We start from the raw sequence: 57671 nt of genomic DNA, 5'->3' as shown, positions 1-57671 counted from the left end.
GGTTGCGGTCACTGTGGTGAGGCCGACGACACCAACCGTGTAGATGATGCTGTTCAGATAATACTGGAGGAACTGCGGATCACTTAGAATCGCTTCGTAGGCTTCGAGAGTAAACGACAACGGGAAGAGATTTTGATGGTCGTTGAATAGTAAGTCGGATGGCTTGATCGAGGTAACGACCATCCAGTACAGCGGGAAAAGGATAACGAGCAAAGCGACTGCCAGAAACCCGTACAGTGACAGCCGTCGCAACTGGTTTCGTCGGTCGTATGAGAGACGGTTCCAGAGTGGTACTGACCCGCTGTACTGCTGTGATGTGGTTGTAGTGGTCTTCTGACTCATTCGACACGCACCTCTTCAGACGGATTCAGGAAGTGGAAGTACAATATCGCGACTACGAGTAGGACGGCGAACATGATTGTCGAAACTGTCGTCGCTTGAGACAGCTCTGAGGACTGGAACGCCAAATTGTAGCCGTAAATCGGCAGCGTCTTGCTGGCTTCCGCGGGCCCACCACGTGTGAGGATCCAGATGATATCGAATTTATTGAACATCCAGATACCTCTGAGCAGAAGCACGATGAAAATGACTCCCTTAAGATTGGGGAGTGTCACGTCTCGAAACCGCTGATAGCGGTTCGCGCCCGCCATTGTCGCGGCCTCGTAGTATTCGTCCGGAATACCCTGTAGTCTCGCGAGGGTCATTAGGGTGACAAATATCGAAAATTTCCAGCTGTTGGCGACAATCAATGCTGGCATCACGAGTTCAGCGTTCCCAAACCAAGCAATGGGACTGTTAATCAGGCCAACGTCAACTAGGATTTGGTTCAGAATCCCATACTGTGAATTACCGAGCCACATCGCGATGTACGCGACGACTGCTGTCGGGATTAGATATGGTAACATGACAATCGCTCTTATTGCGCCTGCAAATCGGAACGATCGGTTGACCAGTAGTGCGAGACCGACACCGAACACCAGCTGTACCACAACCGATCCCAGTGCGAAGTAAACGGCTCGGATGAACGACTGTTGGAAGATTTCGCGCGAGAGAACCAGCGAATAGTTGCTGAGTCCAACCCAAGTCCAGTCCCACGTCGTATACAGGGGTACCTCGAAGAACGTCGTCACAATTCCCCAAGCCATGGGGATTAGTGAGATGAAGGTGAAGAGGGCTAGTACTGGAACCGTGGTCAACAGGATCATCACACGACGACGTGAAAGGAATTCGTAGACCTCGTCTCGCCGTCGATACGTGCCGCCCAGCTCTTGCGTGGGTTCTGTATTGCTCATTTATTAAACATTAGTTATGATTTTGGAGACTCGAGTATTACGACTTCGCCTGTTCGAGCGCGTTTACTGCGGTCTGATGAACGTTTTCTACAGCCGTTGCCGGGTCGACATCATTAAGCAGGACTTCCTGGACTGGGCGCGTGATAATATCGCTTCCAAACATCAGGGTACCAGCATATGGATTACCACCTTCGACTGCGATTGCTGGATTCATCCCTCGTTCAACAGTAAGGTCGAAGAACTGTTGTATCACATCCATACTGTGCCCAGAGCTCTCTTCAACGAACTGCTGCAACGCCTGCTGGTATGCATCGCCGTTGCGAACTTTCGGGAACGCAGGGATGTTGTGGATTGGTACCGACATCATGAAATCCGTCCAGTATTCCGGTTGGTAAGCGAAACGCATCCACTCTCTTGCTGCGTCGGTCGCATCAGCACCTTTCCCCTGCACCCACCCGACCGACTGGCCGTGTGTTAGAGCCTCGTCGCTCTGCTTCGGGAAGTACGGACGAACGTTCTTTGCAAACGATTTGTTTTGTCGACCAGCGATAAGTTTCGGCCTGAAGCCAACATACCACCCGGCTGCGCTCTGGCCAGAGGGGATAGCGTTCGAGAGTGACCCACAGGAAGCGTCCGCAGCTTTTGGCGAGTATTTGTGAAGTCGCTTGAGGTGGTTCAATGTCTCAATCCAGAGTTGCTTGTTCTCTCCACCATCGTCAATAGCAATCTGAATCTCGTCGTCTTTCCGGTGGTACATCCGAGCCCCGTTCTCTCTGAGCCGAGAATGTATCTGAATCTGATTACAGACGTCGTTGCCTGCGCCGACGTAGTACCCATTGAGACCGTTCGTTCCATCTACCCGCTTTGCTTCTGCTACCTCCTCTTCCCACGTTGATGGGTTGGCCTCATAAACGTCGTCCCGACGCCAATCGATTCCACGCTCGAGGTACATCGGGACCATGTAGTCTTGATCGTTCGCCGTAAGTCGAATGGGCTCTCCCACCTCCCCCCATGACTCAGATACCGCATCGAGTGTATCACCGATAGGCTGCAAGACGTCCTGATTCAGAAACTTCACTGCTTCCAGTTGCGTTGAATGGATGACTTCCGGAGGGTTACCGGCACTAATGAGCTGGGCGACACGTTCGCCCGTTCCTGCTCCTGCCTCCGTGTAGTCCATGTTGACCTTGGCTCCGGTCGCTTTCTGGAACTCGTTGGCAATCTTGTCATACGCTTCAGTCATTCCCTGACCTGGAGATTCAGCCACCACGTGTACAGTTTTCCCACTGAAGTCCCCCCATTCACCTGTAGAAGTGGTCGCACCACCGCCCCCACCACCTGAATCCGTGTTGTTAGAACTGCCGCCATTGTTTCCACCACCGAGACAGCCACTCAACCCGATAATGCCGGCGGCCCCTGCACCTGCGAGAAACCGGCGCCGATTCATTCTCTTCGTGGCAAACGTTCTGTCCGCTCCATTGCCATGCTTTGGCATGGCCCAATGGGGACTTTGCCCAGTATTAAAGCCTTCCATCATGTAAATCTCTGAAGCAGTATTTGATTCCAAATACGGAATTTTATGTGATTAAAACAAAAATATGAGCCAGAATTTTGAGCATTAGGGTTATGTAATGGCCTATTCAAGCCGGTTTTCTTTGGGGTGATGGGAGCTGCAGATTCGGCCCGCAGCTTGCTACTCAATTTTTCTACCATCAACCGAATGGTCAACCCAATCTCGCAGCATCAATGCGGTTTCATGCATTTAATTCACCAGTCACCTTGGTCAGTACTGATGACGCTGACAGTTCCAAGGGGAAGGATGCCAATTCTACCGATTAGGAACTAACGAGAGTTATAGCCATTGAGCTAGTCGCATTGGATGGGCGGTCAACGAGTGGCTACAATGACCGACCGATCTCTACTAATGAGGAGGCCTGCTTCCAATTGGTCGCTTGGTGGTCAGTTCGCTAGCCGATTCACTGTCACTGCCACAGATTGATCCGTACATAAATAGGCGTTAACCAAAAAGATGTTTAGTATAAAAAAGCCGGGCGAGTATTAGTTCTAGAGATGCTCTACTCAGACATGTCCACCCAGAAAGCCCGATGGGGACGAAACTTCTATAGGTGAGTGGGAAGTTAACGCGGAGTATGTCAGTCCAGGTCGAGACTTTACGAAAAGAGTTCGATGTGCCGGAAGGGGTCGAGGTTGCTGTCAATGACGTCTCCTTTGAAATCGGGGGCGATGAGTTCTTTACCCTTGTTGGGCCATCTGGGTGTGGAAAAACGACGACTCTCCGGTGTATTGGAGGGCTCGAAACTCCAACGTCTGGATCGGTGAAGTTCGACGGACAGAACGTAACCGATGTCCCACCAGAGAAGCGTGAAGTGGGGATGATGTTCCAGAACATCGCCCTGTACCCACATATGACCGTGGAGGAGAACATTGCATACCCCCTCAAAATTCGACACGTCGGAGACGACGAAAAACACCAACGTGCGAAAGAGGCTGCGGAGGTGATGGAGGTTGGAGAGCTGCTTCAAAAGTATCCTGGTGAGCTGAGCGGGGGACAGCGTCAACGGGTAGCACTAGCGCGAACAATCGTTATGGACCCGACCGTATTCTTGATGGACGAACCCCTCAGTGACCTCGACGCCAAACTGAAGGTCCGAATTCGGAAAGAGGTTCAGCGAATCCATAAACGCCTCCGTGTACCTTTCGTCTATGTCACACACGATCAGGAGGAGGCAATGAGCATGAGCGACAAGATTGCCGTGATGAACAATGGGGACATCGAGCAGGTGGGCACACCAAAGGATTTGTATAACTCTCCCACAAATGAATTTGTAGCCTCTTTTATAGGTAATCCAACTATAAATTTGGTTGATGGAGAGACCAACTATGACGACAATAATGCCAATGTGACTGCAGCCGGGATGGAATTTTCGTTCGACGAGTCTACCTTTCACCACACCTCCAGTGGATCTGCTATCCGACTCGGTTTCCGCCCTGAACACGTTTCGCTTGAGCGTGAGCAGCAGACGAACGCAATTGAAGGGACGATCTCGATTCTCGAACCATTAGGTAATACAGACCTCGCTACGGTGGACAGTGATGTGGGAGAACTCCGAGCTGTTATTCCGGCGGAAGGTGAAGGGGGCTTCGTGTTTGACGAGGGAGACACAGTGTGGGTCACCCCGAATCCTGATCGGTTGTATCTATTTGACGCTGATACTGGAGAGCTATTGACTCGCGGCGCTATCTCCTGAGGGTCAAGTATTTTGAGACCCCGACAATAGTATGGCTGGCTGTAACGAACAAGCCTGGGAATACGAATATACGTACTATTACGCTGACTCTCGGTTGAATTGGCATTCTCCGTTCAGCTGGTCATTGAGATATGAGAGCGATCGCAACGGGGGAAGACACCACGGTTGATTGCGATTAATGGATCATCTTTCGACTCTGCAGTCTCTAATAGCGCCAGTCCACATGGCCCACAGTAGTAGTGAACAGCTCCCACGTGGCTTCCATAGTTCAGGCAACAGGGTATATCGGGTGGTGTGAACTGCGGCTACACAGCGTTTGCTATGACTTCCCTCACTCAATAGAAGATCTTCGTCCTCTGCTGACGGCAACTCAAATGTGGACATGGACGATCTACCAGGCACTGAAGCGTTGAATATGGGGGCATCGGCATAGGTGAATGACGAAGTATCACCACACCGTCCAAGACTCTGTGAATCAATAAATCACTGATCTACATCTTGCTCTGCGAGCTCGCGGATTCTCTCTTTTGTTTCTTCTTGATAGTCGCCGAACGCCACCTCAAACACACCTCGATAGAAGTGCTTGTTCTTCTCTAGCGTGACACCCTCGCGTTTCAGTTGCTTTTTCAGCCGGGTAAACGTAATCTCGATCTCCTCACTCTGCTCCGGTTCGACGTATATGGTGGCTGAATCCCAGTCTTGCCGGATGTTCAGCGGTTCGTCACCCGTCGCATCAGCCTCGCTGGCCGACGAATTGGCATCGGCTGTGGAATTGGCTTCGTGTTGATTCGAATGTCGGTCAGAGGCAGCTTCAGACTCCACTGGCATCTCCGGGTCTTCTTCGGTGGCAGCGTCCTCGTTGCTCGCTCCATCTGAGGGGTCCTCGAATCGCTCGTCCATTCCCCGAGGCATGCTCAGGCCTCCACCTGCGTTTTATCGAACGCTCGCTCCATCGTGTCCGCAATCTCCAAGAACAGGTCACGCTCTACGTGTTGGTCATTCGCGTCCTCCCATTCGAAGATGTCTCGTCCGTTATCCCACGCACGCTGAATCGCCACCCGCATTGGGAGTTTGAAGATGGGTGCCATCGCCGCGAACGACTCGTCGAACGCTTCGAGGAACTTCCGAGACTGGCCGTCCTCGCGATACATGTTTGCCAGCAGTCCGACGATCGCGATCTCGATTTGCTGGTTGTCTTCGATAGATTCCAGCTGGTCCCAGAGATCATCGAGCGCGTCTCGTGACGTCGCCTGTGTTTGGGCGGCAAGAAACACGTTCTGGGCGGCGATGAACGCCGCGTCCGTTAGTACAGAGAGGTCCGGCGGGCAGTCGATGACAATGTAGTCATAGTCATACCCGTCTTCGACCAGCCCATCAAGAGCAGTTTGGAGGGCGAGTCGAGCACTCGCATCGTCCATCCAATCACGCGCGAGACCCATATCCTTGTGACTCGGAACAAGATCATAGTTCAGGTGCTCGTACTCACTGGCCTCGATGACGATTTCGGAAAGGTTGGTGTCATGTGTGCGCGGGTTATCGACGAGGACGTCGAGTAAGTTCGCGTCGTCAGTGACGAGCCTGTTTGGCAGGTCATTTTTCGGGTTCGAGGGGTCAGTATCATCGCCCGGTCCCAAACCAAGGCCTTTGGTCAGGTCGGCCTGGGGGTCCATGTCGATCGCCAAAACATCGTGGCCCCGGACGGCGAGCGCCGCGGCGCTGTTGATCGTCGCTGTCGTCTTGCCGGTTCCACCCTTCTGATTTCCGAACGCAATCGTCGGGATGCCCGTCGACGGAACGACACCCCACCCATGGGGAGCTTCACTCATACCAGAGTCATTGAATCAATGAATCTTAAATCCGCGTCAGACAACTCGTCCTGAAAGCACTGCTTGTTGCTCTCCCGAGCACTGGTTTCATGCAGGATATCTGGACATAATGGACTTCATTCACTGAATCCATGAGTCAATGATTCGGTGATTCTATGATTCAATGTGCCCCCATGCTACGCTAGGGGCCACAGATGGTACCGGAGTCTGCTTGCAGCCGAGTATCATTGAGTTAGTGATTCACTGAATCAATGATTATCTACAGCATCATGGAGTTTCGGAATCCATGATTCAATAAATCATAAACTCATAGACTCAATGAATCCAGGAGTTGACTGACGATCAGGGAATCTATACATCCATGACTCAATGATTCAGTGACTCGATAGTTCAGTGACTCCGTTGAGTCAGCGAATCAATGATTCTAAGAGATAGTGAATCAGTGAGCAAGTGCTCTCAGAGCAATGACCAGCTAGTCAGCACATTAGTCCGTGTCAAATGCAGCAGCCAGCTGGTCGCGCATGAACTCGCGACGAAGGTGACGGGAGCGTGAATCGGAGAGATAGTTCTGCATGACGACCTCCGGGTCGCTGCTCCCCTGTTCGGCCGCGATCTCCTCTACCCCGTCGAGCACTCCTTCGAGAACGGCGGTGTACGTCTCATACCAGAAGCGACGACACAGTTGCGGACTTGGGCGCTCACCCTCAATCCGGTCGGGTAGCCCCGCCCGCACAGCAAGTCGCTGGAAACGATTTCGGACCGTATCCCGCGTGATGTGTGGTGAGTGCCCCTGCGGCGACGGGAAGAGGTACCCCGTCCAAGTCTCGTCGGCAGTGAGTTCATCAAGCCGAACGTCAAACACGTCGAGTCCGTACAGGACAGAGACCTCTCCAGGGCCGTTTTTCCGCGACTCGAAGGTAATATAGGGGACCTCGCTATCGTTCTCTGGTTGCTGGAACTGCGAACCGTGCAGCGCGGCGACCTCGTTTGCTCGGAGTCCCCAGCCAGCGAGTGCAACCACCAGGAGTCGTTCTGCTGTAGTCGTCGTCGCCTGCATCAGCTGGCGAACCTGATCGGCCGAGAGCGCGGGCGTTGACGACCCTTGGGACTCCCACTTGAACTCGTCATAGAGCCCGCTCGCGGGGTTGAGCGCGGCGAGACGGCGGCCGACCAGGTGTTGATACCATGCGTCAACGACTCGCCGAACCCGTTGGAGGGTCCGTGCGCTATACGTTCGGGGAGCTTCCTCATTTAGCCAGTCGAACGCCGCATAGCAGGCATCGACAGCCTCGTACGCCGGTGCGGACCCGTCGCGCTGGACGGGCGTTAGCAGGTCGCCCGTCTCGTTCGCTTCGTGGTATGCCCGCACGTAGAGGTTCAGACGTGTCCTGACCGTGTCGACGGACGATGTCGCAAGCCCATACCGTGCCCGGCGACGGTCCAAGAAGCGTTCCAGTGCGTCGATAGTAGGCTCGTCCGTCGTCGCCCACTCATAGCCCGTCTCAGCCTGATCGACGAGGTGTTCGGTCCAGAACGTTCCGAACGATAGGTCGTGATGTCGCCGCAGGGCAGCGAGAAATGACCGTGCATCGTGGTCTCGGAACCACTGGTAGGGAGGCCGCTCAGATTCGGGGTCAGTTCCCTCCGCTGCAAGCTGTGGAGCAACCCGTTTCCAGTACAGGTTGACGAAGTCTTCGAGGTCGCACGTTGTCCAGCGGACGTCGTCAAACGAGAGCGTAGTTGTCGAGTCGGTCCCGCTCTCGCCATCAGAACGGCTCATGCGGTATCAGACCGCCGCTGCACAGGCAGAGAGCAATCCATGGCTGAAGCTACAGAAAGCCCAACATCGCCATCAGGGGGTCGTTCTGAATCGTCCATATTCGTGATGTTCGGCAGTTTAGTTGATTGACTTATGAATTTGTGGGTTCAGCTGACCTCTTCAGTCTGCGTAACCCACGCCTGTCAGTAGAGAAAACACCCGAACATCCATGTATCGCATATCGCTATATGTTTGGATAAGCGAGGAAATCCCAGAGGCTCCCTCCTTACGCTACCCGGTCAGCTACGAGAGTTCGTTCTCTCTGATTTATCTCCGCGACCTCGCTTTCTGTCCATTCACCGCTCCGTCCAATTGAAAGCGAAGGGTCGAACAAGAGGTGTTGATATTAATTCCAACACTTTTTCCATCGAACTCCGCCTATGGCGAGCGTGACAGTCGAGCATTCCGAGGCTACGCTGGATATTGCGTCGACACGTTGGTACTGTACACAGTTCTTTGTTGACTACTACAAGGCTACCTCGGAATGGGACGCAGAGAAGCGTCGACACGAGCGAACAGGCACAGTCGTCGAGGAGCTGCTAAAAACGTTCGTCGAGACTGAGGTCTTTTCAGGGGCTGAGCTGACGGCGCTGAAATCAGTCTGTCAGACATCGTCAGTGATCGGCCAGGAGAAGACTATCGAGCGGGTGAGAGCAACTGGTGGCGCACCCGATCGTCTTGATGCGGTCGTTGAGCTCATTCAGAGCGAGGAGGAACTCGGAATCATCGGCGGGACAGCGCTGAAGGTTGCAGCCCCCACTGATGATGTCGAAGTGCAGCTCATCGATTCGTTTGCGACGCTCATCGACGAAACAGCCGAAAACCAAGCGTTGGATACAGCTGTGAAAACCATCCTCGATCTCCCTGTCCAAGACGTCGGATTGGCGACGCTCACGCCGGTTTTCTGCCTACTCTATCCGGAACGATACCCGATCGTAAATCACCAAACGAAAGTCAGTATCAAGGCATGTCTCGATCTCGACGTTCCGAAGGATCCGGACGAATACTTTGAAGCAATCGAGCTTTTTTCCGCTATTCGGGCCGACTTCGACTTCGAGGACAACTTTCGACACTTGGACTTCTACTGCTACTGGGCAAACGAACGGACCGACGTCAACGAGTGGTTTCGGTCAAACGATATCGCAGATCGAGCAGTATGGCAGTTGAACGCCGGCCTTGAGACAGATGGTGGACCCGACACCCTATGGCCGCTCTGGAGAGAACACGGCCTCTGCTCTATTGGGTGGGATATCGGAGATCTCTCCAAGCTGAGCCGTGATGAAATCGATGCCAGAGCCGCATCCGAGTCGAGTGCCGATGCCGGTGTCTGTCTCAAGCGGTTCCGGGATGCGCTCACACCGGGAACAATCGTGCTTGCAAAGGACGGTGAGCAGCTCCTGGGTATTGGAGTCATTCAATCGGAGGCGTACCGGTATCACCCAAACGCGTTCGACGAGCACGTCCCTGCAGAATCAGTTTCACATCCACATCTTCGACCTGTCGAGTGGGTTGCGATCACATCGGGCGATGAAGGCCCGGTGTCGAGTTGGGCCCCCGAACAAGGTCTCTCCGCTCAGAAGACACTGGCTCAGACGAACCACTTCGAGTCGATCCGATACGCGCTCGCGAACCGAACACCATCCCTTCGTGAGGACCTCTTCGATATCGAACGAGAGGTCGCAGCAGTGAGTGCGGCCCGCCACCCCTCGACCGACACAGAAGATCCTCCTTCGTCAGAACACGAAACGTCGCCTGACGACGAACTCGATCGAACTCCCGTTGAGGAGCCACCGATATCAGAAGCGGCTCCGTACTACTGGGTCAGTCAGGGCAACAAAGAGGAACTCGAGGAAGAATACCTCCAAGCTCCCGACGACAGTCAACCACACCACGACCTCCGAAAGCTTGCCCCCGGAGATATCGTGTTCAACTACCGAGAGGGGGCGGTAGTCGGTTACTCTGAGGTAACGTCAGAGCCATACTACTACCAAGTCGATACTGAAGAGCAGCTCCGTGTCGACATCGACCTGCAGCGGTTCAGTGAACCGCTCCAATTCGCCGATGTTTTCGCATACCTGATTCGTGACGACGTTAGACTCGATACGTACTATCCTGTCAACAAAGCTGGGATGAACCAGCAGTATCTGTTTAACCTGAGCGAGAAGGCCGGGGAGTATCTCCTCACGCAGGGTAATCGTCAGCGGGCCCCCGAGCGCCTCACCAAACGACTGTCGCTGCCACGGGTCGATCCTGAACTCCCCAACCAACTGTATTATCCACCTACACAGGCACGCCAGCTTCGCTCACAGCTCTCGGCGGCGATCAATTCCGGAAAACACGTTATTTTGACGGGGCCGCCAGGCACTGGCAAATCAAAGATTGCTGAGGCGATCTGTAGTCAAGCAACAACGCTCGATTCGGTCGATGACTGGGTGTTTACCACGGCGACTGCGGAATGGACGGCATACGACACGGTCGGGGGCTACATGCCACGACGCGACAGCGATGAGCTTGCGTTCTCGCCAGGGCAGTTCCTTCGATGTTTCCGAGATCGGGACGGGACGCTCGTGAACAAGTGGCTGGTGATCGACGAACTGAACCGATCTGACATCGATAAAGCGTTCGGACAGGTGTTCTCTGTTCTGGCCGGTGATTCCGTCGAGCTCCCGTACGAGGGGGACGGTCATCCATCGACCCCGGTTCGTATCGAAGCGGTAAACGAAAAGACGGACCCACAGCGCCGTGACCGAATCGCGACAGATCCCGATCGGTATCCGATCACTGGGGCCTGGCGGCTTATTGGAACGATGAACACGGCCGACAAAGCCTCGCTCTATGAGATGTCGTACGCGTTCATGCGACGCTTTGCGTTCGTCCACGTGGGGATTCCCGAAATCGCGACGGAGGACGGACTCGCTCGACAGTGGTTGTTAGATCCGACTTACGACTCCCCCGGGACGCAACCCGCGAATTACGCGTCAGCGTGGCTCGACGGTGAGACAGGGGATGAGCGAACAGCCCTCCACGAAACGTTGTCGGCAATTGGCCCCCGGTTGGCGGTTCTATGGTCGAACATTGAGGGTGGTCGTCCTATCGGTCCCGCCATCATCCACGACATTGTCTCCTACGTCCACGCCTCCGATGGGAGCGCAACTAACGGTGATAATCTGACGGATGCGTTGATCGCACTTGTCTTCCCTCAGTTTGAAGGAATGCGTCCCGAACAACAGCGAACTCTTATTCAGTCGCTCGACACCCCACGGCGGTGCGTTACTCAGCCTGGCCGTGGTGACTCGGAGTCGAGTACCACGCAGGATCCGGTCGCACCGGAGTTAGCGACCGATCGCCTGTATCGAACCGCCGAGGATATGTTCGGTATCACACTCACCGATGAGTCCGACGACTCGTAGCGCCCTCGTCGATACCGTTCGATCAGAACTGATCGCGTATCTCGGCAGCGGTCGGCCGCTCAACCAAGATGTGCTTGCCGGAGCGCTCGGCCCAAGTGACCTCCAGATCGCGGAGCTTGACCGACTACTAGGGATCCATTTCGTTCAGTCCGATCCTGTTCGGGCATACATGCGGGCGCTTCCGGAGCGGCTTCGGCGGATCCGAACCGCGAACAACGTCTCGCGTGAACGCACACGCGGGGAAGTTCGCGGCGCAGTAGACTGGGGGCAGACGTTCCGGGCCCGATACGAAACGACCCCGCGAGACCGGTCGATGTTCGTCACGCGAACGCCGCAGAAGGAGTACGACCTCCCCGAGAACATCTTGGTAAAGAAGCTCTTGTCGACGGTCGTCGACATCGCGACAAACGACCTCCGTGGAATCGATCAGCAGTGGCGCCGTGATCGGTGGCCCGATAGCAGGATCGATAGTTTCGAGCGGACGGTGCGACAGAACGTTCATCTCGGTCGGATCGGTGCGGACGCCACGACAACGACGACAGATCGGCAGCTTCGTGCTGCCCGTTCTGCTCGGCAGCCGCTCTACTATGAAGCGTATGAGCTCTACCGACTCTACGAAAGCCTGCTCGAACGTCAATTCGAACAGACTGCGGCACAGAGCGTTCTCAACGAGGTGGTTATTGCTCCAGAGACGTCTCGGCTGTTCGAGTTAGCATGTCTGTTTCGTCTGCTGTCCGTTCTCCAGAGAGGTATCGAGGCAACGCTCCACACGATTGAACGAGGCAGTGAAAGACTCGCAACGCTTCGGACCGATCAGTGGGAAATCGACGTCTACCACGACGACACGGGGCCGTTCCGGTTGTATGAACCAGTACCCCCTGCTCCGCAAGACGAATATCTCAATCGCTACCGGAGTGCACTCGATCGTCATCGTCGGTTCCTCAATCGAGCGTCCATGGCTTCGCTGTTCGAGGGGCGGCCGGACGTTCTCTTGGTGTTTAGGGACCGTTCAGGTAAGAGCTCTCGGCCAACGAAAGTGGCTATCGGTGAAATCAAACACACAGCTTCGACTGACACATTTTCGAACGGAGTGAAGGAGCTAGCGACATATCTAGAGTTTGCGCGCCTGCCATCGAAGGATGACTGGGGCGACTCTGAAGAATCATATCTCACCGATCGGACCGATATCGATCTACACGGATTCGTACTTACTGACGGAGTCCCCTTGCATGACTCAGCGGACGGGATCGATCACCTGAACTATGATTCGATTGCTGCTGATTCGATCGACTGGTTGCAGTAGAGCGGCATGCGCCGGATGGGATAATTCGGAGCTAAGGAGTGACGATCCGACAAGTCAGGCTGAAGTTCGACGCGACCAGCGGGTCGGGCTTCTCCGGCGGAACCGTTCGTTGACGCCTTCAGAGAAGAAATTCTGACGCTCGGACTCCTTAACGACGTCTTCACCGAACTGTAATTGGCCGACTCGAATTCCATCTGTAATCGTTTGAACTCCCTGTGGGGACTGTCTAATTGATGCATCGCACAAGCAGGTTCGGGAATGCCGATCCCTACCTGTATGACCAGAATCAACGTTGCCGAGTGACGACCACTCGCCATGGAATTCGGCCTTTGTCCGACGAGCCGGGCTATACAGGGTCGAAGAACCGCTGAACCAAGCACCGGCCACGGAGGAGCACCAAGAACAGGACAACTCGCACCGATACCTCAATCAGTAGTTGCCCAGTGCTACGGGACTTCGTCAACAGCATCACGAAGATCGTCTGGATTGGACCAGGCGAAACATCGGCGATGAAGTTCGAAGAGGCGGAATTCGTTGAGGTGAACCCAGCTATATGAGACGGGAGCTTGTTCGCTATCTTCTCGGCCTTTTAATCGGTCGATGACGTCTGTTGCTGTGAGACTGATGCCGTTCTTATTAGCTACTGTGAGGAGCGAGTCGATTTCCTCCTCGATGGTGGCGTCGTCGAGGTCGTCGTTGAAATAGATGGTCGCGGCAGCGGCGAGAACGTCTGCTTCGGTGTCGAGGTTCCGTTCGGTCATCCACGCATAGTCCCGCGGGAGCACGTACGATTTCTCGAAGTATGGGGTCGTGCTAATTTTCCCGAGTTCAGTGACTTCGCCACCGGCGTCCTGTTCGTACACGGCGACGATGGTATCGACGTGCGCAGCGAGGAGGGTGAAGCGGATGCGGAAGACCGGGAGACGGTCGATGGCCAACTCAGGAAGGTCAGCCATCAGGAACGGGTATGTGCCCAGTCGCTTGTCCAGTTCGTTCTGTACGATGCGGAGCCGTCGAAGGTATGGGTCGCGGTAGCTGCCAAGGATGAAATACGAGTCTTCGGGCGTGTGGAGGTGTGGTAGCTCTCGGTTGGCGAACCCCAGTATTTCCGACGTCTCGTCTGGTTCCAGTTCGAGGCCCTGAAGCGCATCGTTCACGCTCTCCATGATGCCTGCCGCATTCGGGGGTGGGCCGGGGTCAGCCATACTACGGACTCTTGAGCGAGTGAACAAGTAGGTTGCTAACTGATATGGAAAAGTCGCGAGAAACCACATCGGTTGTCCCAAAGTGTTATTCGGGTCGCCGGGGTACGGTTAACTGAGACTATGAGTGACGCGCCTGCCGCAAGTGACGGCCCGTTTGAAGAGCAGCGGCAGATCTACGACCTCCTGTCTCAGGAGACGCGGCACTTGATCTTGCAGTTCATCCTTGGCCACCCGGAGCATCTCCCATCCCTCGATGAGTTGGCGTACATGATGCCGAAAAACAAGGCCGCAATCGGGGACCAACTGGAGGTCCTCAGTGACAACGATATCATCGATTGCTATCGATACCCGCCAAACGAGGGCGCACGTGACTTGCCATCGCAGTTCTACGGCCTGACTGAACACGGCGTGGAGATCCTCTACGAATACAATTACCTCCGTGGGCTCCCTGTCGCACGCGCACTCTACGATAACACGCGTCTGTCGGAGAAAGCACAACGACACCGTGACGCGCCGCGTCCGGAACTCCCAGCCGCAGTCACTGACGCCCTCACAATCGACGACAATGGCGGGACTGACTTCAATCGCCTAGAGAGGTTCATCCGGGAGCGAAAAGGGAATACACACAGCGTCGACGATCAAATTATCGTCGCAAAAGCGTTCTACCACGCAGAGATCGGTCCCGATGAAGAGGGAATCAAGCGAACGGAGCTAATGGGTTCGCTTGATATCGATATCGACTACCGACCGCGGACTGTGTTGAATCATCTGGTCGACGCAGGAGTGCTTGCGCAGACAGCACCGCCGGGACCGGACGTCTTTGCGATTAGTGAACGGCTTGATGAAATCGTGAATGGGCACGTGACAGAGGAGGCGGAAGCAAATCTGGAAGCCCTGATCGCACATATCGACGACGAACTGGAGGTCACAGCACTCTCAGAGGATGCTGCAGAGCGAGACGGCCCGCAGACTCAGGTGTCAGCACCATCTATCGCCGTCGCTGATGGGGCCGGTCGAACCATCCGGAGTATTTTGGCGACAGAGTTCAGTCTCGAACCGGAGCAGGTAACGGACTTTCTGCGATCCGGGGACCCAGTGGACCGACTCAATACGGCTGTTGGAGCAATCAAATCCTCTGAAGAAGTCAGGGAGTCAGAAGACTACGGACGGATTGTGTTCGTCCGACCAGCGTACCGGTACCGGCTGACCGAACAAGCGATGGACCTCGTATAACCGAGTTCGTTGCTTTCTGTGAAAGAGAGCTACTGTATCCCGGTTGCTACTGGCAAGGGGCTTTCACTCCACTCAGATACGACTATAAGTGACAGGTATCAGCTGAAAGCTCTCTAGCCACCAATTAGACGACCAGTACAGAGCTTTGAGACATTTAGTCTCCAGAGGTTCCCTGACTATACGGAAGAAGTCACAGAGACTGTGATGTGACTCAAACACGGCACACAAGCGAACCACGACTCAATCAATAGCCCCTGTGTTCAAAATATAGAACTGTCGTGCTCTGCGAAGTGTTTTTATGAGAAGGGCGGTTTCACAAAGTAATGTCATCACGGTCCAATGAAGACCCCAAAGCAGATCCAAATCTAAACCTCCCCGATTCTGAGGAATTCTGGCGGTTGCTACTTGGTCGGAAGTACGACAACATGAGTAGTGGGGAGAAGACAGACACCAACCTGCTCAACGAGATATATCGGAGGGAAGGGGATATCATCGATTCAGTGTACGGATCGAAGCAGTCGCTGATCAATGAATTACAATTAAGCGACAAGGACCCAGAAACTGTGCTCCTGACCGTATGGGCAGAGAGCAAATGGCAGGAGAAGAGTCCTGGCGATCGGTTCGAGTTTGGTGATTCTTCGGATGTAGAAAGCGAATTTGAGAGGATATCTGAAAACAACTTCGTAGTCGATGAGGTCTACCACAACCTCGTGATCATCTGGACCCGAAAACAGGTTTCTCGGGCGCGTGAGGAAGATCAGACTGTCCGAAGCCATCTCGACAGCGATTGGTCTCCACTATTCGGCCGGCTGATAGAGCCCTCGCTGCTCGAAATACGAGGTCGAAAGCGGCGTCGCCATCAACTGAACACAGAGTTTGCTGAAGAAGGAGCCGCTCAGAAAGTTCTGAAGGAGCGTTCTGAGGAATCTGTACTGGATGACTTGTCCAAGGTGTTCGGAGAGAAACTGGAATCACTCGACTTGATTGAGGTTAGGTTCAGACAGAGTAAGCTCCCCAATGGCTCACAGCTCACTATTCGAAATACTTCGGGAGTACAAGAGGACCTGACTGACGACAGTATTAACCCCAGTGTTGTCTCTCCAAAGATTGCATCAAAGATAGCATACCTGAAATTTCGTGACAAACAGAGCGATAATATCGCGACGGTCAAAATTGAGCGACTCAACCGTGGGTTCTCGTTTGAGATACAAGCCAATTATATCGACGACGAAGAGACAGAGGCGATCAAGGACGTAATTGAGTCGAAATTCAACATATCGTTCAACAAAGTCTATCCATATCACCTCCAGTATCAGAATGACTTTATTCTACATCAAATCCTCTCAGGGAGCATAGAGGCGTATGATACATATTACGAGGAGCTCGCCGAGGAAGACAAGGAGCTGATTGACCCGTATTTTGCACACGAAGAGGGAGACCAGTTCGTCTGTTGGGGTTGTAGGACTGAATACGACCACAAGCCAAGCGGATGCGAAGAGTGTGGATCTGAATCTTTCGAGGAGAAGGACACCCTGAGCGTGAGCCACAGCGAGATTTTTGATAGGGTCTCAGAGATATTTGATGGGCTGGACGGGACAATCGTTAGTAAGGATTACAATGTCACATATCAGGGACTACAAACGGAAGAGAGAGAAGTTGGGTCAAGCGACTATGTTCACACGCTGTTCCGCCGGACACAGAATTCCGGCCAAGGAGGGCTAGAAGCAACCCAGGACTATCGCTACGAGTACTTTGTATACCCTCTTTCTAGTACTAAACCTCGGAGGATTGGCCAGTATCTATTGGATACTGTATTCATTACCTACGGAACGGCCTACGAGCAGGAACTTGAAGCGTTTGGCACGATTCATCTGATAGAACTGCTTCGCTCGGAGGACCCGAGCAGCCTGTTCATCAATGCGGTCGAGAATAGTCACAGGGGAGCGCAGGATCGATACCGAAAGCGAGCGAAACAAGCAGCTTCCAATCTGAGACAACTTCAATCGAAAGTTGACACCGGAGTGCTGGAAGAATTTGGCAGCGAAGACGGGCCTGAAGACGAGTTCCTTGAGAACTATTCTGCTAAGAAGTTCGAGAAAGACGTATTCCATCTCCTGAAGTCGGTTTTCAACTTCACCGAACGATGGGGTAGAGAAGGAAAGAAAGAGACAGATGGTTGTCTAATAATCCCTGATGGAGAGGATGACTACTGGGTCGGTGGCTACGATCCAAAACTCACCACCGACATACGAGGCTATGACATCCGTTCCATCGAGAAGGACAAGGTCGCATATTACATCCTCGAGGAGAGCGACCGTGACTACATTCGCGAAGTGCTCAAGCAAGACCAACTAATTGACGCACACATTTTTGTCTCAGACATATTCAGGGAGGGCCAGTTCGGGCCGACCGCAGAACGAGTTAAGGATTGGTTCTCATTGGTCAAAGGCGACGACTCCGATCTCAGCGTTCCAGTCATCTTCCTTCGCGTCGACCATCTACTGGACCTGTTTGATATATTCGAGTCCAATTACACGTTTCTTCGAGAGTATCCCGGCGTGATGGCGACATTCCGAGAAGGGGTAATATCCGAGCTATCGACGTCCAATGGATACATCGAATTCAATGAAGAGTCATGCAACCAAATCAGGAAGAAACTGGTTCAAGACCTTGATACACGGAACAAGGATAAGCAGGTTCAGGACCACAGCGAGTAGGTGTGTACGCTCGCTGACCTTCTTGAGCATCAAATGCGGTTGTGGGGTGATAGAGTTAGTAGAATGGCCGCATGAGCAGGCGTTTCTCTGTATCGAATACAGTGGCGCCATCGGTCAAGTCGATAAGGCGAAGGCATTTTGACGACGTACTCGAGGCCTCTCTGCCCGTCAATTGACTCGTATTGACCTTGTGCACCGAATTAATCAGGAAACATCACCACCACAATACGAGCGATGGTCACGTACCCACCCGGTGAACCACAGACGCACTGCGCAATCTGTGACGAGCAGTTCGAACAGTACGACCCGGAGTTTGCGTCTGGATACGCAAATCTCGTCTGCCGGCGGTGCGACCGACGAGCAGTGACGGAGAACGGGAACGAACCAACAGCTGGTCCCCACGACGGGCAAGGCGACAACCCAGTGTTCATCGACGGCATCAAATGCTGGCGACGAATTCGCTTTGGTGGGTTTGTCACCCGCCGCGATGAGTTCGATTGCGAGTCGGTCGGGGAGTTTCAGCGAAAACACCGCGATGACTTTTAAAACCGTCTCATAGCTATCCTCTATTAGTAGCAGAGTAATGCAATCCCAGTAGAGTGATACGTCGGGTGAATTATCGTTCTAAGAGAAATGGACCAACGAGAGATTGATCAGCGGGCTCGAGAGATCAACTCGGACAACTCAGTCAGACAGAAGGCGGTCAGAGCGCATGCTGCGCTCATTTCTTACTTTGATGGCGAAGATCCAACCGGTGTCATCAAAAGTCCCAATCGAGAGTTCTACGCCGCGTTCATCACTATACTCACTGGTGGTTCGACCTCCGAATTCGATCGTAGACGGCAGAAAGGCTCAGAGACCCTTCGAGAGGAGTTGGCAGAGGAGTTGATGGAAGCTGGCTTCGTCACGTCTGGAGGCGAACTCTCGGTCCCTGGTCGCAGTAACTACACAGAGCTCCCCTCGACGTCTGTTGGCCCACTCCTGCCTGCCGTCGTCGCGATACTCCAAGTAGAACATGGAATCGATTCAACCGACGCAGTGCGGCAGTATCGCCCTGGGTCGGTCGAGACGATTCTCCCTGAGGAAAAGACGGTCCCTGAGTCAACGGAAGACGAGACACTGGGAACAGACCAAGACTGGGAAGCGAACATTCGGAATGCTCCCGGGTTCGACCCGACGGCGGCGGCCTATGTCTACGTACTCGAACTGACCCGAATGAGCGATTCGTCTACGTGGTACTACGTCGGCAAGCGAGAGGGCGGTTTCTCAGACCTAGTAAGCTACATCCGAGGACATGCTCGGGATTTCACTCGGTCCCGCGTAGTCAAACAGAACGGACGGGACATCGTGGTGGGGAACTACAACGCGTCGATGAAGCTCCCAGGGGTGACCCATCGAGTAAGTGCGGTCGAGCGACTCGTCCCACTCTCAAGTTCAGATCTCGACTCCTTCGATGATTCCGGTGCGCGATCGTGCTTCATCGCCGAAATCGAACGGCGAACCGCGTACGAAGTCGCACTTGAGAAAGGGACGACAAACGTGCTGGGTGGGAAGTAAGTTCGCTCAGGCGCCGCGACGGTTGGCATCCCCAGAAGGACGGGGGAACGCGAATAGTTCCGCTCTTCAATCTGATGACACTGCATTCTCTGGCCCCCTCTCTGCTCATCGTGTGTCCCGGACTCCCGTCACTATTGGAGTACCAGTTCGCCGGCTCACACGACAGAACGCCACAGAACTGTCCACACAACTATACGTACAGGGAGAAACCGGTTCAGATATGCGCACCAAACCGGGTCGGGAGCCGAAGAGAACGTGCGTCGTAGGGGGAGTGGACACGCTGCTGGCTCGACGACAAATTGACGAACCGGCGGAGCGCTGACCGATGGCCAACGCGTGGCTCACGACGATGAGCACGAACCTCGAAGCCGTCATCAACCCGCTCATTGCTGGCTGTGACGAGGGATTCATCCCCGACGAACTGCACGTCACAAAGAATCCGGGCGTGAGCGAGCAGTTCGACGACATTACAGCGATGATGGAGCGGGTGGTGATCGAGTACGGTGGCGACGCACCCGAACTCTTCGTCACGCAGCTCGAGGAAGAGACGGATTTCCACGGAATCGTCGATCATTTCCGAGCGCCGATCGCTCGGGTTCAGGAGGAGGGAGGCACGACCGCTGTTGACGTCACCCCTGGTCGGAAGTTCATGTCGGCGATCGCCTTCCAAGCGGGGATTCAGTTCGAGGCGGATCACGTCTACTACCTCTACGTCTCGAACAACCAGTTCTACGGCCGGCTGTATCCGGACGTTCCTCGCCCCGTCGCCGAGTTCTTCGATTTCCAGGAGGTGTTCTGATGCGTCTCCCCCGACACCACATCACCCACCTGCTCAACGCCCTCTACACAGAGGGCGTGACGTCGGTCAGCGTCTCCCACCCGTGCGATGAGATCGGCGAACTGTTCACGATAGACCTGTCCGACCCGGTGGCCACGACGGTTCGATTCACGCAGGGCGCACTCACCTACCAGGACTCCCGGGAGGAACTCCACACCAAGTACGGCGAACAGGCCTACGATGACCTCCCGGACAGCGAGACGTACGTTCGTGCGCTCGTCGCCAGCGGGTTGGTCGATATCGGCAACGCCGAGGAGGTCGCGACGTTCTTCCGTCGGCAGGGGTACCCCGATCTCGACGCTGGTCACCAGCCAGTGGCACTGGGGATCGACACGAACCTGTTCGCGTGGCGGCTGCCCGACGTGCTCCGCCTCGACCCAGAGCGATTCACCAACGACAAGGGCCGAAGTGCAGTCAACGGCTTCGCTCTCGCGACGGGCATCTATGACGAGCTCAACTGGCACTACAATCACTACCAGACGCGCGAGTTGGAGGACGCCTTCGGCCCCGAGTTCGCCCGGTTGGACAACCAGCCAGCCGGCTCGAATCGAGAGGGCTTCCTCGGGCTGTATGAGTACCGCCGGCTGCGAGACCACCGCTACGCCGACCGAGTCGAGAGCGAAACCGGTGACGAATCGATCGTTGATGCGTACGCAGCCTATGACCAGGAGAGTCGGAAGCGGGTCATCCTGCTGAGCAACGACTACGGCTTCGTCGAGTTGGCTCGCGATGAAGGGCTTCTTGCACACCACGTGAACTTTCCGGTCGACATCCCGCGGAAGGTCACCGTCTCGTGGGACGAACTCCGCGATACGCTCTACACGCTCTCGGTGCTGTTCGGCGTCCTCTGGCTTCCGAAGGTGACGCTGTACGGAGTGTGGAACGGGAAGTCCGGAGAGGACTGGCAGCAGCGACGGCTGGATGTCGACTGCCGAAGTGAGCGAGTCGGTGAAAAGCTACGCCGTGACCGTGCGATTACGACGGAGTACGACTCGCGGCGCTAATCAGCCTGAGACGACGGGAGCTTATCGGTCTGCCCTGCGATCTCGGTTTCGATCTCCTCTTTGATCGAGTCGATTCTCTCTGACAACCACTCACAGTGCCATTCTTCATCCGGCGCTGTGAACACAGGTAAAACCCCGACAACTCGGTCGGTTCCCTGCTAATGAAGCGCCACAGCGTACTCACGTTCGACGATATCTCGAATTCCCGTGGCAGTGAACAGGTCGACTGGCTGGGAAGACACGAGTTTTCGCACTGAATGCGGGTCGTATGATTCGTTCTCGATAAGCCGTTTCCGGAGTTCATGGAACACTGGCTCCAGATCGAGCGTTGGATACTCGGCGTAGCTGCCAGAGAGCACGAACTCCCACTCGAATCCATCAGTGAGCACCATCAGCGCATTCAGATCCATGTCGCGGCTCATGTACTCGCGAGCGTCTTCACGAGCGTAGGTGATTTTATTCGGGGTTTTCACCTCGCCGAACAGCCGGATATCCTTGGCTTGAGCTTCGGGGATCGGGACCGTGGTGAGCGCGAAATCCGGAACACCGCTCCGTTTCGGCCATCGCGGCGCGTACTGAACCGGTCGTGGCCGAACGCTATGGCCGAGCGATTCGAGCACGGGGAACACGAGGTGATCTTCGACGAACCGTTCGGGACGCTGGAGCAACTCACGCCCTTTCAGATAGCGGCCATCGAACAAGCTACTGAAGTGAGCCGTGGCGTTACGCCGCCCAATCTCGTCAACGAACCGCTCGAGCTGTCGGACGACAGTGTATGCAGTGGGTGAGTGGTCATCTAACGTCATTGTACTCGTTTGGACCCGAAATCGCTCAGTCGTCGAGTGGCCGTAGACACACGGCCAGTCGTAGAACCGGAATCGCACCCACGGTCACGGTACCACTTGCGAATCCGCTTCGAGACATCACGGGTCAACATGGTATCGTGCCGGTACATCTGGACCTGAGGAGGAAGCGACATGGCCGACCGTCGTAACCAAGCGCACATCACATTTACGAAGTGGAGAATGTAGCACATTAGTACAAATACGCTCGTTCGTTCGACGCGTTCGAGCGAACACTCGCAGACCTCACAATCGACGGGACAGGAACACGATACCGGCGTTACGAACTGGTCGCCTCAGTATACGGAGCTCGATTCAGCCATCGGGGCCGAACAGATTAACGAAAGATGAAGTGTGTCGGTTCAGTTCTCCAAGATATGTCACTCGTGTCGGACGGTGGTGCATCTTTACTGCCGTCGCTCTCTCGGCAGCTCTCCTCAGATGAGGTGAACATGGATCTAACCATGTGTGGGCTCCTCATCGAGCGAGCCGAGGAACTCGCCCGACTCTACGCCGAACACGGAAACTGGAACGAAGTCAAAGAGATCTGGTTCGACGAACGACTGTCGAACCGAAGCACGCGGGGGAGCTCCCAGAAGATATACCGCGTACTGACGTCGCGATTCAAGAACGCTCCTACGGCGCTCCCGAATCCCAGCACTCTGCCAGCGATCTTCGATGAGTGCCAGACGACCCGCGACAAAGCGCAGATCCTCTATCTATACCTCGTGTCGGACGATTCGCTCGTCCGGTACGTCGTTCACGAATACGTCGCCCGTCTCACGGAGGGCAATCCGAATCCGCTCGACTTCTCGAACGAGACGCTTGTCGATATCCTCACTCAGCTCGAGTACTCTGACGGGGACTCCTTCGACTACGCGGAGTCGACGACCGAGCGATGGTGCGAGGGCTTTCGATCAGTGGTGCGCGAAATTGGTGTCCTCGACGGGCAGCAATCGGTCGTGGGTGAATCTCCGTCGATAGGCGATATCTCGTTGCTCGTCGCAATGGACTATTCATACGAGAGCGGCGATGACGAGTGGCTCACTGCTCCGCGCGGGTTACTCTATCTCTTCCAGCCCGAGAACCGTTGGGAGGAGCTCTTCGACCGGGTTGTGAGCACTGACGCGTGGGAGTACCTCGAGCTGCACGGTGATCTCGACGTGCGTCCAAGTGATGAGCCGTACTCGTGGGCACTCGATGGAGGTGAGAGCTAATGGTCGACACGAACTGGTTCGACGACCTCCCGGATGACTTCGAGGAGTCCGTCCGTATCGACCGGGACGAGCAGGACCACCGCCAGCGGGCGATCCGGTCGTATCATATGACTGCCGACTCCCGCCGATTTATCAAGGACTTCGTCGATCGAACGCTCGGCCAGGCAGACGATATGCGGACGGGATCGAACTACTGGCTCTACGGCTACTATGGCAGTGGGAAGAGCCACCTGCTGACCGTCCTCGATGGACTGCTGGATACCGACTGGCTCGATGGACAAGCGGATACGGTCTGGTCAGACCTCGTCCAAGCCTCCGATGACGGGGAGTTCGAGGAACTCCCCGACCACTGGCAGTCGGTTCACGATGAGTACTACGTCATCCCAGTCTCGGTGAACCTCCTGAAGTACCAGGGGCAAAAACAGCGGAGCTTCAGCGAGATCGTTCTCAGACACGCCCACCAGGATGCGGATCTAACTGGCGTTGACGATGGCATCTCCGAAGGGTTGTCATCGCAGCTCAACGTCGCCTACTTCGAGAAGTGGTTCCGAACGACGGACGCATGGTCTGACAGGCAGACTCGCGCTGAAGCTGCGCTTGCTGATGTGACAACCGCCGCCAGCGACTACAACTGGGAATCGGACAGCCTCTGGAAGGACGTCCAGAGCTATGGTGTACTGGCAGACGTCGTGTTGCCCGAACTCTTCGAGGAGGTCAACGAGACCCGCGACGGGTATACCGACCTGCAGCCGTCCGACATCGACCCGGAAGAGGTCGTGAGCAGGCTGGAAGAGCTACGGGCCGAGCGGGAGTCAGATCTGGGGAAACCAGTGAAGCTCGTGTTGCTGCTCGACGAGGTGAGCCTCTTCATCGGCACCGACTTCGAGCGACTGACCGAACTCCAGACACTCGCCGAGAACGTCGACGACATCGGCGATGGCGACATCCAGTTGGTCGCGACAGCGCAGGCGAAGATCGAGGACGTCCAGCCGAAGTTCGCGGCACACGGTGCGGACTTCAGCATTGTCAAGGATCGATTCCCCCACCGCTACCAGCTCCCCAGCAAGCACGTCGGCGACATCGCGAAGCGCCGTCTATTCGAGAAGTCGGACGTCGGGGAGGCAGCAGTTCGAGAGGTGCTCGAGGACGCGTCGGTGAAACCCACCGAATCGCTGGTTTACAACGAGATCAAGCAGAACACGAAACCGCCGCTCGACAGCATTGACGACGAGGAGCTCGTCGAGTTCTATCCGTTCCTCCCGTACCACGCACCCCTGTTCCTCGAAATCTTGTTCAACCTACGCCAGGAGGCCAGTGATCCGGCGAAGTCGATCTTCTCGGGAACGGCACGAGCCATTCTCGCGCTCATGCACAACCTCCTACAGGCGTGGGTCAAGGAGGGAAAGAATGACCAGGCCATCACGCTGGTGGACTTCTACGAGTTGGTGAAGCCGGAACTCAGAGAGATACTCAAACAGGATATGCGCGTCATCGAGGGCTCCGACGCGAGCCGAGGAATCAAAGACGAAGTGGATGATGGAGATCTCGAGGAGTTCGACCTCGACGTGGCGAAAGCCGTTCTCCTACTCCAACACGTCCACGATATCGTCCCGCTCAACGAGGGGAACATTGCGGTCTCCGTGATGTCGGACCTCAACGGTCGGTCCTGGATCAGTACCCAGAACCGAGTCGAGGAGTCGCTCGGACGCCTCCAGAAGTTCATTCGACCGACCGAAGACGAAACGGGGGCTCGGTACCGCTTCGCGACCCAGGAAGAGCGGATTATCTACGACGACACGGAAGCCAACGAAGACGACCCCGACTGGGACGCGGTACTGCAAGCGCTGGACGAGCATCTCTGGCATCGGATCACACAGGACCTCTCTCTCCCAGAATCAGTCCCGTACGGCGACTCTGGTGACGAGTATCCAGTGGCATATGGATTCCGTCTCGATGGAACTGACTTCGAGACCACCGTCGACGCCGACAGGGGACTGGATGTCTCCATCGAACTGCAGGGCGTTCGCCCAGACCACACCGCCGAAAACGGCGACGAGGAGACCCTCTACTGGACGATAGACACGGACGGACTGGACGACCTCCGGAAGCATCTCGTCAAGTGGTGGGCACTCCGTGACGCAATCTCGACACACAACGCACCGCCAGCTGTGGAACGCGACCTCGAGCAGCGTGCCAGTGCTGTTCGGAGTAAGCTCGTCAGTGCGATGCAGAGCGGGTCGTACACGGTGAAAGACCGAACGGATATCAGCGGGATCTCCAAGGCGGTCCAGACCGCCGTCAACGTCGGGTATCCCGACGACTTCCACCCGATGATGCTGCAGGTGACCGACGATCGCCTGCAAGAATTAGCGGAGCTCTCGACAGGCGACCCACTTCCTACGTGGGCGCACAAGATCCAGGTGCCATCGTCCGATCCATCTGTAAGCCAAGGGAAGACGTCGATTCAGAATAACGTGTTATCCCTCGCCGGTCGGCAGCTGAAAGACCGCGACGACGGCCTCAATATGAACACAGTTCTCGACGGAATCACCTCGGAGAAGCCGTTCTACGACGACGCTCGTCCGGCACTCTGTGCGATCATCTGGGGATTCTGTCGGGAGGGCCGATTGGTTCCCGTCGACGAAGACGGGAATACGCTGGAGAACTCGGCTGTGCTCGACCAAGAGCAGCTCTCGACGACGAGGTTGAAGCTGCTCCCGCGTGAGCCGATCGGGAAGCTCCTCGAAGAAGGTGGCTTCAAGCAGACGACAGAGACGGTCGCAGACGGACTCATCCACCTACAGGAAGCGAACCAGCAGTTACGGTCGTCGCTCAGTGGCCTCCAGGAGGACGTCCAGTTAGTCGTCGATACCGACGTTCACTCGGAAGCTGTCGCTGGACTCCTCGACGCACTCATCGAGGAACTGTCCGATCGTATCAGCGTTACTGCTGATCGGTTGTCCGTCGTAAGATCGCAGGGAGACGGGCTCGGAGACGCGATCGAACAAACGAACGACGTGCAGGAATGGTTCGACGAAGTGAAAGACGTCTGGAACCGTCGCCTCGGGACTCTCTACCGGCTCGACGCGCAACTCACGGTGGGTGACGACCGATTCGAGTGGGTCGACGACGAAGCGCTGTCGGCAGTCACTGCACAACGCGATGCGCTCGAGAACTTCGATGGGAGCTGGTGGACGACAGACGGATGGAAGGCCCTCGTCGCAGAGACCACGACCGGGCTGAGTACGGAGTTCCAGCGTTCGTGGAACGCCTACGTCGACCAGCAAGAGCTCGCTGACCTCGTCGAGCGTATCGATGGCCATCCGTGGGTCATCCCCGCAACGGAGCTTCCGACAGGCGTGCAGGTCGCGATGGAACGTGAGTACATCACGCCCCTGCGAGAGATACGGCGATGGTACGAGACGATCGATCAGGTTGTCGCATCGCTCGCTTCGGACGACGAGGACGCGCTGGTCTCGGCTGCAGATGATATCTCCGGGGTAAATCCGCTCTCCACGGCTACTGAGTTCGATGTGGGCGAATTGGCGTCCCGGCTCGACCGACTCTCAGCGATCGTCGGCGACCGGACGCCCGATGACGTCGATCAGATCGGCGTGCTGCCGGACGACCGGCAAAGCATCGACCGGCACCTCGAACGTCTCGTCGAGAGCCGGGAGCTGGACATCGATGTGACCGACTCGGGGGTGGTCATCCGATGACCGACTCACCGTACCGTGCGTTCAAAGAGAAACTCTGTACGTTCGCCGACGGTCAGGCCGGTATCCGGAATCCGTTCGTCATCGCCGCCGTCGACCCGGCGGTCGAACACCGAGCTGCAAAACGACTGAGCGCGTGGGCAAGTGGAGCCAACGAAGCTCCCGTAATCAACGAGGAAGTCACTGTCCAGCCAATCTGGCTCGACGAGCTTCTTCCCAAGACCAAGGTGTACAACCTATCCGTTGCCCTCGGCGGCGAAACGAGCGCGGAACGTATTGAGGAAACGATGCAGGACCGGCTTGCTGAAGAGTTGGTTCAAGAGATGATCTCAAACGAGATCGGCGATGACAAACTCGAAACCCAGAGCCACATCGTCCTGCTCCTCAACCTCGGCAGCCTCTACCCATTCACGCGTGCCTCGGAACTCCTCGACGAACTCGACCGCCGAAACGTCCGATCGACGATCGGGATCCCCTTCCCAGGCGATGTCGTCGGGGGGAAGTTGAGCTTCTTCGGCGGTGACTCGCGGCACTACTACCCAGCGCATCAGATCGACGGCCAGATCCGTGAGGTGCATCTCCAACAATGAGTATCAGCAATCTATTCCGCAGCGACCCGACGCGACAGCTCGAAGAAGTCCAGAAAGTCAACGCCCGTGAACGGGCTGAGACTGACGTCGTCGAGTTCCACGAGACGGAGAGTGCAAAGCGCGTCCTAACTGAACTCGGAGACGTCATCGAGACGCATCCAGGAGAGGCCGCTCGATTCCTCTATCTCCACGCGACGTTCGGGTCGGGGAAGACACACCTGCTGAAGCTCATCGGTCTCGTCGCCGACACTGAGTCCGAGTTCGCCCATCTGGGGACCGAGCTCGCTGAGCAGTGGCCTGGGTTCGACAACCTCGCGCAGTCGATCGACGACTCACACGTCGAGCGGCTCAAACCGGTGTTCCTGAATCTCCTCGACCGGGACGCCTCGAAGGAACCGCCGCTTCCGTTTCTCATCTTCGAGGCGATCGGTCGTGAGCTGGGGTATCCGACTGATCCCAACTGGCTGCTCGAGTGGGCCTGGACCGTTGATATGGAGTACGACGGCGTCTGGGATGCGCTCCAGTCCACCGAGCACGACGGCCAGACGTTCGAGGACGTGCTCGAAGAGCGTGCCTCGCTGCGGCGATGGCTCTACGAGGCCCTCCCTGCCCTGTCGGAGACGACAGGGACCGAACTCGACAGTCGGGAGGGCGTGAAAGCGTCCATCGAGCAGGCCGAAGCGGAGGTCGACCCCGAGTCGTTCGATCCCACTGAGTTGGTCGAACGCGTCGAAACCGTGACTGCAGCACTGAACGAAGCGGGACCGCACACGGAACTCCTCCTTGGCCTCGACGAGGTCGCGCTGTTCGTCGGCGACAGTCGGCATCGCTATCGCGAGTTCGAGGAGACGATGGAAGCGCTCCAGTACGGCCCGAACCCGGTCGTCGTGACCACTGGTCAGTACTCGCTTCCGGATACACGCGAGAGCCTCATCGGAAAACCCTCCGAGGATCACTGGACCCATCAGCAAGTACCGCTCGAAGGTGCGGACACGGAAATCATCATCCGGAAACGCTGGCTGCAGAAGGACAGTGAAGGCAGCTCTCGAGTCTCCTCGCTCATCTCGTCGATGCCGGACCTCTCGCTGGAGGCGTATTCACCAGTCGGGAGTGCTGACCCTGACGCGATCGAGTCGTATCCGTTCCGCGAGTACGACTTGACGCTGTTGCGGAAGGTGATGCAGGAACTGATCACGCAAGGCCGAGCGACCGAGCGTGACTACATCCAGGGTCGTGCGTTGCTCGTTCTGGTTCGGTCGCTGTTCACGAAGTTCGGCTGGGCTGATGCGGAAGAGGGAGCCCTCGTTACGTGGGACGAACTGTTCGACCTGCTCGTCGAGGAGACGACCTATGTGCCGCTGTGGGTCCAGGAGATGCTCGAGAACACGCTGATCCCGACGTTCGAGGGGAACGAGGATGCGTGGGAAGTCCGTGTCTCGAAGGCGTTGTACCTGCTGAACCAGACACCAGCAGTCCCGGCGACGCCAGAGAACCTCGGGCGGCTGATGCTCGACGACGTGAACGCCTCGGTGGATCAACGCGTCGAAGAAACCCAATCGGCACTCAACACGCTCGTCGATAAGCGGAAGGTGCTCACGGAGACCAACGACAAGGGCGACGAGGTGTACACGCTCGTCTCGGAGGAACAGGAGAGTATCCTCAGTCGGGCACAGACGAAAGCCGAGCAGATTTCGCCACACCAGCTCTCTGCCTGGCTTGAGACGCGACTCCGGGAGAACGACTACTTCTTCCGAAGCGACAACAGCCTCCACGAGGCCGACGTCGGCGACGAGCGGCTCGTTCCCCTCCGTTACGAGTACTCCATCCTTGACCCAGTGGGCAGAGCGCCAACCACGGAGTACGACGCCGTCCGAATTCGCGTCCTCGCCGACGATCCCGATACAGTTGCTGACCAGGTAGAGACGTGGCAGGACGTGAACGACGGGCGTGACGGTGGTGAACACATCCTCATCGCGATCGACGTTCCCGAGACGACACTCGACAGAATCCGCAACGTCATCGGGATGGGGCAGGTGCTGGAAGAAGAGACCGAGAGTCACGAGGAGCTCGAACGAGAGCACCGGACGGATAAACGACGGCTGGAGTCGTCCGTGAGCGATCTCCTCAAAAACGCGTCTGTCCACACAGTCCACGACTACCGGGGTGAGCGACCAAACGTCCTCGACGACGTCGTCGAAGACCAGGTACAGGCAGTGTTTGGCTCGACGCGAAAGGTCCTCTCTCGGCCGCTCATCGAGGTGGACGACGCGAAGGAGCTGGCGAAATTCTTCCGTGGAAGTGGCGACTGGCCGCTCGCTGATAGCGACGCCGTGATGCTTGGCGTCGATACGTCGAGTACAGCACTCGCGGACACTGGCTGGTGTCGGGAGTTCATCGACGAGTACGAATCACAGACTGCAGTGGACGTCGAGACGCTGCTCCAGCAAACGCGGACGGCGAACGGCGACTACCGAGGGACGCCACAGGAGTCGATTGCGGCGCTGCTCATCACGCTCGCGACATCGAACGAGAAGGTTGCACTCAAGCAGGATACGGACTACGTGACGGATCCGACGGCGATTGGTCGACAGGTCCGAACGAAGGGCGGGCTCACGTCGTTGCAGGTTCGGTTCGGCGTCGATACGGTCAATCCAAAGGAGATTCGCAAGGTCGTGTCGACGGTCCTCGGCCACGATCCCGAAGGCAGTGACCCTGACGCGTGGGTAGCCGAACTTGCCTCCTGGGTCGAAACCAACAGCGTCCTCGTCAAGCGGACGTTCAAGGGCGTCTCCAGAGAGTTCGATGTGGCCTTGGACGGGCTGGAGGCTGTTCTGGAACCGGCCTACAGTGGTGGCGATATCACTACGTCAGAGTTGGTCGACGACGGCATCCAGTCCGAGGCCGAAACCTTCGCCGACGCACGTGACCTCTTCGCTGCAGCGGACAGCGAGAACACGCTCTGGGCGCAGTTCACCGAGACGCTCGAACTGCTGGAGGACCTCTACCCCAGTGCAACGATTACTGGTCGAATGCAGACGACCGCGGAGAGCGGGTCTGTCCCGACGAAGACAACCGTGACTTCGCGGCTCGCGGATGCAACAGGCCATCGCGTCGACGAACTCTCGACGCAGTACCGGCGAGTGACGGACGAGTCTGCCGACTCGTCAGACCCAGCCGAGATCTGTACGGTGCTCACCGACTGGCTTCGCGATAACGAGTCGGACGTTGGGGGTCTCCTCGACGACGCTACAGCGACGTTCGACGACGTCTCGCTCGACGAACTCGAGTCTATGTTCGAGGTCGCGTGGAGCGGCAATCAGATCACCGAAGGGGAGTTGGTTGACTCGTCCGTGCGCCAGCAGGCCGAGGATTACGAGAAGGTTCGCGAGCTTCTCGAAGGTGAATCGAGCCCGTGGTCGGAATTACAATCTGCCCACGATGATCTCCGGACAGATCATCCGGATTCGCCAACCACTGAGTCGGTTGTGACCGTACTGAACGCGTCGCGGCCGCCGTCGCTCCAGCGAGTTCGGCAGCTCATTGAGGAAGCAAAGAATCCCAAGCTTCCGGGGGCTGACGATGACGCGTGGGCGGAGCTACAGCTCGTCGCCGAAGAGCTCCGGCAGGAGCTTCCGAACGCTGCGATCACCGACGATGTGACGGGATTAGTCGATGCAGACGATCGTCCGACTGACGAACGAGCGACGGAGCTCCTCGACGAGTCGGAGAAACTGTTGACTCGAATCCGAGAGGCCAAACAAACGCTGGACGACGTCGACGATGGTGGTATCGTGTTAATCGAAGAGTAGCTATTTCGGGGAGCCCCCGTCGGCAACATTAAAGACGCTCCTGTCTGTCAATGTTAGCATACTGGGTTACGTTCTATGGAAGGCGATTCACTCTCTCAACGGAAGGCGCAACTGGATAAGGCTGAACGTGAACATCTCGAAGATGTCGTCGAAGATCTCCGCGAGCGCGTCGAAGACAACGTCCGGTTCCAACTGACGCAGAAAGGTCTCGATGACGAGCCGGAGAATGTGGACGGACTAGATGAGGACACGCAACAGCTCGTCGAAGCTATCGAACTTGAGGCCGTCGACGGCCATACGTGGGACGAGGCGTTTGAGCGGTACATCACTGGTGTCGGGTACACCATCGTCAATCGTCTTGCTGCGCTGCGCTGTATGGAAGTCCGTGACTTCATCGATGAGGAAGTCACCGTGTTCAAAGAGAACGGTTTGACACCTGCGGCAGAGACACTTGTCCACGAAGAGTTTCTGCTGGAGGACGAGGCCATCCTCGAAGCTTACCACAACGCGTGTGACGAGCTGGCCGATGAGATTGAGATCCTCTTCGACCGTTCTTCCGCCTACAGCCTTATCGATCCGGACGACAACACCTTTGAGGAGCTGTGTGGGATGCTCAATGAAGTTCTCGATGAGGTCTGGCGAGCAGACGACGTGCTCGGCTGGGTCTACGAGTACTACAACACGAAGCTCCTTGATGATCTCCGCCGGAAAGGTGACCGGGTTGGTCTAGACCCTGAGGACGTCCCGCCAGCTAACCAGTTTTACACGCCACACTGGGTCGTCCGAATGCTCACCGACAACTCGCTCGGGAAGCTCTACCTCGAACATACTGGCGAGTTACGGGACGTGGTCGAAGCCCAGGAAGGGTTCAGTCCTGACGAGCGAAAGAACCGGCCACTTTCACCCAACGAATCGCCCAATATTGCTGACTTCTGTACCTATCTCGTCCCGTCCGAGGAGGAAGGAGAACCGACTGACTTCGAACACCCGAAGGAGCTTCGCGTCATCGACCCTGCTTGTGGGAGTGGACACTTTCTGCTGTACGCCTTCGACGTACTAGAGAGAATTTGGCGCGCTGAGACCGACCTGCCCCACGAGGAGGTACCGCGAGAGATTCTGAAACACAATCTCTACGGTGTCGACCTCGACATGCGTGCGTGTCAGCTAGCAGCGTTCAATCTGTACCTGAAGGGACGAACCCGAACCGAGGCCGAAGGGGCACACGGGTTCAATATGCCGGAGGTCGGTATCGTCTGTGCAGACTCATCAGTCGCCGACATCGACGGCGTCGAAACTGTATTCGATGAAGTAGCAAGCGACGACCAGAAAGTCGAGGACGCACTTCGACGCATCCTTGAGGCGTTTGAGGAGGTCCACGGACTCGGCAGCCTGCTAGATGTTCGTGGTACGCTTGGTGACCTGTTCGAGGATGACAGCGATGTTGGAGGTGTGCAGATTACTCTCACCGACGACCCAACGGAGAGCCATACGCTCGGACAGGTCTTACACAGTCTACGGGAAGCCGTTGATGAACATCGGGACTCAGATTCGTTCCTCGCGCAGGACCTGCGGAGCTTTGTTCGATTGCTGGACATTCTGGCGCAGGACTACGACGTGACTCTGATGAACCCACCGTATGGATCCCGGAACCGAATGCCGTCCTCAATCAAGAAGTATATTGAATCCCATTATAATTACCCGACAGAATTCTATATTAACTTCTTTGAAATTGCAGACAATTTGACAAGTAGGAATGGGAGGATAGGTATGCTAGTGCCCCAGACATTCATGTTTAAAAGGAGATTCCGCGAGTTTAGGACGGACTTTTTGGGCAAACTAAGTAGCTTTGACTTCTTAGCCGAGTTCGGGAGCAGCATTCTGGACAACGCAACCGTCCGGACCGCGGGTACTGTAATCCGATCCAGTGGTGGAACAAAGACTACCGGCAGCTTCATTCGTCTTTATGATCTAGAACCTGCACAAAAAGAAAGAAGATTTACCAACGTGATCTCCGGGATCGAGGGTGATATTAGACGATATTTCGAGATTGACTTGAATGAATTTTCAAAAGTCCCTGGAAATTCTATCTGTTATTCAACCCCAGACGAAGTGAGAGATCTACATGAAACGGAACTAAAGCTAGATGCAGAACAGGCAGAAGTTAGTGGTGAGTCTGCAGGTTTAGCGCGTCAAGGTATCGCAACTGCAAACGATGGAAGGTTCTATCGCTACGTATGGGAAACTACTGATTTTTCATTGTTTAAATTGATTGCTACGGGAGGATCCGATGTATGGATTGTTCCACACGTGAACCAAGTGGTCGAGTGGGGTGAGAACGGTACAAATATAAAACGGTTTAGCAATACGGTCCGGACGCCAAATGAACAAATGTATGGTGACGAAGGATTAACTTGGACATATATAAAGCAAACTGGGAGACGATTCGGGTATTTCCCCCCTGGGCGCCTGTTCAGTGCAACCGGATATCTATACGTTCCAGATAATAAGAAATCACTATGGCAGATGATGGCTGTCCTAAATTCATCACTTTATCATTCGCTGTTTCTATCCATTACAACAGGTCGTCATTGGACAGCAGGGTATGTCGGCAGCATTCCCTGGTACGAGTCGTTTTCTGAAATTAACGAATTAAAGGAAGCATCTGAAGAACAGTATATGCTGAAGTTGATAGATAGATTGTACGATCCCACAAGTCCGTATTACGTTGCTCCAGCTCTCCTTACCGGTGTTCAGAATAATGAATTCTTTTACAATCACATGTATACTGAAAATATACCTGATCTTGATCAAATGCTCGGAGTTACCTCCCCCAGAAAATCTTCGCTGTCTGAACAGTCTATTCGTATCGAAAAAGACCGTGTTAACCGTCATTCTAAAATTGAAGAGCTATCTGAAAATATTGATAAAATTCTATACGATGAGTTAGATATATCTGAAAGTACTCGCGAGGAGGTCCATACCGACATACATCTTCGAACCGGGAACGACCCTACACGTCGAACCATACCAGAGTCGGAATCAATTGACTCAGTACCAGACAACTTTGACGAACAAATTAAGGACCTTGTCCATCACTTCGCGATGGAGGCTGCCCGAGCTGAACCGGATGGGATTGTTCCTCTCCATGGTAATGATAAACAACCTGATATGCTCGGCAGAATAGTTCAACGTTTTGAGGAGATCTACCATGAGCATGCCGAGGATCGCCTCGTCGAAGTTGACGAGGTCCTCGGAGACGAATCAGCTACTGAGGAAGCTTATCCTAACCTCAGGTCATTCATCTCTGAGGACCTGTTTGATTACCACGTTAGTCGGATGAAGAACACGCCGATTCTCTGGAAACTCACCACTGAGCGCCTCATTACGGATTCGAAAGGTGAGGGCTTCGCGTGCTTTGTTGACTACCACTGCCTCGATTCCGGCTTACTCGACCGACTAGCCAATCAGTATCTCGAACCGCGGAAGGCCGAGTTGCGTGAGCGCCGCAGCGCGGCGAACCGTCGCCGACGCGATGACTCGCTTTCGACGAGTGAACAAGCCGAGGCCGCAGAGCAGTACGAACGATGTGCGAGTGGTCTCAATCAGATCAATATCCTCGAGGACGTGATTCAGGAGCTAGGCAGCACTGACGAACGAGATTTCGACGATGATGATCGCCAGCGAGTTGATGATCTTGCCCCAAAGGTCGCCGCCTTTCGTGAAGAGACGCGAAAGCGCGTGGACACGCTGGCTGAACTTCGCGAGCGCGAGGGTGAGAAGTGGTTCAAAGATACCTTCTCCGACAAGTTCTGGGAGGCTGTCAACGAGTGGCGAGACGAGTGGTTAGACGCACTTGAAGAACTCGAACGGGCGTGCGAGGAATACGCTAAACCAGTTGACGAGCCAGTCGAAGCACATCTGGCTGATCTGTTCGATTACTTCAACTGGCGGCTCAAGGGTTCGGACCACTACTCCAGCACGGGTATTCTCTTCATGACTTACTACTTCGAGCGCGAGGGTGCCGAGCTACTTGACGACGACGGCCGACCGTTCGAAAATCTCACTGAGAGCGAACGCCTGCTCGCCACACTCGCGATGGGCCTCAACAACTCATCAATTGTTGACAGTACATATCTGGAGGCGATGACTGACGGTGACGAAAGTGTCGACGACCTCCCGCCGCTGGCAGAATTCAAGGCGCTGGCCGAAGAGATTGACGACCGATGTCAGTTTGCCGATAAGCGAATTCAATCAGATTGGTCTGAACGTGCCCTCTCAGAGATCACGACTGCTGGCTACCAGCCGAATCAAAATCACGGGGTCGAAATCAACATCAAGCCGCTGGCCGACGCTGAGATCGTTCCGATGACTGTCGACGACAAAGTTCTGTAGCCATGCCGGCAACCAAGACCCTCCCACAGTGCGCTCATGACGCCATCGAGAGCAGCATCGACGGGGCGTCCACCGACGATCCCGTTGTCCTCTGGTGGGACGATGGAGGCTATCTGCAAGACATCGTCGAACACGCGAGCACCCAACTCCGGTGTGAGTTCCGTGCTGCCGAGCAGACACCGTTAGAACTCCGTGCAGACGCCCCACGCGACCGGACCGTCTGGTACGTTCCCCAGCCCAGCAGCGACGACGTTGACTGGTTCAAGGACGTCGAGCATACTGGCGGTGTCGTCGAACAGCACATCGGTAAGCTCGCGGCACGCTGCTTCGAGAACGATCAACTCCAAGCGGCGACGATTCGCACCGCCTACGAGAACGCCGAGGACCGCGAGAAGGTCGCTCAAACGCTCTACGAAGAACTCAATGGCGAGGGGGGCCTCCCATCCCTCCAGGGCCTCCAGACAAAGATCGTGCTGGACGGCCACGACGACCCTGTGCAGTTCGTTCTCGAACACGGCACGCGGAACCTCCCCAATGGCGACGAGTTGCTGAAGATACGTGACTTGCTGGTTGACAACGGTGTCAAGGCCGTTGAAGGCCAGTCCGACGCTGGCACCATCGTCGAACGAACACGCCGCTGGGCGGTCGCTGAGTGGCTCGTCGACGAAGGCCTCGACAAGTCGCTCCTCCCACATAAGTACCAGCCCGAACCCAGCACGGGATTCGGTGTGTCCAGACCCGAGCTTCGCTCGGTGCTGAGCAAGACTGCACAGAAGCGTGAACTTGCGAACGTCTACCTTGATCCTGACCAGCGGTTCTGGCACGACATCCTCCGCACCTACGATGAGCCGTGGAAGCTCGTCGACTGTCCAGTCGACGCCTCGCTCGAACACCGGCTCTGGGACGAGTGGATCCAGTCGTTCAACAGTGGAGACTACGAGACGTGTGTAACCCGGGCGAAGCAGCGCCACGATCGACTCAACTCGACCTACGGCGACGTTCCGTGGACGAACGTCTGGACGCAGGCCATTGATGTGGCCACGCTCGCGGACGAACTCGCGACGTGGGAAGAGCGCGGCGACACCAGTAACGTCGTCGACCTCTACGGCGACGTCGACGGGGGAACCTGGCAAATCGACAACGCCGTGTTCAACCTCATCGTCTCTGGCAAACCGGAGACCGGGCTCCCACAGGAACACCCGGCGACGCCGACGCTTGATGGCCTTCGTTGCTCGTTGACCGAATCGCGATACCTCGAGTACCTCAGCGACCTCGGCGACCTCGTCGTCGACCAGATCGAAGCTGGCTCACCCTTCGTCGGTGAGAAGCACGCTCACCAGTTCTTCGCCGAGGAGCAGGAACACCTCCAGAGCGGCCAGAGCGTCGCGCTGTTCATCGTCGACGCGCTGCGGTTCGACCTCGCCCACGAGCTCGCCGATTCGATCCGTCGCGAACTTCCCCAGCTCGAAGTCGACGAGAGCACGTGGGTTGGCACGCTTCCATCCGATACTGAGTTCGGAAAGGCCGCGCTCACGCCCGGCAGCAAGTTCAGCTTCAACATCGAACTCCAAGACGGAGAACTCGTCCCTGAGCGCAACAACCGCAAAATCACGAACCACCGTCGCCAGACCCTCCTCGAGAACGATGGCTGGAGCTACATCATGCAGGACGCCGAGGACGAGGTGGGCTGGAGCAACACCCGTGTCGCCTACTACTGGAACGACATCGACGAGACGGGCGAGAAGGAGCTGACGAACTTCGAGGAGCTGTTCAGCGACCGCATCGAAGTGATCTCACGCATTATCTGTGAGAAGCTGGACAAGGGTGAGTGGGACCGAGCGTACATCCTCTCAGACCACGGCTTCGTCTCGCTGCCGAAGCACGTCGATATCGACGATCTCAATCCGCCAGATAACGCCGAACAGGTGACCCGACGATGGGTTGCTGGAACAGATTTCGATGACGACGTTCCAGGCGTATTGCTCGACGAGGATGCACACCTGGGCTACCTCGGCGACGATGCGAAGGTCAGGATCCTCGCCGATCCGATCCAGCGCTTTCGCAACCAGGGGCTCCCAGACGCGCGGTTCTATCACGGCGGCGTCCTCCCCCAAGAGTTTGTGTTGAACTTCGTGACGATCACCCCAGAATAGATTCTCAGTCTGATATTAATTCACGGATCGTATTTACCGCATCTAATATTTCTGATGACGATTCTGCACCGGTGACCACGACCTTACCTGAAGAAAAAATCAATACTACAAGCCCGTTTTCAATCCTATACACGAGACCGGGGAATTGCTCTGGCTCGTACTCTATATTTTCAAGACCAAGAGTAACAGATAAATAATTTAAGTCTACATTCGAAGGCAGTTCGAATGTCGAGACAACATTCACGATTTCGATCTCTTCTGCTCTCCCGACATCATCCACTCCAATACCTTCTAACTCGTCAGAAATGCGTCGGTAGGTATCTCGCAAATTTTCAATTGAGTCTGCGCCAGTAAACAAGAGTTTCCCTGATCGAGTGACTAATACTGTTGAAAGTCCGGATGGTCTGAAAACTAGGCTTGGGTACTGTTCGGGTTCATAACTGGAGCGCGGTATCTCCGATGATAAATAAGATAAGTCAAACTCAATATCAAGATCGAGTTTGGCGACTATATTCTTAACTGCAATACCCGCGGACGACAACTCATCCTCGTTAAGATCAAAAGAAACCATCAGAATAGGGTTGGGAATAGAGTCACTTCCAGTATAGGAGACTGGATCAGCACTCGGTGACCGCGAAGCATTTGTAACTATGTCTACCAAGACTAAGCATTAATGTCTATTGACCTCGATTCCGGTGATTCGATCTTTCTTAACGGTACGGCCGCTGAGGTGATCAAGACGTACGCCGTCGGCGACCTCGATTATCTTCGAGCCTACGTCGAGGAGATCGGGGTCAAAACCGTCTGTATCGACGACGTGGAAATCGAACGGAAGCAGGACCAACTCGGTGCGCTCGAACCGGCGGCAGCCACTCACCTGCATCCTGACCACGAATCAGTCTCTGCAGAGTGGTTCGACCTCCGTTCACAGGCACTCCAGCTCCAGATCGCCCACGAACAGGGACAACTGCTGAGCATCTCGAACTCGCTGGTCCGTCTCGAACCGTACCAGCTTGCCTGCGTGAACTGGGTGATGCAGAAGCTCCGACAGCGAGCGCTCATCGCTGACGACGTTGGCCTCGGGAAAACCATCGAGGCAGGGCTCATCCTCAAGGAACTCACCGCACGCAACCGCGCCGATCGTGTCCTGTTCGTCGTCCCCGCGCACCTCCAGAAGAAGTGGATCCGCGACATGGACCGCTTCTTCGACATCAGCCTCACACCAGCGGATCGGCAGTGGGTCGACGGCGAACGCCGCCGTCTCGGGGAGGAGGCGAACATCTGGGATCAGGACTACCAACAACTGGTCACGAGTATGGCGTTCCTCCGCCAGGAGAAGTTCCGCGAGGAACTTGATGACGCCTTCTGGGACTTCGTGGTCGTCGACGAGGCACACAAGGCGGCCAAGCGCGGGGAATCTCCAAGCAAGACCTCGAAGATGGTCGAGCGCGTTGCCGACAACTCCGACTCGCTACTCCTGCTGAGTGCGACGCCACACGACGGGAAGGGCGAGGCGTTCCGCTCGCTCATCGAGTACATCGACCCCTTCCTCGTCGCCGAGGACCAAGACCTCTCGAAGGAGGCGGTCGACCGCGTGATGATGCGTCGCGGGAAGCAGACCATCTACGACGACGACGGCGAGCGCATCTTCCCGAATCGCGAGGTCGGGACCATCCCGGTCGAGATGACTTACGAGGAACGCCAGTTCTACCGTGCGGTCACGGACTACGTCAAGCACGTCTACAATCGCTCTGAGCAGCTCAACGAGCCTGCTGTGGGCTTTGCGATGGCACTGATGCAGAAGCGCCTCGTCAGTAGTATCGGCGCTATCAAGGCGACGCTCAGTCGTCGGCTGGCGAACCTCGTCGACCAGCAGTCAACGGCGACATCCCTCTCCGAGGAGGCCTCCGCCTACCTCGAGGGGGAGGACCTCGACGAGCAGGACCAGCAGAAGGCCGAAGAGGAGCTCGCAGGACTCACGATCACCGAGAGCGACGCCCAACTCGAAGAGGAGATCGAGACGCTCAGAGACCTCGTCTCGCTCGCAGAGGGGATCCCTGTCGACTCGAAGGCCCAGAAGGTGCGACGGTACATCCAACAGCTGCTCGAGGAACAGCCTAACGAGAAGGTGCTGCTGTTCACGGAGTACCGCGATACGCTCGACTACATCCTCGAACTTGTGAAGGACGAGCCGTGGGCCGACGAGATCCTCGTCATCCACGGCGGCGTCGACAAGGAAGACCGCGCTCGCATCGAGGACGAGTTCAACCACGGACAGTCCCGCTTGCTCTTCGCGACCGACGCAGCCAGCGAGGGGATCGACCTCCAGCACAGCTGCCACATCATGGTCAACTACGAGCTGCCGTGGAACCCGAACCGCCTCGAACAGCGCATCGGGCGTCTCCACCGCTATGGCCAGGAGAAGGAGGTCAAAGTGTGGAACTTCTCGTTCGAGGACACCCGCGAAAGCGAGGTGTTCGAGATGCTTCAGGAGAAGGTCGAGAACATCCGCGGCCAGCTGGGAAATACTGCCGACGTGCTGGGGATGCTCGACGACATCAACGTCGACTCGCTCATCATGGAGTCAATCCGGAATGACGAGCCCGCGAGTGCGACCAAGGAGGAGCTCGAGGAGCTCATCGACGAGCGACAGCGGACGCTCGCGGAGTGGTACGAGCGAAGCCTCATCGACACCAGCACGTTCGACGAGGAGAGCCGCCGGAAGATCCAGGAGGTAATGGACCAGTCCGAGGACGTCTATGGGAGCGAAGCCGACATCCGACAGTTCTTCGAGCTGGGAATCTCCGCGCTCGGCGGAGACGTCGAAAAGGCCGGAAGCAACCTCTTCCGTGCAGAACTGCCCGACTCCCTTCGACGCTCGCGTGACGGTGAGCCGTACGGACCGTTCACCTTCAACCGTGAGTTCGCGATGGACCACGACGGAATCGAGTACATCTCTCCCGATGCAGACCTCGTCCAGGAACTGATGCAGCGGGTGCTCGACAACGAGCAGGGTGCCGTGGGGCTCAAGCTGCTCCCGTTCGTCGACGAGCCAGGCATCACCTACAACTACCGCGTCAGGTTCGAGGACGGGACGGGTGAGGTGATTCGAGAGGAGATACTCCCCATCTTCGTCGATGCGGCGCACCGCGATCCCCAGCAGCGCTTGGGCCAACGAGTCATCGAGGGAGGCACGATCAAAGGCTCCCCGGATGGGGACCGTGTACGAACGCTCCTCGAACACCAGAGCGAGATGCGGTCGTCCGCCGACCGATACGTGAGCCAGCGTGTCGAATCACGACGCGACAAACTTCACGAACGTCGGAAAGAGGAGACGCAGCAGGAACTCGACGATCTCGAGGCCTATGCGGAAGCGGAGCGCGAACGGATCGAGACGTTCATCGCGGACTACGAGCGGAAAGCCGAAGCGGGGTCGGACATGGACATCGCGATCCGGAGACAGCGTGATCGACTGTCGAAGTTGGAGGAGCGGATCGAGAAACGCCGCCGTGAACTGCAGCGGAAGGCGCAGGTGATTTCGCTAGCACCCGAAGTCGAGAACATCTGCCTCACCCTCCCAATATAATCTAAAGTCTATTTTATGAAGCAATGGCCCACCATGCACAGCGCTGTGGAGTCACACGTTCCGGTGGTCGGTCACTCTATATCGGCTTCGTCGCTACACCCTAGGGACCGATGTGGACACCACTGGCAGTGTTCGCCAGCGGTGTACTGATTGTAGCGGCTCTGCTCTGCAGCTCGTAGCCGGTCTATGATTCGTTCACGAGCCGTCTGAAGCTCCTCTTCACTGAACGTCCGCGTCTCGACAGCGGGGCCGACATCACCGACATAGGCGTATCCAGCGGTTCGGATCGGTTGCTCGAACAGTTCCTCACACGCGAGGACGTACAACGGAAGCTGGATGTCCTCGTCGAGCGAGCGCTTCTTCGTCGTCGCTTTGTAGTCCAGAATCACGAACTCGCCGTCCGGTCGTCGGCACACAGCGTCGATCACACCCGTGACAGTGAAACCCTCAATCTCCAGAGTAAACTCGCGTTCGGCGGCGAGCACCTCCCAGTCGCTCGCTTCGCATTCGAAATACCGGTCGATACACGCCTGTGCCTCGTCGAGGGCGGGCTCCAAGCCTCGAGCGGCAGCGAGTTGATCGGCAATCTCGTACCACCCATCCGGTGTTGTCACGCCACGATTTGCCGCCCGTTCAGCCGTTTCGTGGAACAGGACACCGATTTCACGGATCGAGGCCTCACTCCCCGAGAGCGTGCCACCGTCCATCGCCGGCGCCCCAACCGATGGCGGATCGTCGAACGCCCGGAGGACGTAGTTGAGGTAGTGCTGTCGGGAACACGTCGAGAGCGTATCGAGCGACGTGTAGCTGTGTTGGCGGCGGAGCTGTGGTCCAGTCGGTGGATCAAGTGCTGCAGCAGGGATGCCCGCGGTCGTTGGATCGATCGCTTCGAGATTGCCGTCGAGCATCTCCCGTGCCAATTGCAGCACGCGGGTCCGTGCGGTGGAGCGACCGAGTGGTGTCCCATCGTAAATCGCCGCGGTGTCGTCCCCGAGTGAAACAGGACTGGCGAGGCTGTCCGTTCCGTCAGTCGCGGATGGTGGTACGCTCGACTGGACCAGCTCCCAAATCGGGAACGACGCGCCCCCGACGGTCCACGGAAGCGAATCGGACAGCGCCCCGTCGACGACCGACAACGGCAGGTCGTCATCCTCCTCGCCATCGTCGTCTTCGCCCTTGCCGACGAGGACTGAGAGTTCCTCTGCACGCGTCACCGCGACGTGGAATACACGTCTAGACTCGTGCTCGTCGCGCGTTGCAAAGTCGTGGTCTAGAACAGAACCACCGGATAGGACGTGCTCGAGCGTATCGTATGTCCGTTCACTGGGTTCCCACTGGTCGGCGGTCAGTCGCGGCAGAACGACCACGGGGAACTCGAGGCCCTTGCTTTTGTGGACCGTCATGATGTTCACCGCCGACGCCGCGGTGTCGGGCTGGTCCTCGATAGCAGCCCCACCCGTCGCGGTGATCGTTCCGTGGAGGCCGAGGAACTCGACGAACTCTTTCGAGAGCTCCGGCTGGATCGCGCCGTCATCGAACGACGAGAGGAGTTCATCGAGTTGCGCGAGGTCACGGCGCTCCTGCTCCGAGAGGAACCATTCGATCGACGTGACGTCCTTCAGCTCGCGGTAGAGGCGCGTCAGCGAATGGGTCTCACGAATATCGGATAGTTGTGCGAAGTCATCGCGAGCCCGTGCGACCCGCTCCGGTTCTTCGAACTGCTCACGGGGCAGCGATTGCAATCGCTCGTACAGTGGCTCGTCGGTGGCGTTCAGCAGCGCCAGATCTGCCTGACACAGTCGATAGCGCATCGTGAGCACGCGGTTGAGACTCACTTCATCGTCAGGATCGGCGAGCGCTTTCAGATAGGCAAGGACAGTCGCTACTCCGACCGATTCGTCGGCCAGATCACCAGCGAGTTCGTACGGAATGCCCGCACGATTCAGCGCTTTGACGATCGGTTTCGCGTGTCTGTTCTTGCGAGCCAGGATCGCGATGTCACCCGCCTCATACGGCTCATCAGCGTGTTCGGTCTCGCCGTTGAGTAATCGCGTAATCGCGTTCGTGATCTGCTGGGACTCGTCGTCTGGTTCTTCACCGGCTGTGATCGTTACGACGCCGTCGGTCGCATCCTGCTTCTCCGCGACGGCCTGGAGCTGTTTGGTGCTTCCGCGCGAATCGAGCTGTTCGAGCGCGTTGTTCGCCAGATCCAGGATGGGTTGATGCGACCGGAAGTTCTCTTCGAGGGTTTCGTCAGCGAGCCCGTCGAACGCCTCGGTCAGCCGTGGCCCGATGTTCTCGATATTGGCACCGCGCCATTCGTAGATCGCCTGGTCGTCATCCCCGACGACGAACAGTCGGTCATCGGTGACGAGCTGCTGGACGAGTTCGAACTGGACGGCGTCGGTGTCCTGGTACTCATCACAGTAGACGTAGTCCCACTGGGAGGTGGCCCACTCTCGAACGGCGTCATCCTCCAGCAACGCGTTCGCGCGGATAACGAGATCGTTGAAATCGAGGAGCATCTCCTCGTCGAGTCGCCGTTCGTAGGCGGCGTAGCCAGCCGTCAGATCCGAAGCGATCTGGCAGTGGTCGATGAACCCCTGGAGTTTCCCTGTGAGCGTGAAGCCGACCGATGGGATGCCGGATGGCGGGCTCGAGTACGCACCGAACAGGTACGCCGGGAGTTTAAACGCCGCCGTAAGGTCGCCGTCGACGATCTCGTCCGTCCGCTCGGTGAGGAACGACGCCAGCCGGTCACACGCCGTTTCCAGCTCCCGCAGGAACGATCGTAGGTCCGCGCCCACCCCATCGGTTCCGAGCGTCTCACGCTCGGCTGCGATCGTCTGTCGGAGTGCTGCCAGCCCGGCACACATCTCATTGAGTCGGTCCGGGCTGGGTTTGTGCCACCCCACGCGGACGTGTTCGTCGGCGGCCGCCTCGATCCGCTCGACGAGGTCATCGTACTCGAGAAGCGCTGCAGGGTCGCCCAGGTACGTCGCCAGGTGGTCGGGCGTGATTCCCGAGCGTTTCATCGCCGGGATGAATCCCAGTAGCCGCTGGGCAGCGCCTTTCCCGAACCCGTCAGGGTCGTACACCTCCGGCGAGGTGAACCGATACGGCATCTCATCGAGGACGTCGTAGACCAGCGCGAACTGGTCGGCTTCGGTCGCGATATCGTACCGCGGGTCGAGATCGGCGTGATACGCGAACTCTTGGAGGAGTTCGTGGCAGATCGCGTGATACGTGTAGGCCTCGATGTCGTGACCACGCGGGCCGAGTTTTTCGACCAGCTTCTCACGCATCGAGTCCGCCGCGTTGTTCGTGAACGTCAGCGCCAGCACCCGATCCGGTGACACACCATCGTCGATGAGCCGCTCGATCTTCCGCACCATCGTGAACGTCTTGCCCGTCCCTGCGCCGGCGAGTACCCGCATCGGGTACTCGTCGGAGTCGATGATGTCCTGCTGGGCCGGACGCGGGTCGTGATCGTCCTCGCCTGCAGTGGCGGCGTGGTCAGCCGGCCGTGTGGAGTCACTCACCGACGCTCACCTCACTGGCGAGGTAGTCCCCACACATCGATCGATACGTACAGTCGTCGCACGCGTTCTCTTTGAGCAGTTCCATCGGTTGTGGGTCAAACGTCTCCGCGCGAATTGCCTCGTAGTAGTCCGTGATGAGCTCCCAGACCGCGTCGTAGTTGTACTCGTAGATCCAGCCGACGTCACGGCCGTAGCCGTTGACAGTCACCTGTAGGCCGTCCAGTGAGCCGCTCGTCTCTTTCTTCTGTAACAGGCCATAGTAGGTGAACTCGATGTCCATTCCCGGCTCGTACGCCGCATGCTCTTTGAGCCCCTCGATATAGGCGGCTGCTTGGAACATGCTCTTGACACGGCGTGGGGCATGTTTCTCTCCATCACGGTGGGCTTCGACGTCGTCTTTGGAGTAGCCGGAGATGATGCCGTTTAACGAACTCTTGTAGTCGATGATCCGCAGGCCGTCATCGGTTTCGACGACGTTGTCCACTCGGCCGTGAAGGGCGACGCCCTCGTGCTGGCATTCGAGCCAGGCTTCAGTCGCCACCGAGTTCCGAGCATGGACCAGCCCATCACCGGCGAAGTAATCCTCGATGGCCGCTTCACAGAGTCGTCGATCGTAGCGGAAGTGTGCTGCCGACCGGTACTCGCTGCGATCCGCATGGCGCTCCCATCGGTCACCGATCGCCTCGGCAGCGACTCGCTGAATCTCGGCGTCACTGAGTCCCGAATCGGACTGAACGGTCTCGCAGGTGTCCTCGATCGCACCGTGTAACGCGAGTCCGCGGTCCATGTATCGCCGCGTCTGCTCGGGAGAAGCGACGTCCCACGCTTTCTCGTACTCATAGCGGCGAGGACACGCCGCATAGACACCCAACCGTGACGGTGAAATCCACATCACGTCGTCATCGGTCTCACTCACGCCGGACCACCCCCGCTGCGAAGTCGGTTCGCGTTTCGATTGCTTGTCTGAGGTCGTCCGGTGGATCACGGTCGAGCAGCGCCTGGATCACGCCGAAGTCGTGTTCAACCGCATCAAGATCGACTGGCTCGTCAGCGACGCCCGCGAGTCGAATCGCCTCCATCGCATCGTCGACCTGCGAGAGGGTGAACGAGACCGTCTCGCCATGGGTGTGGATGGCGTCATCGTCGCGCCGGTCGATCTCTCCGAGTGACTCCTCGACTGGTGTGAGAAAACGCGAGGGCTGGTGTCGACTCCCGGTCCCTCCGGCTTGTTCGTCATACGTTCCGAAGTAGAGCCGGTCGGTCGCCACCCGAGCACCTACGGCGAGCATCCGGCGGCTCAGCTCCGCGTAGTACGCGTTCAGCGGCCGTCGGTCATCGTCATCGCGGACCGTCGAAAACGTCTGCTCGACGTCTTCGCGTGTCGGTGCTGTGAACGCTGGATAGCCAGGCAGCTGTTCGAGGTGTGGCGTCGGAAACAGCGCGTTGAACTGCGGTGGGGCCGGGTACTCCCGGTCGACGAGATCAACGAGGAAGACGGCCTCCTTTGAGACGTTCTTGAGAACACGGACCGCGTCGACGACCACGCCACCATCGGGAAGCGTGAGTTCGGTGGCGATCTTATCAGAGGTGGCGTGGGTGAACTCCCGTTCAAGTGCCTCCGCGAATAGCGTCCATGAGGCGTCGATGAGTGGGCTCTCATCGATGAACCGTGCGAGCTGAAGCACGTCGCTGACGTGCCGGAACTCGGTTTTTGCATCGACCGTCGAGTCACGGTCGGCGAGCCGGTGTTTGAGATCGGACTCGAGCAGCCATCGCTGGAGTGCGGCTTCCAATCCATCGTCTGCTCCGATGCGAGCGACCTCTTCGAGCGACTCCTCGGAGACAGTCGTCCGTGCCCCCAAGACGTTCCACGCCCGGTCGCGGTCCCACCCCGCTTCTTGTGCGGTATCGCAACACCAGCAGACGAGGGCGTACAGTTCACGTGCCGCCGGGTCGTGTTCCAGTCCGCCGACAGTCGCGGAGGTCGTCGGGATACCAGCCCCACGGAGAAGCCGAAGTGTCTCCGGAATCGGCGCGTTTGAATCCCGGAGGATCACCGCGCACTCATCGTAGGGTATGTTTTCGACGCGATGAAGCCGTTCGATCTCCTCGGCGACCGTTCGGATGTGCTCGTCGAACGTTGGTTCGTGAATGACGGTGAGTGTTCCTTGCTCGGTTACTGTCGGACGCTCGCCCGTTGCGAGCAGCCCGGCGACGGCTGCCGGCCGTGTCACCTCGTCGCTTGTGGGGTCGGCTTCACCCCACGACTCCCCATCAGGACCCACGGGGTCCGTCCGGAGTCCCTCCCTGTACGCTTCGATCCGCCGTGGCTCGTTCCAGGTGCGCTGGATCGCGCTGTCTTCCTCGGAGAGGCAGACGAGGTCTACTCCCGCCGTCAGTCGTGCGAGGTACTCGCGGTCGATCGGCGTGAACTCCTCGAACTCGAGGACGAGCACGGCGTCGAACGAGCGCTGAATTCGGTCTCTCGTCGCTGGGTCGGCCATCGCGTCCGCCGCCCACGACAGCACCGCTGACGGATCGAGCAGATCGTTGTCGGCGAGCCAGTCGTGGAACGCGCTGTTGAAGCTAGCGAGTTCCGCGAGTGCTGCTTCATCGGTGTCGATACTACTCCCTTGCCACGTCGCCTCTGCGACGAAGCGGCCAACGTCCGAGGTGAACGAATCCTGCTCGGCTGCCTGTTGAAGGTACGGGTGGTCCCACTCGAACGTGCTGAGAAACTGAGTAAGGAGCAACCCCTGTTGACTGGCCGAGAGCAGTCGTGGGGGTGAGGGCAGTTCTTCGATCGTCTCCCGGGCATGGGCCGAAAGCCCGCGAACACGGGGCGTTTCGACGCCCTCGATAGCGTCACCAAGCGCGTCGGTGATTTCGTCGATTCCGGTCGGAAAGCGCTTGAGAACGAGCACGTTGTGCTGACCGTACTCGTGGACCAGCTCCCGGTATAGCGGGGCGACACGAGTCACAAGGGGCTCACCAAGGAAATCCAATACCCGGAGGTCCCCTTCGAGGTCCGGCCGATCACGCTGGCCGACTGTCATACAAATCAACTGAACAACCAGGGGATATGAATGTACGGGGAACGCGAAAGGTTCGTTCTGCGCAGCGATGGCTTGGTTTGGACCCCCAACAGCTGCTATTCGCCGATGAGGCCGGTCACACGCTCCTCAAGAGAACGCTGTAGCCGCTCAGTGTATTCCTTGAACCCCTGAGCCAGACTCCGTGTGGGAAGCTCGATCAACTCAAGACGGTGGGATCCATTGATGAGGCAGTTCGATTCCACTACCCCATCCTGCTCTGGGTAGATGAGCGCCCCCGGACAGTCGTGGGCGAGTTGGTAGGCGCTCATTTGGTAGAAATCGCTGTTCGATGGTGCCCCGAGTTTCCACTTTGCATCACCGACGAACCGCACTTCGTCGCTGGGGTCAAGCACTACGATATCTGGTCGGATTGTTACGGTGTGGTTCCCACCGGTAACGAGCTGCTGTGTCGTGTACTGGCCTTTAACCGTCCACCCCGCCCGCTCCGCAAGCGCGTCCCGCAGCGCACGTTCGACGACGGCTTCGAAGATTGTGTTCATGTTCACGAGCAGCGCGAACGTCCCTCGAGTCCCCGTCGCTAGGTCGTCAATGAACACGCCTCGCACAATCAGTTCGGTGAGTCGAAGGAGATCCTCATAGTACCGATTCAGATGTGACACCGAGAGCCGGTCCAGTTCGTTCGGATCGACTCGGCGAAGCGAGACCCGTTGTCGGAGAATCGCTTGGTGTTGATGGAGACGTTGTTGCAGTTCCTGGTCAGTGACGAGTCGTTGCAGCAAGGTCGTCGCGTAGAGGATTCCCTGGTTCGCAACGGTGTCGTACGTGAGGTCGCTATATCGACATTCGAACCGAGTTGGGGTGGGTCCTTGACGTTGAAGCTGGCGCTGGACCTGGAGCTGTCCACGGAGACGATCTTCTTGCCCGTCAATCCGGTGATACTCTCGGTGCAGCCCCTGCTGGATCACTGTCCGCAACTCGCGTTCGAAGAGGATCGCAAGCGGTTCGACGAACGTATCCCCAGCTTCCATCCGGGTCTCTCGATCGAAGGTGGTCGGATCTACGTCTCGAGCAAATCGGAGGAGAGACAGCAGGTTCGTCCCTGCGGCTTTCGGGCGGATCTGAATCGTCGGCCCATCAGGTAGCGATACGACGCCTACGTACTGCGTCGCCGTTAGGGTGGCCAGGCCATCCCGATCGTACGCCACCTCAATCCGGCTCCCTGTCCGTTCTCGCCCACCGTTGATTTCCGTTCGAAGCATACGCTCTGCGTCCTCGCTTAGATCGAGAGGAGCGCTCGACTCGTACTCCCGCAAGTGGATGTCAATACTGCTGAGACCGTCAATCTGCCCCAGTTCGGTCTCAGCCATCAGCTCTCAGTCTGACTCTCATCCTCAATGTCTTTTGCGAGCCGGTAGATCGCTGTGTTGTCGAACTCTGGGTGGCCCCACACGTCGATTCCATTGAGGTTCTCACGGCGCTCCCCGGTCGCTTCCTCGTGGATATGCTTTGCAAGCGATGACAAGGAGGTTGGCTCGTGTGACTCGTCGTGACACCATCGTACAGATTCCGATCGGGACCGGCTGCCGGTGAGTCGACAGCGCCAGAACGACTCCTCCGAGTCGTAGGCCACCTGCGGTGTCGACGAAATGTACCCGTCACGAAACACGAGCTCCGTTCCTTCGCTAATAAGTCCGTTGTCGTAGAGAATGTCGAGTGTCCCGGCGTTCGAATCGTTTCTCGCCGATGCCACTCCGTCACCATCGGTAGCAGTTACCGTGAGGTCGAGGTCAAGAACGGCTGCCAAAGCCATTCGTAGTGCCACGGCATCGAATGACCTGATCTGCTCGCCCTCCCAATCGAACAATCGATCACCGCCACCGTTGAACAACTCTTCTCGAATCCTGCCAAACTGACCGAAGAGATACTCTTCCAATAGCGGAAGGATCTCATAGCGCCACGCATCAACGACGTCGATGGTGTTTTTCAGACCCAGAAGATAGGAATGTCCGATCTGTTTTCCACGCCCAAGATCAGGGCTGTCGAGGATCTGTTCATTGAGATGCTTGATCGCGAGGATCGAGAGCGAACGGAGTCTCGCCGTTTCGTCACCACTGCTGGTAGCCGTCCGTCTGAGCGCCTCCCAGGAGTCAAACTCGTAGGTGTCCAGCAACACGTCGTAGTCCGGCGGGAACGCGATAAAGCGGAACCGTCGCCGCAATGCAGCGTCGAGCAACGCGACCGAACGGTCGGCCGTGTTCATCGTCCCGATAACGTAGAGGTTCGGTGGGATAGTGAACTGCGTGCTCGAGTGCGCCAGCGAGATCGGTGTCTCACTGGTACCATCAAGGCGTTTGTCCATCTCGAGACCAGTGATCGTTTCGCCGAATATCTGCGCGAGGTCTCCGCGATTGATCTCGTCGATGATGAGCACGTACGGCGGAGCCTCCCCGTCGTCGTGTTCTTGGTACGCGTTACGAGCGTCCTCGGCCAGCTGTTTGAACACCCCCGGTTCGATGTCGTATCTCACCGTTCCGGCGTCGGTTTCCGACGCAGAGAGCCCCTCGATAAAATCCTCGTACGAGAACGACGGATGGAAGGTGACCGTTCGAAGTTGATCCTCGCGAGGGTCCTCGGACACGTCGTTGAGCCACCATCGTGCAAAGCGCCGAGCAGTGTACGTCTTGCCGGTCCCCGGTGGGCCGTAGAACACGACCTGGCCAGTCTGCTCCACTTGGCGACGAATCTCTTCAGCATCCTCCGGAGCTGGTTCATCGGCGAGTGGATCGCTTTCCGGTGGGTCCTCTCCCGAAGTCGATGGTGCCGGGCGGACGGTGTATTTCCCACCGGCGAGGACGCCGAACTTCACCTGATTGAGGTTCGTCGTGACGCCCGTTCGCTCCTGTAGCTGGCGCACGAACACGATGAACAACGTCTGTGCGGGGTCAAGCTTGTTCAAGCCGCCAGACCCGATTGCACGGGCCTGTTTCTGCAACCGTGATTCGTACTCTCGATACACCTCGAGGAGCTGGTTGCTCTTGACCTCTTCTGCCAGCGTGAGTTCGACGCCGGGCTCCACTCCGCTCAGCATCTCAGTCCAATCCGCGACGATTGCGTCTGCGATCGCCGGAGCGAGCCAGTTGTCCTGAGCAGGGAGCGTCGCGAGCCGGTTCGCAATATCTTCCTCGGCTTCACTAACCCGCTCGTATTCAGTCACCGGGACGGGCGTATTGCGGTTGTATCCACGATCTCGCAGCTTTGTGGGGAGATCATCACTTTCGACGCAGAAAATCGAGACGAGTTCATCAGGTGCCTTCGTAAGATATCCGCCTTGGGCGATCTCGAAGTTCTTGTCGTAGAAGAGTCCCGAGTTCGTATCGTAGATCTGCTGGAGGTGTGGTTCGTGCGTCGGATTGTCGAGCACATTGTCGTAGATACCGACCTGATCGTCGAGTTCCTCGTAGTTCTCGAGTTTCCTGAGGAACCCACCCGCCTCACGCTGGGCCTCGTTCCACTGCTTTGCCGTTGGGCTCTCGAAGTTCCTGATGACGCCAGAGCTGACGGTCGATATGCCGACGATGTGACGTTGTTCTTTTAGAAGATGAAGCACGATGTCACCGGCCGAAGCCTCTTGCATCGTATCATACCGCCTTCGCCCAGCTTTGTCTTGGCTGGGCGAGACAAGCGCCGTCCCGAGTTCAAACTCCCCTCCGGCCTGTTTGTACGGACGATTCTTCTGTTCGGTTTTCTCGATCCAGACAGTCGGGTTCACTCGTCGTGACTCGAGATACGCCTCGATCGAACCATACTGCTCCTCAATAGCCTTAGCCCCAGTGTCGTTGAGCGGAACGAAGTTCTGTGGGTACTTCCGGTCGTGGCCAGCGAAATCGTGCACCTCGGAACTCTCGATCGAGACTTCTCGCAACTCAGTCAGGTAAATGAGACACTCGAACGGCTTCTCGACCGCTTCGCCTGTGACAGAGAGCGTCGCGTCGTCCCACAACTCGTCGGGAAGGTCCGAATCTCGGTGGGTTCCAACCACCTCAGCTACGTAGCGATACTCCTGCTCTCCGAAATAGAACAGGACGTAGTCTCCAGGATTGACACCGTTCCAGATATCGCTCGCGCCCCCTGTGACTCCCCAGACGCCGATCGTATCACTCGGCGTTTGCGACAGCTGCGCATCGGTAGCCTCCACAGGTACCCTATTCAGCATCGTTTGTGTGAACCGCCGTTGCTGTTCTGGACTGGCACAAGGAGCGAGGAAGAGGCGTGTCTGAGACATGTGATATGTGACTGTCTGATAAGCCGAGTCAATTAACTGTGTTCTTCCCTCGAGTAGGCGAGTTTCGAGTCGAATCCCCAAACGGGCCTCCTCAGAGATCCCTGAATGCCATAGCCTCATGTTTATCAACCGGACCTGTCAGTGTGAGATATGACTCGTGAGGTCCCTGACTCGATCGAGGCGATTCAACGGAAACACCTCAAGACGTATCGGAGCAATCCCGACCGGATCGGGTCGGACGCGGGGACTGAACGGCAGGATAGGGCGGACTACGACGGTCGGTTCATCTTCGAACTGCTGCAGAATGCAGTCGACGAGATGGAACAAACGATCGATCCACGTGTTCGGGTCGAGCTGACCGAGGATACGCTCCTCGTCGCGAACAACGGGGAGCCGTTCACTTTCGAGGACCTCTACGCGCTAACGCTCACGACGCGAACCACGAAAGCCGGACAGACGACGATCGGGCACAAAGGCCGAGGCTTCACCTCCGTGCTCGGCGTCACGGACCGACCAGCAGTGTACTCCGATGCCGTTACGGCAAAGTTCGACCGTGAGGAAACAGCAGCGCTACTGAACGAAGATAGTCGCATTCGAGACCAGCTGGGTGACTCGCTGAGCCCTGGGGAGGTACCTCTATTGGGGCTGCCAGCGGAAACGGCGACGACACGACGAGCTCGGGAGCTGCTGGAGGGTGACTTCACGACGGTGTTTGAATTGCCGCTTCGAGAGCCAGAGAAGCGCCGGGGGATGATAGAACGTAAGCTGAAATCACTCGATGCAAACACTGTCGCCCTCCTCCCGGAGCTGACGACTATCGAGATGGACTGTCCGACGTGGGACCGAACTTGGACGATCTCACGAACATCGATTACTGGCCCCGGCGAACCGACGCTGGTTCGGCTGAGGTCCAACACAAGCGAGCGTGAACAGCTCACAAAGACCAATCGGTCCTTCCTCTTGTTCGAAAAGACGGCGATAGACGCTGGTTTGTTGACTCAGCAGGCGAATCTGACGACGACCGAAATCGACGCGATGGGGAGTCTATCAGTCGGTGTCGCGTTCAGTGCAGAGTCTACGTGTGATGATCCATCAGCCACACCCTCTGACTGGTCGTTAGCGCCTGTCTATGGAGCCACGACCAACCAGCCTCCGTACGTCCACGTCTTCCTCCCCACACAAGAGCGAAGTCCCATTCCCGCGCTGATCACCGGGACGTTTCAGTCTGATACCTCTCGTCGAAACCTCACGCTCGATTACGACGAGGAACTCGAATACGAGGGTCAGTTCAATGCCCTTCTGTTCGCCGAACTCGGTGAACTCATCGCGACGAGCGTGGTTGATTTTGTCAACGAGTCAGCAACGAAAATCGCTGAGTTCTTGAGTACGCTCGATCCGTCGCTCGACGGTCGGAGGGACTGGTCTCTTGTCGCAGGCTCAGTCGATCACAGCGTGTTCGAGGCGATCAAATCGTCGCTTGCACCGGTATCGTTCATTCCGGGCAATGATTGTGACGAGCGCTATTCGATCGACGAACTCTTGCTCCCGTACACTGCCGCTGAAACACCACACCTCGGTCAAGACTTCGCAACCGTCATCGGAGCACCACAAACCAACACTAGTGAGAAGACGGGCTACATACCGGCCCCCTCGTTGCTCAACCACCAGCCCGTGACGACACTGTCTGCACTTGGTGCAGAAGGGATCTCCCCCGAAGAGGTACCCACAGCAATCAGCGCAGCGCCTACAGAACCGGCTTTACAGAAGCGGACGCACACAACCGAGCGCTCGGACGACCAGAGCGATCAGGTAGAGTGGTTGTACGTCGACCCTGTTCTCGTTCTTCTCGTCGAGGTCCGAAAGACATTGGAATCCGATGACAGCCGCACGAAGTTCGATTCTGCCAGTCAGAATGCGGCAGTCTTTCCGACGAACGTCCATGATCGAGCAGACGGTCTGAAGATCGCACTCCGCGAGCGAAGTGGCCAGCACCCGTTTTTCATACCGCCAGAAGACGAGATCGACGAAAAGAGCTTGAGCAACCTCTCTTTCCTCCCCCGAGAGCTGTATCATGGCTCCGACCCTGACATCGCTCCGCAGCTTCGGAACGCTGTCTTGCCGGCGGACTTCCGATCCGAGCTCGAAAACATCTGGAGCGTCTCCGGGTTTTCGTTCGAACGTGTCTACGACGCCGCGATTCGACCAGCGATCCCCGGCCCGAACACGCAGAATGCAGATCCAACGGTGCTACAATCCCGATCAACGTTAGAGACAATTCGTCGAATGGCCGCTGTGACCTCACCGGAGAACGATCGCGATCCTGATTCCTCGCTCCTCTACGTCTCTTCTCGTCGCTCGTTCTCCGATCTCCCGAAGCTCCCGGTTCCTGCTCTCCCGCTCAGTGGTCCCGCCGAGATCGAATGGCAACCCGCACATCGAGTGTACATAGGCGATACGTGGCAGAAGAAACTTGGACGATCCAACGGGGCTCGGGTAGAGCCTTTGTTGGCCCAGGTTGGGACACAGGAACCGACGGACGGGTTCGACCCTTGGGTCCTCGCTCCCCCATCTTGGTTCGACCTCGGTGCCGACGATGAGCATGCATTGAACGACTGGGTCGCCTTCTTCCGGTGGCTCGGCGCAAGCGAACACGTCCGTCCACTCCCACTATTCGCTCCCGATCCGGCCACCCGACACCAGTATCGAAAAACCGAGGGGATCAGCCAGCCACCTCGATCCGGGGTGTCATCGCGTTCGGCCCTGACTGAATCAGACAGCACGAAGACCCCAGTCGATGCCCGATACAGAGGACTCAGTGATAGCGACTGGGAAGCCTACCGAGACCACTTGATCCAGCACGTTGAACCCCTGATCGACACCGAGGAACATCGATACCTGTTTCAAGTGAATCCGTTAGAGTACGGCGAGGACATTATTACCGCAGCGCAGTCTGACGCGGACATTGGTCGGCATTTTCTCGGCCATCTCTCCGAATGGTGGAATAACGGGCTCAGTGACCACCAACACGCGACTGTCGCCGAATTCACTAACAACCGGTGGCGCGGCTCGAATCGGTCGTACTTCTTTACGAGCGGAGAGTTGGAACGAGTCGGAACGAACCTGTGGCTCTGGCAGTTGCAGCAGTATGCATGGGTTCCAACTACACTCGGGACCCAAGCCCCACCAGACACGTGGGTGCTTCCGAAGGCTGACCGCGATCGGTTTAGTTTGAACCTTGGAAGCCAGTATCCGTTGCTCCCCTTCCTCGATGACGATCGGCAGCAGGGACGACCAGATGGTGGATCGCCGGAGCTGTCGCCGTTGATCTCCGCACTCGATGCCAACACTACGCTGACACAAGCGGCGTTTTCCACCGACGATGCCCGACGAGTCCTGTCGCGGATCTCCAGGTTGTTGCAATCGGACGAGGTCAACCCAGTGAGATTCACTGGAGAGGTCGAGCTCCTCTACACGCGGGTTGCCGAACTGCTCCCCGGACTAGAGGGTGAAACGATCGCGAGCGAGCAGTGGCATCCGGATCAAACGGGCCTCGCAGACGTCGAGGTCCTGTGTCGAGTCGAAGACGAATACGAGTTCAAACGAGCTGGCGATGCTTACTTCGTCCGCTCGCACAGCGCCCACAACCGGTACTCGCGACTCGGACTTCCGGTGATCGTCCTCTTCAAACCGGAGGCAGCACGGTTCGGCGCGTACCTCAATGCGACTGATATTCGGTCGGTCGTGACGAAAACGCCGATCCACGGCGACGATCTCGGTATTCCCGTGACCGTCGATGGCACTGAGCTCGGCGAGAAGTGGTTTGAGACGGTCCTCGCCGCGCTTTCGTTGCGATTGCGTGCAGATCGACCATCGGCTGATGCTGTCGATCAAGATATCAGTAACACCCAGCGATTTTACTCACAGCTTGAAATCGTCGAAGGACTTGACCTCAAGATCAGCACGGACGCCACCGAGGCCAACCTCAGCGAAGAGTCGGGCCCACGGGCTTACTTTATTGAGCGGGTAAATTCGAGAAAGACTCAGGTACTCATCGATGGTAGCGTAGAGGAGACAGCGTTCGTTGATGCGGTGGCTCAGGCATACACCGAGTATCTCGATGTCCCGCAGTACTATGAGGCGTGCTACAACCTGATTGAGTTCGCATTCGGTCATCCATCACCGGAATCGATACTTCTCGACCGGCTTCGACACGTCGGCGGTGAAACACGTACTGAACAGCTCGATGCCGCTCGACAACGCCTTTTCGGGGGCGAGCCACCAGCTCAACCAGACCCGAAGGACCCCGAGCCTGATGAGGAAAATTCCGATAGTCCAACCGGCGACGGTCGGAACCCAGGCAAACAGTCGGACACATCGAGAAACGAAGGGACTGCAGCTCGATCGGACCGAGTTCCAAGTGTCGAGTCGCTCCTGCAGATCGGGAACCGAAGAGTGTTCTCACCTACAGACGGTTCAGGTAAGGGAGCCACCACCAACGGTTCAGGGAGAAAGAAAACCGCGAATAGTGGCGGATCCGCTCCCACCCCTGCTTCACAGGAGTACCGAGATCGAATCGACGCGTTCGGGATGGCAGTGACAATGGAGGCCGAGCGTGCTCGTCTTGAGGACTCGGGTGAAAGTAATGTCGAACAGAAAGTGTGGGACGTGAGCACTCCGGAGAAGTTCTCCGAAGCCAAAGAAAGCCAGCTAGTCACGGAAGCTATCGACCGGTTCGATGAGGGGGCTGTTCTAAAGGGCTCAACGTCCCCATTTGATTCTGATTGGCCTGGTTTTGACGTTCTCACAATCGCAACCCCTGAGTCGGGTACTCACACTGTCGATCGATGTATCGAACTCAAAACGTCCGGTCTGCAAACACAGAAACCATCTCTCTCCTGGAACGAGTGGAAGGCCGCACGCGGCTCCCTAAGCGATCGGTATTACCTCTACGTCGTACGGAACGTCAAACGGGGTAAGAGCGGTGATGCGACACTACTAGAAATCCCACGGCCG

General features: G+C 57.0%; 30 protein-coding genes (1 of these 30 running past the window's edge). 16 read left to right on the top strand and 14 right to left on the bottom strand.

Going from position 1 to position 57671, the window contains the following annotated elements; genetic code table 11:
• The 3 genes in view from MX571_RS20625 to MX571_RS20615 are tightly spaced (at most 37 nt apart) and all read right to left on the bottom strand, a layout consistent with a single transcriptional unit that may run on beyond the window.
• A protein-coding gene (locus MX571_RS20625; RefSeq protein WP_247421025.1) for a carbohydrate ABC transporter permease crosses the window boundary here: on the bottom strand, positions 1 to 342 show its 5' portion. It extends 552 nt beyond the left edge of the window; the window shows 342 of its 894 coding nt (coding positions 1–342); the start codon lies at positions 340 to 342; its stop codon lies beyond the left edge, outside the window.
• Positions 339 to 1292, bottom strand: a complete 954-nt coding sequence (locus tag MX571_RS20620; RefSeq protein WP_247421023.1) for a carbohydrate ABC transporter permease — start codon at positions 1290 to 1292, stop codon at positions 339 to 341. The genes MX571_RS20625 and MX571_RS20620 overlap by 4 nt, the downstream gene beginning before the upstream one ends.
• Before the next feature lie 37 nt (positions 1293 to 1329).
• Positions 1330 to 2787: an ABC transporter substrate-binding protein gene (locus tag MX571_RS20615; RefSeq protein ID WP_247421020.1), complete on the bottom strand. Its 1458-nt coding sequence runs from the start codon at positions 2785 to 2787 to the stop codon at positions 1330 to 1332.
• Between the two features lie 655 nt (positions 2788 to 3442).
• Between MX571_RS20615 and MX571_RS20610 the strand changes: the two genes are divergently transcribed.
• Complete coding sequence (locus tag MX571_RS20610) at positions 3443 to 4561, top strand: ABC transporter ATP-binding protein (RefSeq protein WP_247421018.1); 1119 nt, start codon at positions 3443 to 3445, stop codon at positions 4559 to 4561.
• Positions 4562 to 5044: 483 nt separating this feature from the next.
• On the opposite strand, the gene MX571_RS20605 is transcribed toward MX571_RS20610, so the two are convergent.
• The 3 genes from MX571_RS20605 to MX571_RS20595 all read right to left on the bottom strand — a co-directional run bounded on the left by MX571_RS20605 (position 5045) and on the right by MX571_RS20595 (position 8167).
• Positions 5045 to 5461, bottom strand: a complete 417-nt coding sequence (locus MX571_RS20605) for a DUF8160 family protein (RefSeq protein WP_247421014.1) — start codon at positions 5459 to 5461, stop codon at positions 5045 to 5047.
• Positions 5462 to 5475: 14 nt separating this feature from the next.
• Positions 5476 to 6387 carry a ParA family protein gene (locus MX571_RS20600; RefSeq protein ID WP_247421011.1) on the bottom strand — a complete coding sequence of 304 codons (912 nt, stop codon included), beginning with the start codon at positions 6385 to 6387 and terminating at the stop codon, positions 5476 to 5478.
• A gap of 484 nt (positions 6388 to 6871) precedes the next feature.
• The gene (locus MX571_RS20595) at positions 6872 to 8167 is read right to left on the bottom strand and encodes a tyrosine-type recombinase/integrase (RefSeq protein WP_247421007.1); all 1296 of its coding nucleotides are present in this window, start codon (positions 8165 to 8167) and stop codon (positions 6872 to 6874) included.
• A 428-nt stretch (positions 8168 to 8595) separates the two neighbouring features.
• Between MX571_RS20595 and MX571_RS22835 the strand changes: the two genes are divergently transcribed.
• Both MX571_RS22835 and MX571_RS20585 read left to right on the top strand, forming a co-directional pair.
• A complete protein-coding gene (locus tag MX571_RS22835; RefSeq protein ID WP_247421005.1) occupies positions 8596 to 11616 on the top strand; it encodes an AAA family ATPase in 3021 nt (1006 codons plus the stop codon).
• A complete protein-coding gene (locus MX571_RS20585; RefSeq protein ID WP_247421002.1) occupies positions 11597 to 12919 on the top strand; it encodes a hypothetical protein in 1323 nt (440 codons plus the stop codon). The genes MX571_RS22835 and MX571_RS20585 overlap by 20 nt, the downstream gene beginning before the upstream one ends.
• Before the next feature lie 446 nt (positions 12920 to 13365).
• Here MX571_RS20585 and MX571_RS20580 read toward each other — a convergent pair whose 3' ends face one another.
• On the bottom strand, positions 13366 to 14124 hold the full coding sequence (locus MX571_RS20580) for a DUF8170 family protein (RefSeq protein ID WP_247420999.1): 759 nt from the start codon (positions 14122 to 14124) through the stop codon (positions 13366 to 13368).
• 120 nt (positions 14125 to 14244) lie between these two features.
• Here MX571_RS20580 and MX571_RS20575 point away from each other — a divergent pair, with 120 nt between their 5' ends.
• The 5 genes from MX571_RS20575 (at position 14245) to MX571_RS20555 (ending at position 21473) form a co-directional block, all read left to right on the top strand.
• Entirely contained in the window at positions 14245 to 15357 is a 1113-nt protein-coding gene (locus MX571_RS20575; RefSeq protein ID WP_247420996.1) for a hypothetical protein, read from the top strand.
• Between the two features lie 323 nt (positions 15358 to 15680).
• Positions 15681 to 18074 carry a hypothetical protein gene (locus MX571_RS20570; protein WP_247420993.1) on the top strand — a complete coding sequence of 798 codons (2394 nt, stop codon included), beginning with the start codon at positions 15681 to 15683 and terminating at the stop codon, positions 18072 to 18074.
• A gap of 633 nt (positions 18075 to 18707) precedes the next feature.
• Complete coding sequence (locus tag MX571_RS20565) at positions 18708 to 19631, top strand: hypothetical protein (RefSeq protein WP_247420992.1); 924 nt, start codon at positions 18708 to 18710, stop codon at positions 19629 to 19631.
• Between the two features lie 349 nt (positions 19632 to 19980).
• Positions 19981 to 20430, top strand: a complete 450-nt coding sequence (locus tag MX571_RS20560) for a hypothetical protein (protein WP_247420989.1) — start codon at positions 19981 to 19983, stop codon at positions 20428 to 20430.
• Positions 20430 to 21473: a PIN domain-containing protein gene (locus MX571_RS20555; RefSeq protein ID WP_247420987.1), complete on the top strand. Its 1044-nt coding sequence runs from the start codon at positions 20430 to 20432 to the stop codon at positions 21471 to 21473. The genes MX571_RS20560 and MX571_RS20555 overlap by 1 nt, the downstream gene beginning before the upstream one ends.
• A 158-nt stretch (positions 21474 to 21631) precedes the next feature.
• Here the strand turns inward: MX571_RS20555 and MX571_RS20550 are convergent, their stop codons facing one another.
• Complete coding sequence (locus MX571_RS20550) at positions 21632 to 22279, bottom strand: hypothetical protein (RefSeq protein WP_247420985.1); 648 nt, start codon at positions 22277 to 22279, stop codon at positions 21632 to 21634.
• Positions 22280 to 22767: 488 nt separating this feature from the next.
• Between MX571_RS20550 and MX571_RS20545 the strand changes: the two genes are divergently transcribed.
• The 6 genes from MX571_RS20545 (at position 22768) to pglZ (ending at position 38192) form a co-directional block, all read left to right on the top strand.
• Positions 22768 to 23532 (top strand): BrxA family protein, encoded by a 765-nt coding sequence (locus MX571_RS20545; protein WP_379752163.1) that lies wholly within the window; start codon positions 22768 to 22770, stop codon positions 23530 to 23532.
• Positions 23532 to 27251: a DUF6079 family protein gene (locus MX571_RS20540; protein WP_247420981.1), complete on the top strand. Its 3720-nt coding sequence runs from the start codon at positions 23532 to 23534 to the stop codon at positions 27249 to 27251. Before MX571_RS20545 ends, MX571_RS20540 begins: the two co-directional genes overlap by 1 nt.
• Positions 27248 to 27838: a BREX protein BrxB domain-containing protein gene (locus MX571_RS20535; protein ID WP_247420979.1), complete on the top strand. Its 591-nt coding sequence runs from the start codon at positions 27248 to 27250 to the stop codon at positions 27836 to 27838. Before MX571_RS20540 ends, MX571_RS20535 begins: the two co-directional genes overlap by 4 nt.
• Entirely contained in the window at positions 27835 to 31647 is a 3813-nt protein-coding gene (locus MX571_RS20530) for a hypothetical protein (protein WP_247420977.1), read from the top strand. Before MX571_RS20535 ends, MX571_RS20530 begins: the two co-directional genes overlap by 4 nt.
• 75 nt (positions 31648 to 31722) lie before the next feature.
• Positions 31723 to 36039: a BREX-5 system adenine-specific DNA-methyltransferase PglX gene (pglX, locus tag MX571_RS20525; protein ID WP_247420975.1), complete on the top strand. Its 4317-nt coding sequence runs from the start codon at positions 31723 to 31725 to the stop codon at positions 36037 to 36039.
• Between the two features lie 2 nt (positions 36040 to 36041).
• Complete coding sequence (gene pglZ / locus MX571_RS20520; protein WP_247420972.1) at positions 36042 to 38192, top strand: BREX-5 system phosphatase PglZ; 2151 nt, start codon at positions 36042 to 36044, stop codon at positions 38190 to 38192.
• Between the two features lie 4 nt (positions 38193 to 38196).
• On the opposite strand, the gene MX571_RS20515 is transcribed toward pglZ, so the two are convergent.
• A complete protein-coding gene (locus MX571_RS20515) occupies positions 38197 to 38763 on the bottom strand; it encodes a TATA-box-binding protein (protein WP_247420969.1) in 567 nt (188 codons plus the stop codon).
• Between the two features lie 102 nt (positions 38764 to 38865).
• Between MX571_RS20515 and MX571_RS20505 the strand changes: the two genes are divergently transcribed.
• Positions 38866 to 41778, top strand: coding sequence for a helicase-related protein (locus MX571_RS20505; RefSeq protein WP_368409085.1), 2913 nt, complete (start codon positions 38866 to 38868; stop codon positions 41776 to 41778).
• Positions 41779 to 41849: 71 nt separating this feature from the next.
• Here the strand turns inward: MX571_RS20505 and MX571_RS22830 are convergent, their stop codons facing one another.
• The 5 genes from MX571_RS22830 to MX571_RS22825 form a co-directional block, all read right to left on the bottom strand.
• Positions 41850 to 45320, bottom strand: coding sequence for an ATP-dependent helicase (locus MX571_RS22830; RefSeq protein WP_247420966.1), 3471 nt, complete (start codon positions 45318 to 45320; stop codon positions 41850 to 41852).
• Positions 45313 to 46236: a RecB family exonuclease gene (locus MX571_RS20495; RefSeq protein WP_247420963.1), complete on the bottom strand. Its 924-nt coding sequence runs from the start codon at positions 46234 to 46236 to the stop codon at positions 45313 to 45315. The genes MX571_RS22830 and MX571_RS20495 overlap by 8 nt, the downstream gene beginning before the upstream one ends.
• On the bottom strand, positions 46229 to 48376 hold the full coding sequence (locus tag MX571_RS20490) for a PD-(D/E)XK nuclease family protein (protein WP_247420961.1): 2148 nt from the start codon (positions 48374 to 48376) through the stop codon (positions 46229 to 46231). The genes MX571_RS20495 and MX571_RS20490 overlap by 8 nt, the downstream gene beginning before the upstream one ends.
• 95 nt (positions 48377 to 48471) lie before the next feature.
• Complete coding sequence (locus tag MX571_RS20485; protein ID WP_247420959.1) at positions 48472 to 49743, bottom strand: McrC family protein; 1272 nt, start codon at positions 49741 to 49743, stop codon at positions 48472 to 48474.
• A complete protein-coding gene (locus tag MX571_RS22825; protein WP_247420957.1) occupies positions 49743 to 52571 on the bottom strand; it encodes an McrB family protein in 2829 nt (942 codons plus the stop codon). The genes MX571_RS20485 and MX571_RS22825 overlap by 1 nt, the downstream gene beginning before the upstream one ends.
• A 237-nt stretch (positions 52572 to 52808) precedes the next feature.
• Here MX571_RS22825 and MX571_RS20475 point away from each other — a divergent pair.
• On the top strand, positions 52809 to 57671 hold a 4863-nt coding region (locus tag MX571_RS20475; RefSeq protein WP_247420955.1), incomplete at its 3' end, for a sacsin N-terminal ATP-binding-like domain-containing protein.

The organism is Halomarina salina (genome assembly GCF_023074835.1).
Taxonomy (GTDB): domain Archaea; phylum Halobacteriota; class Halobacteria; order Halobacteriales; family Haloarculaceae; genus Halomarina; species Halomarina salina.
The sequence above is the reverse complement of the archived record's forward strand: the minus strand, read 5'-3'. Positions and strand labels throughout refer to the sequence as shown.

What these genes read in the sequence shown, in the direction of transcription:
- MX571_RS20620 (WP_247421023.1), bottom strand. Translation starts at nt 1,292, where the DNA reads ATGAGCAATACAGAACCCACGCAAGAGCTGGGCGGCACGTATCGACGG.
- MX571_RS20615 (WP_247421020.1), bottom strand. Translation starts at nt 2,787, where the DNA reads ATGCCAAAGCATGGCAATGGAGCGGACAGAACGTTTGCCACGAAGAGA.
- MX571_RS20610 (WP_247421018.1), top strand. Translation starts at nt 3,443, where the DNA reads ATGTCAGTCCAGGTCGAGACTTTACGAAAAGAGTTCGATGTGCCGGAA.
- MX571_RS20605 (WP_247421014.1), bottom strand. Translation starts at nt 5,461, where the DNA reads ATGGACGAGCGATTCGAGGACCCCTCAGATGGAGCGAGCAACGAGGAC.
- MX571_RS20600 (WP_247421011.1), bottom strand. Translation starts at nt 6,387, where the DNA reads ATGAGTGAAGCTCCCCATGGGTGGGGTGTCGTTCCGTCGACGGGCATC.
- MX571_RS20595 (WP_247421007.1), bottom strand. Translation starts at nt 8,167, where the DNA reads ATGAGCCGTTCTGATGGCGAGAGCGGGACCGACTCGACAACTACGCTC.
- MX571_RS20585 (WP_247421002.1), top strand. Translation starts at nt 11,597, where the DNA reads ATGAGTCCGACGACTCGTAGCGCCCTCGTCGATACCGTTCGATCAGAA.
- MX571_RS20580 (WP_247420999.1), bottom strand. Translation starts at nt 14,124, where the DNA reads ATGGCTGACCCCGGCCCACCCCCGAATGCGGCAGGCATCATGGAGAGC.
- MX571_RS20575 (WP_247420996.1), top strand. Translation starts at nt 14,245, where the DNA reads ATGAGTGACGCGCCTGCCGCAAGTGACGGCCCGTTTGAAGAGCAGCGG.
- MX571_RS20570 (WP_247420993.1), top strand. Translation starts at nt 15,681, where the DNA reads ATGTCATCACGGTCCAATGAAGACCCCAAAGCAGATCCAAATCTAAAC.
- MX571_RS20565 (WP_247420992.1), top strand. Translation starts at nt 18,708, where the DNA reads ATGGACCAACGAGAGATTGATCAGCGGGCTCGAGAGATCAACTCGGAC.
- MX571_RS20560 (WP_247420989.1), top strand. Translation starts at nt 19,981, where the DNA reads ATGAGCACGAACCTCGAAGCCGTCATCAACCCGCTCATTGCTGGCTGT.
- MX571_RS20555 (WP_247420987.1), top strand. Translation starts at nt 20,430, where the DNA reads ATGCGTCTCCCCCGACACCACATCACCCACCTGCTCAACGCCCTCTAC.
- MX571_RS20550 (WP_247420985.1), bottom strand. Translation starts at nt 22,279, where the DNA reads ATGACGTTAGATGACCACTCACCCACTGCATACACTGTCGTCCGACAG.
- MX571_RS20545 (WP_379752163.1), top strand. Translation starts at nt 22,768, where the DNA reads ATGGATCTAACCATGTGTGGGCTCCTCATCGAGCGAGCCGAGGAACTC.
- MX571_RS20540 (WP_247420981.1), top strand. Translation starts at nt 23,532, where the DNA reads ATGGTCGACACGAACTGGTTCGACGACCTCCCGGATGACTTCGAGGAG.
- MX571_RS20535 (WP_247420979.1), top strand. Translation starts at nt 27,248, where the DNA reads ATGACCGACTCACCGTACCGTGCGTTCAAAGAGAAACTCTGTACGTTC.
- MX571_RS20530 (WP_247420977.1), top strand. Translation starts at nt 27,835, where the DNA reads ATGAGTATCAGCAATCTATTCCGCAGCGACCCGACGCGACAGCTCGAA.
- pglX (WP_247420975.1), top strand. Translation starts at nt 31,723, where the DNA reads ATGGAAGGCGATTCACTCTCTCAACGGAAGGCGCAACTGGATAAGGCT.
- pglZ (WP_247420972.1), top strand. Translation starts at nt 36,042, where the DNA reads ATGCCGGCAACCAAGACCCTCCCACAGTGCGCTCATGACGCCATCGAG.
- MX571_RS20515 (WP_247420969.1), bottom strand. Translation starts at nt 38,763, where the DNA reads ATGGTTTCTTTTGATCTTAACGAGGATGAGTTGTCGTCCGCGGGTATT.
- MX571_RS20505 (WP_368409085.1), top strand. Translation starts at nt 38,866, where the DNA reads ATGTCTATTGACCTCGATTCCGGTGATTCGATCTTTCTTAACGGTACG.
- MX571_RS20490 (WP_247420961.1), bottom strand. Translation starts at nt 48,376, where the DNA reads ATGACAGTCGGCCAGCGTGATCGGCCGGACCTCGAAGGGGACCTCCGG.
- MX571_RS20485 (WP_247420959.1), bottom strand. Translation starts at nt 49,743, where the DNA reads ATGGCTGAGACCGAACTGGGGCAGATTGACGGTCTCAGCAGTATTGAC.